Source organism: Streptomyces sp. NPDC003016, assembly GCF_053591455.1.
In genome coordinates this window covers 1-57,671 of sequence record NZ_JBSFTV010000025.1, presented here as the reverse complement: position 1 = coordinate 57,671, position 57,671 = coordinate 1, and the positions used below count along the sequence as shown (strand labels likewise).

At 72.0% G+C, this 57,671-nt stretch carries 27 protein-coding genes and 4 pseudogenes; 17 read left to right on the top strand and 14 right to left on the bottom strand.

The window, feature by feature from the left end:
- Positions 1-57: 57 nt before the first annotated feature.
- From ACWDZ4_RS21765 to ACWDZ4_RS21755, 3 genes are all read right to left on the bottom strand, one after another.
- The gene (locus tag ACWDZ4_RS21765; RefSeq protein WP_451510059.1) at positions 58-1,110 is read right to left on the bottom strand and encodes a DUF3626 domain-containing protein; all 1,053 of its coding nucleotides are present in this window, start codon (positions 1,108-1,110) and stop codon (positions 58-60) included.
- Positions 1,111-1,323: 213 nt separating this feature from the next.
- Positions 1,324-1,854, bottom strand: coding sequence for an SMI1/KNR4 family protein (locus ACWDZ4_RS21760; protein WP_451510058.1), 531 nt, complete (start codon positions 1,852-1,854; stop codon positions 1,324-1,326).
- Positions 1,855-2,210: 356 nt separating this feature from the next.
- A complete protein-coding gene (locus tag ACWDZ4_RS21755; RefSeq protein WP_451510057.1) occupies positions 2,211-2,561 on the bottom strand; it encodes a hypothetical protein in 351 nt (116 codons plus the stop codon).
- Positions 2,562-3,104: 543 nt separating this feature from the next.
- Between ACWDZ4_RS21755 and ACWDZ4_RS21750 the strand changes: the two genes are divergently transcribed.
- Complete coding sequence (locus ACWDZ4_RS21750; protein WP_451510056.1) at positions 3,105-3,830, top strand: hypothetical protein; 726 nt, start codon at positions 3,105-3,107, stop codon at positions 3,828-3,830.
- A gap of 12 nt (positions 3,831-3,842) precedes the next feature.
- Here ACWDZ4_RS21750 and ACWDZ4_RS21745 read toward each other — a convergent pair whose 3' ends face one another.
- Positions 3,843-4,229 (bottom strand): ArsR/SmtB family transcription factor, encoded by a 387-nt coding sequence (locus ACWDZ4_RS21745; protein ID WP_451510055.1) that lies wholly within the window; start codon positions 4,227-4,229, stop codon positions 3,843-3,845.
- A 93-nt stretch (positions 4,230-4,322) separates the two neighbouring features.
- Here ACWDZ4_RS21745 and ACWDZ4_RS21740 point away from each other — a divergent pair, with 93 nt between their 5' ends.
- Positions 4,323-6,299: a heavy metal translocating P-type ATPase gene (locus ACWDZ4_RS21740; RefSeq protein ID WP_451510054.1), complete on the top strand. Its 1,977-nt coding sequence runs from the start codon at positions 4,323-4,325 to the stop codon at positions 6,297-6,299.
- 28 nt (positions 6,300-6,327) lie between these two features.
- Positions 6,328-6,624: a hypothetical protein gene (locus tag ACWDZ4_RS21735; RefSeq protein ID WP_451510053.1), complete on the top strand. Its 297-nt coding sequence runs from the start codon at positions 6,328-6,330 to the stop codon at positions 6,622-6,624.
- A gap of 10 nt (positions 6,625-6,634) precedes the next feature.
- Here the strand turns inward: ACWDZ4_RS21735 and ACWDZ4_RS21730 are convergent, their stop codons facing one another.
- Positions 6,635-6,859 (bottom strand): hypothetical protein, encoded by a 225-nt coding sequence (locus ACWDZ4_RS21730; protein WP_451510052.1) that lies wholly within the window; start codon positions 6,857-6,859, stop codon positions 6,635-6,637.
- Positions 6,860-6,946: 87 nt separating this feature from the next.
- On the opposite strand from ACWDZ4_RS21730, the gene ACWDZ4_RS21725 reads away from it, so the two are divergent.
- Positions 6,947-7,558, top strand: a complete 612-nt coding sequence (locus tag ACWDZ4_RS21725; protein ID WP_451510051.1) for a hypothetical protein — start codon at positions 6,947-6,949, stop codon at positions 7,556-7,558.
- A 67-nt stretch (positions 7,559-7,625) separates the two neighbouring features.
- Here the strand turns inward: ACWDZ4_RS21725 and ACWDZ4_RS21720 are convergent.
- Positions 7,626-7,829, bottom strand: a pseudogene (locus ACWDZ4_RS21720) (NF041680 family putative transposase); the annotation flags it as partial.
- Positions 7,830-8,031: 202 nt separating this feature from the next.
- Here ACWDZ4_RS21720 and ACWDZ4_RS21715 point away from each other — a divergent pair.
- Together ACWDZ4_RS21715 and ACWDZ4_RS21710 are read left to right on the top strand one after the other, a co-directional pair.
- A complete protein-coding gene (locus tag ACWDZ4_RS21715) occupies positions 8,032-8,247 on the top strand; it encodes a hypothetical protein (protein ID WP_451510050.1) in 216 nt (71 codons plus the stop codon).
- Positions 8,248-8,428: 181 nt separating this feature from the next.
- Positions 8,429-8,818: a hypothetical protein gene (locus ACWDZ4_RS21710; RefSeq protein WP_451510049.1), complete on the top strand. Its 390-nt coding sequence runs from the start codon at positions 8,429-8,431 to the stop codon at positions 8,816-8,818.
- Between the two features lie 102 nt (positions 8,819-8,920).
- On the opposite strand, the pseudogene ACWDZ4_RS21705 reads toward ACWDZ4_RS21710, so the two are convergent.
- A pseudogene (locus ACWDZ4_RS21705) lies at positions 8,921-9,357 on the bottom strand (DUF6233 domain-containing protein); the annotation flags it as partial.
- A 162-nt stretch (positions 9,358-9,519) separates the two neighbouring features.
- Between ACWDZ4_RS21705 and ACWDZ4_RS21700 the strand changes: the two are divergent.
- On the top strand, positions 9,520-10,341 hold the full coding sequence (locus ACWDZ4_RS21700; RefSeq protein WP_451510048.1) for a TIGR02391 family protein: 822 nt from the start codon (positions 9,520-9,522) through the stop codon (positions 10,339-10,341).
- A gap of 90 nt (positions 10,342-10,431) precedes the next feature.
- Here ACWDZ4_RS21700 and ACWDZ4_RS21695 read toward each other — a convergent pair whose 3' ends face one another.
- Positions 10,432-11,340, bottom strand: coding sequence for an AraC family transcriptional regulator (locus ACWDZ4_RS21695; protein WP_451510118.1), 909 nt, complete (start codon positions 11,338-11,340; stop codon positions 10,432-10,434).
- Between the two features lie 114 nt (positions 11,341-11,454).
- Here ACWDZ4_RS21695 and ACWDZ4_RS21690 point away from each other — a divergent pair, with 114 nt between their 5' ends.
- The 5 genes and pseudogenes from ACWDZ4_RS21690 (at position 11,455) to ACWDZ4_RS21670 (ending at position 15,804) form a co-directional block, all read left to right on the top strand.
- Positions 11,455-12,291 carry an NAD(P)H-binding protein gene (locus ACWDZ4_RS21690; RefSeq protein WP_451510047.1) on the top strand — a complete coding sequence of 279 codons (837 nt, stop codon included), beginning with the start codon at positions 11,455-11,457 and terminating at the stop codon, positions 12,289-12,291.
- Positions 12,292-12,485: 194 nt separating this feature from the next.
- Positions 12,486-13,652 carry an IS630 family transposase gene (locus ACWDZ4_RS21685; RefSeq protein WP_451510046.1) on the top strand — a complete coding sequence of 389 codons (1,167 nt, stop codon included), beginning with the start codon at positions 12,486-12,488 and terminating at the stop codon, positions 13,650-13,652.
- 157 nt (positions 13,653-13,809) lie between these two features.
- On the top strand, positions 13,810-14,046 hold the full coding sequence (locus ACWDZ4_RS21680; protein ID WP_451510045.1) for a hypothetical protein: 237 nt from the start codon (positions 13,810-13,812) through the stop codon (positions 14,044-14,046).
- A gap of 202 nt (positions 14,047-14,248) precedes the next feature.
- Positions 14,249-15,365: pseudogene (locus tag ACWDZ4_RS21675) on the top strand (IS110 family transposase).
- The gene (locus tag ACWDZ4_RS21670) at positions 15,301-15,804 is read left to right on the top strand and encodes a transposase family protein (protein WP_451510044.1); all 504 of its coding nucleotides are present in this window, start codon (positions 15,301-15,303) and stop codon (positions 15,802-15,804) included. Before ACWDZ4_RS21675 ends, ACWDZ4_RS21670 begins: the two are co-directional and overlap by 65 nt.
- A gap of 34 nt (positions 15,805-15,838) precedes the next feature.
- On the opposite strand, the gene ACWDZ4_RS21665 is transcribed toward ACWDZ4_RS21670, so the two are convergent.
- Complete coding sequence (locus ACWDZ4_RS21665) at positions 15,839-16,387, bottom strand: putative immunity protein (protein ID WP_451510043.1); 549 nt, start codon at positions 16,385-16,387, stop codon at positions 15,839-15,841.
- 182 nt (positions 16,388-16,569) lie between these two features.
- Here ACWDZ4_RS21665 and ACWDZ4_RS21660 point away from each other — a divergent pair, with 182 nt between their 5' ends.
- Positions 16,570-16,818 carry a hypothetical protein gene (locus ACWDZ4_RS21660; protein WP_451510042.1) on the top strand — a complete coding sequence of 83 codons (249 nt, stop codon included), beginning with the start codon at positions 16,570-16,572 and terminating at the stop codon, positions 16,816-16,818.
- 82 nt (positions 16,819-16,900) lie between these two features.
- Here the strand turns inward: ACWDZ4_RS21660 and ACWDZ4_RS21655 are convergent, their stop codons facing one another.
- Positions 16,901-17,125, bottom strand: a complete 225-nt coding sequence (locus ACWDZ4_RS21655; protein WP_451510041.1) for a hypothetical protein — start codon at positions 17,123-17,125, stop codon at positions 16,901-16,903.
- Positions 17,126-17,318: 193 nt separating this feature from the next.
- Here ACWDZ4_RS21655 and ACWDZ4_RS21650 point away from each other — a divergent pair.
- A pseudogene (locus ACWDZ4_RS21650) lies at positions 17,319-17,522 on the top strand (ATP-binding protein); the annotation flags it as partial.
- Between the two features lie 113 nt (positions 17,523-17,635).
- On the opposite strand, the gene ACWDZ4_RS21645 reads toward ACWDZ4_RS21650, so the two are convergent.
- The 4 genes from ACWDZ4_RS21645 to ACWDZ4_RS21630 all read right to left on the bottom strand — a co-directional run bounded on the left by ACWDZ4_RS21645 (position 17,636) and on the right by ACWDZ4_RS21630 (position 23,041).
- Entirely contained in the window at positions 17,636-18,403 is a 768-nt protein-coding gene (locus tag ACWDZ4_RS21645; RefSeq protein WP_451510040.1) for a 4'-phosphopantetheinyl transferase family protein, read from the bottom strand.
- Positions 18,400-19,269, bottom strand: coding sequence for a metallophosphoesterase family protein (locus ACWDZ4_RS21640; protein WP_451510039.1), 870 nt, complete (start codon positions 19,267-19,269; stop codon positions 18,400-18,402). Before ACWDZ4_RS21640 ends, ACWDZ4_RS21645 begins: the two co-directional genes overlap by 4 nt.
- A complete protein-coding gene (locus ACWDZ4_RS21635; RefSeq protein ID WP_451510038.1) occupies positions 19,259-21,124 on the bottom strand; it encodes an ABC transporter ATP-binding protein in 1,866 nt (621 codons plus the stop codon). The genes ACWDZ4_RS21640 and ACWDZ4_RS21635 overlap by 11 nt, the downstream gene beginning before the upstream one ends.
- A gap of 159 nt (positions 21,125-21,283) precedes the next feature.
- Positions 21,284-23,041 carry an ABC transporter ATP-binding protein gene (locus tag ACWDZ4_RS21630; protein WP_451510037.1) on the bottom strand — a complete coding sequence of 586 codons (1,758 nt, stop codon included), beginning with the start codon at positions 23,039-23,041 and terminating at the stop codon, positions 21,284-21,286.
- A gap of 275 nt (positions 23,042-23,316) precedes the next feature.
- Between ACWDZ4_RS21630 and ACWDZ4_RS21625 the strand changes: the two genes are divergently transcribed.
- From ACWDZ4_RS21625 to ACWDZ4_RS21615, 3 genes are all read left to right on the top strand, one after another.
- A complete protein-coding gene (locus ACWDZ4_RS21625; RefSeq protein WP_093796799.1) occupies positions 23,317-24,348 on the top strand; it encodes a GDP-mannose 4,6-dehydratase in 1,032 nt (343 codons plus the stop codon).
- A 188-nt stretch (positions 24,349-24,536) separates the two neighbouring features.
- Positions 24,537-52,991, top strand: coding sequence for a type I polyketide synthase (locus ACWDZ4_RS21620; protein WP_451510036.1), 28,455 nt, complete (start codon positions 24,537-24,539; stop codon positions 52,989-52,991).
- Positions 52,992-53,013: 22 nt separating this feature from the next.
- The coding region (locus ACWDZ4_RS21615; RefSeq protein ID WP_451510035.1) for a beta-ketoacyl synthase N-terminal-like domain-containing protein at positions 53,014-57,671 on the top strand (4,658 nt) is incomplete at its 3' end.

Here is a 57,671-nt window from a genome sequence, read left to right as displayed (position 1 = left end):
CAACACCGCCATGGCCAAGCTCACCAGTCTCAACCGGGCTTCCACTGACGGCCGTCCTCAGCTCGTCGATCTTGGAATGCAGCTCTTCACGAATCTTCCGTCCCAAGTACCGAAGCCATTCGATGACAAGGAGCCTTCATGACCACCCCTCACCACAGGAGGGCGGGGTCCCTTCAACCAAGGCCCATCGGGTACGGCCGCCCCCACCCGTGCAGGGCTCACCGGTTCGCCAGCATTCCCGGGCGCTCCGAAACGCGCCAAGTAGTGCCACACCTTCTTGACCGCCTGGGGGTCATAACGGCCGTCACGTGCCGCATCTCCGACGATGCGAGGATCGAGCATGCCGCCGACGGCGATCTGCATGCCCAAGTCGACGTGCTCCTGACCGCGATAGTCAGGGTGAAGGCAGAGTTCATCGATCCCCAGGCGGAATCCTGGGTGCCACTCCACGGGGCAGCCAAGACGCAGCGCCGCAGCTTCGACGGCTGTGCCTCTATAGCACGAATCCAAGACCAGGGCCTCCACGTGACGGTTCAGGCGGACTGGTCCATGTACTTGGGCCTCGATGTAGTCATCAAGGTCGTCTTGGCTGTCGGCCAGGGCAAGATCGATGAGTCTCATGCGGGTGGCGACACCGAAATCCGAGGGTTCGAAGAAGCTGTCCGGATAACAGAACGTGGTCCGCGCCGTTGTCCGAACAGTCAGCCGGAAGTGAGCGGAACCGAACCGTGGCGCCCCGCCGGCCAGCTTGCGGCGGAAGTTCAACGCCCCGTAGACGGGCCGCTCGTGAGCAGGTGCTTCGTCGTACGCTCCGTGGAAGATTCGGCTCTCCCAGATCCACCTGTCTCCGCCGGGATGTGCGGTCAGCCCACCGTTGCTGGTCCCCGTGACGAACTGCGATCGGTAGAAGCCATCGTCAACCAGAGCGTCCAGGATCGGCTTGCCGTGTAGGAGACGGTCGGGGTGGAAGTTCAGAGTCACTCGCAGCGTTGGGTCCATCGGCGGGCCCGACGCCAGCGCCGCGATGTGACGAAGGGTCCGTTCCTGGGGGGTCTGGGAGGCTTCCGAGCTCATCCGCGCAGTGTCCCCCAATCCGATCAACCAGTGCATGCGGATTCCACTGCGGCCGACTCGCACCACTGATCGTCAAGGCGCTCCCGTAGTCCGGAAAAGGGCCTGCGGTTTGGTCCAAATCATCGGCCAACGCATCCGTGACCTGGGCCGGGACACCACGATCGAGCACATGCACGCTCATCTCTCTCCCCCCCGCGCGCTGAAGACGGCCGCATCATGATCGAGTTCTTGGCCTGGAAGAAGCCGTGGTCAACAAGTTGGTACGGGGCCACCAACAGAGCCGTCACCATATGTGCTGCCCGCGGTGAGCCCCTCGATGAACGAGCGGAAGTCACCAGCCAGGACGGGCTCCGAGTCGAGGTCGGTCTCGAACCATGTGACCGAGGGCTCGCCATCTCGCCCGCAGGTTCGGTAGTCGAGCCCAATCCAGCAGTGCCCATCGCCGGAGAGCAGCACCAGTGGTGCTGGCATACCCCACTCCTCGACCAAGTACGGGGAGTCGAGCAACGAGTTCATCCCGGCGCGTCGCCCGATGCCCATCAGGTTGTCGAGGGGAACGTGGTCTTCGCTCCACGAGGTCGGCCGACTGGTGGGGAACGCATCGTGATCAGCAGCCACGCTGCCGCCGTTTTGAACCCGCAGAAGATCAAGCAGGGCCGAGGGCAGCGTCACGCCGAGCAGGCGCTCGGTTTCTCGCACCATCTCGTCCGTCAGAGGCTGCTGGACGCCGTAATCACCGTCACCCCAGAACGTCGCCATGACCTCATCGAATCGCGCCATGGCACGCAGCCTACGGTTCCGCCGCACTGGCCTCAGCTGCAAGATCATTTCTTAGTCCGGAAAAAGGGTGTGGCAGTTGCTGAGGCAGTCGCCCGCCGCGTCTGGAACGCCTGGGGCGGCGCGTACGGTGTCGAGGTCGAGCATCACCACACCGACCGTCCGGTCCTGCCCGCCTCCATCCTGGCCTGACCCGTCCGCAGGCGGAGCCCGGCGACGACGGCCGTCACAGGACCCCTCTCGGCCACCACATAGCCCACAGGGGGGCGGCCTCAGATTCCAGGGCTTGCACGCACGCCAGTGCGGTGCCGCTGGCCCGGGTCAGCGAACCCGCTGCTCGTTCCCGTCAGTCCGGAGTTTCACCGGCTCAGGCGGGTGCGGGGTCCCCATGAGAATTCGAGGTCGTCCAGCAGGACCTCCTCCAGCGACTTGTCCCACCGGCTGCGCAGGAGGAACGGGGTGCTCTCCATCCGCTCGCAGATGATCAGGCTCTCGGGCTGACCGACCAGCATGTAGCGGCCGAACTCGGCCGGCCTACTGTCCGGCCCGTACGCGCGCACCAGCTTCTCCAGTCGCACGCGGTGCTGTTCGGCGAACGCCACCAGGCGCTCCACGTACCCGGTCCGTTCGTCCTCGCTTACCGCGCTGAGGGCCACGGTCAGGATCTCCTCCGACGCCTCGGGGACGAGGAAGTTGTCCGGATCGGTCACGGCCCACGTGCACCGCTGCGCCGCCGCCAGGACCTCCTTCGCATCCAGCTCCGGGGCCGGCTCTCCACGGGGCCTCCTTCGGGGCGGGGCTGCGCCGGTTGCTGGAGATGGGCGAGCAGCAGGGCGCTGGAGGCCGTCACGGATGCGGGGGCAAGAACACGCAGGAGAGACACCCCGTCGGCATCAAGAGCCCGTCTATCCCCGCACCGACTGCACCCACCGGCCAAGGTCCTCGCCCTGGTGCAGGACGTCGCCGGGGATCAGCAGGCAGCTCTCCTCCGGCCTCCAGGCAGAGCCGGACGAGGTGCAAGGCCCGCTGCCAGGCCACCGGCCAACTGGGGCACCAGGAGGGGGCGACGTCCTCCAACTGTTCGCGCCGCTCGTCCGACAGCGCCCCGGCCGGCGATTCCACCGGCAGGCCCTGGGCACGCCGCTGCTCGATCTCCTGCGCCGTGCGGGCGGACACCGGCGCAGACGGAGCCGGGCACTGCGCCGACGTTCCGGGCGAAGCTGGAGCTGGACAGCTTCCACGTCCAACGGAAGGTGGGCAACGGGACGACCGGGGGCAAGGACGAGATTTACTGGACTGTCACCTCCGTCAGCGACAAGGCTCAGGGCCCGCTCTTCAGGTCGCAGGAGTTCGGGTCGGTAGAGGAGAGGGACATCCGCTCCTTCGATTCGTCGAAGCGGGAACGGGTAGTTTTTCGCGACCCCGCCCAGCACCTCTGCGTCGGGAATCCGAAGGGCATCCCGAAGCCGGTGCTCAGCGACCTTCTGGCCACCGCGCTACAGCAGACGAGGACCCCGCTCGGGCGCCTCGCCATCGTCCTGGCTGCCGTCCACGCCGTGCCCCGCCACGGACTCCGCACCGTCTTGACCCGCGACCTGGACCTCGCGCGCAGCACACTCGTCATCCACCGCGGCCTCCTGCGGCACACCCTCTATCTGGAGGAACTCACCCATCGGATCACCGCCGAGTGGCTGGACTACCGCCACCGTCGCTGGCCCGCCTCGACCAACCCCCACTTGCTGATCAGCCAGCGCTCAGCACTCGACCCCGACCATCCCCCCATCGGCAAGACCCTGCTTCGCAGCGACGTACCCCACGGGCTGGCCCTGGTCGGCCTGCGCCAGGACCGCATTCTCAACGAGGCACTCGAGACCGCCGACCCGCTGAGGTTGATGCGCCTGTTCGGCATCAAGGAGGCGGCCGCCATGCCCTACGCCACCGTCGCCCATCCCGAGCGCACGGCCAGACTGCCCAGGTAGCCGACGCGCCGGTCAGTCGGCGGCGACGGTCGCGGGTGCGGCGGTGCCGGAATCGCGAATGCCCATCCGCAGATGTTCCACGTGGTAGAGGGCCTGGTCGAGAAGTTCGGCGACGTGGTTGTCGTAGAGGGCATAGATGATCGAGCGGCCGTGGCGTTCGCCGGTGACCAGTCCGAGGTTGCGCAGCAGGCGGAGCTGGTGGGAGCAGGCGGAGGCTTCCATGCCGACGGCTTCGGCCAGGTCGCTGACCGAGCAGGGTCCTTCCTGGAGCCGGGCCAGGATGTGCAGCCGTGAGGGTGTGGCGAGGGCCTGGAGGGTGGCGGCGACGTCGGCGGTGCCGACGGCGTCCAGGCGCTCGCGGGTGGTGGCGCTGCTGGCGGTATCGGTTCCGTGGCCCATGGGGACATCATACCGATGAAGCATGAAGACCTGTTCATGTATTCCTGTATGGTGAAGATGTTGCCGCATCCGCCCGTGAAGGGTTGTTTTGTCATGCCTTCTGTTCTTGACCAGCGGCCCGCTCCGGCCACCGCCGGGCCACGTCCGGCGCTGCCGAAGCGGCGCACTCGGGTGCTGGCGCTGCCGGAGTCCCGGTGGGCGCTGGCCGCGCTGGTGTTCTTCCTGCTCGCCCTACCGCTGCATCTCCTCGGTGCCCCGGTCTGGCTCTGGGCGCCGCTGTATGCCGCCGTCTACACCACCGGCGGCTGGGAGCCGGGATGGGAGGGTCTGAAAGCCCTGAAGGACAAGACCTTGGACGTGGATCTGCTGATGGTCGTCGCGGCGCTCGGCGCCGCCGCCATCGGCCAGGTTCTCGACGGGGCTCTGCTGATCGTCATCTTCGCGACCTCCGGCGCGCTGGAGGCCGTCGCGACCGCCCGGACGGCGGACTCCGTGCGCGGTCTGCTCGATCTCGCACCGACCACCGCGACCCGGCTCCTGCCCGGTGGCGGGGAGGAGAGCGTCCCCACCGACGCCCTCACGGTCGGCGACACCATCCTGGTGCGCCCCGGCGAGCGGGTCGGCGCCGACGGCCAGGTCCTCGACGGCGCCAGCGACGTCGACCAGGCGACCATCACCGGCGAGCCGCTCCCGGTGGCCAAGCAGCCCGGGGACGAGGTGTTCGCCGGCACTGTCAACGGCACCGGCGCCCTGCGGGTGCGTGTCGAGCGGGATCCGGCGGACTCGGTGATCGCGCGGATCGTGAAGATGGTCGAGGAAGCCTCCGAGACCAAGGCACCCACCCAGCTGTTCATCGAGAAGGTCGAGCAGAGGTACTCGATCGGCATGGTCATCACCACGCTGGCTGTCTTCGCGATCCCGCTCGCTTTCGGCTCCGCGCTCCAGCCGGCCCTGCTCCGCGCGATGACGTTCATGATCGTCGCCTCGCCGTGCGCGGTGGTGCTCTCCACCATGCCGCCGCTGCTCTCGGCCATCGCCAACGCCGGCCGCCACGGCGTCCTGGCGAAGTCCGCCGTCGTGATGGAATGCCTCGGCCAGGTCGACGCCGTGGCCTTGGACAAGACCGGCACCCTGACCGAGGGAACCCCGCACGTCACCGACATCCGCCCGCACCCCGACTCCGGCCTGGACGAAGGCGGGCTGCTGGCGCTGGCGGCGGCCGCTGAGCACCCCAGCGAGCACCCACTGGCCCGCGCCGTCGTCCGGGCCGCCCGCGAGCGCGGACTCCCACTCGCCGAGACGGCCGGCTTCACCTCCACCCCCGGCGCGGGCGTCACCGCCACGATCGACGGTCGCACCATCCAGGTCGGCTCCCCGGTCCGTCTCACCGCCACCAGCGACCCGCAGACCGCCAGCACGGTGCAGGAGCTCGAAGACCAGGGCCGCACCGCGGTCCTCGTCCTGCTCGACGGCGCACCGGCCGGAGTGCTGGGCATCGCCGACCGGCTCCGCCCCGACGCGAAGAGCACGGTGGCCACCCTCACCGCCCTCACCGGCCGGGCCCCGGTATTGCTGACCGGCGACAACGAGCGTGCCGCGCGCCACCTGGCCGCCGAGGTCGGCATCACCGACGTCCGCGCCGGGCTGCTGCCGCAGGACAAGGTGGCCGCTGTCCAGGAATGGGAGGCCGAGGGCCGGCGGGTGCTGGTGGTCGGCGACGGCGTCAACGACGCCCCCGCCCTGGCCGCCGCCCACACCGGCATCGCGATGGGCAAGGCCGGCTCCGACCTCGCCCTGGAGACGGCCGACGCCGTCGTCGTCCGCGACGAACTCGCCACCATCCCCGCGATCGTGGACCTGTCCCGCCGGGCCCGCCGCCTGGTCGTGCAGAACCTCGTCATCGCCGGGATCTTCATCACCGCGCTCGTGGCCTGGGACCTGATCGGCACCCTCCCGCTCCCGCTCGGCGTCGCCGGCCACGAAGGCTCCACCGTCATCGTCGGCCTCAACGGCCTGCGCCTGCTGCGCGAGCGGGCCTGGACGAACTCCCTTGGCAAGGACACCGCGTGAGCAGGCGTGCCCGCCGAAGGCTGGTCGGATGAACGACGGTGACGAGCAGCTGCTGCGTGGCCGGGTGTACGGCCGCGACCACGACGACCCCGGCCCGCTTCCGCACCAGGCGTACGCCGCACTTGTCGGCGGGCCACTGGACGGACTGCTGCTCGGCATCGCGGGCTGGCGGCACGAGGAGATCGACGACGACGTCGCCCTGACCACCGAGCTGGGGCGGTGGCCCCGCGGCCGGGCGCTGTACGACCCGCTCCCCGGCGAGCCGCGCCCGCCGGGCGGCCCGGGTGTGGTGTGCCGCTTCCACTACTCCGGCGACACACCCTGACGTCCGCTGCCTACGGCTTGCCTTCGGTCAGCTGGCTCGCGGTGTTCTCGATCCACAGCAGCGTCCACTCGACGCCGGCCCGCCACCCCGGCTCCGCGCCGTCGTAGCGGCCTTCGGCGTCGGCGCGGATGTTCGCGGCCAGGGCGCGCAGGTCTTTGTGCAGTCCCTGCCGCTTGGCCGTGTCCATGGCCCGGATCATTTCGTCGGTGATGTCACCGGGGCGCAGTGCGCTCATCGCCCTACCTTGGACGACGCCCCCCGCTGATGGCCATATCTCCAGTGCGCTGGCCTGTGACGTGTGGTGGCGATAGCGTCCTGCCTCATGACCACCACCGACACGATCGCGGCCCTGGCGCTGGCCGTCGCGGTCGTCGCTGCTGTTGCCGCCATCGGTTCCTGGAGGGCGGCGCGCAACGCCAACGGGGCCGCGCAGACCTTGTCCCGGATCGAGCAGCAGCGCCTGCACGCCGATCTCACCCCGCACTTCCGCTGCACGATCATCGCCAACGAGGCCCGCTCCACCGCCATGCTGTGGGTCCACCTCGAAGGCCCGCCCGGCCTGCTGTCCCACGGCCCCATCGAGATCACCACCTCCCTGCGCAACGACAACCCGCACCGCGGTGATGGACCTCACCTCGCAGGCACCCCGACTCCCGAAGAGGTCCGCGCCCACATCTGGGGGCCATGGAAGTTCAGCGCGGACGGCCGCGACGACACCGGCCGCACGGTCGCCCCGCAGCAGCTGGCGATCGGCGAGTGGACGCGCTACGGCCTCACCCCCACCACCCCGCCCTTGTGGCCGGCGAGCAACGCGGACGACTGGCGCCGCGACTACGCGAACGAGCCGGTACGCCTGAGCATCACCGCCAGGTCCAAGGGCAGCGAGTGGACCGTGCCGCTGGAAGTCCCGGTCACCATCGAGGCCGCTTCCTGAGCACGGCAGGTCAGGAGTCGGTGATGTGGTCGAAGCCGCTCATCATCGGCGTCAGCTCCTGAGCTTGTCATTTATCCAGTCGGCGGGGCTTGGTGCCCTTCTTGTGATGGGCGGGTCTGGTGTACGCCTCGCCGGTTGCGAGGACCCGTCCCACGTCGTGACGGGTTGCCGAACGGCTGTTTCTTGAACCGAGTGGGCGGCCGGGGCCAGGTCGGGAGGGTTTGGGCGCACGCGCTGGCGTCGGGGTCTGAGCGTAGAGGTTTCTGAACCCGGTTCAGGCGGGGGTCGTGGTCACCCGCGCAGTGTGCCGCCCGGCCTCGGCGGTCCGGGCCGGTTCACCGGCGGTAGCAGTAGCTTAACCACTCTGTTCTGGTGAGCTGAAACAACCAGCCTGGCCCTGCTGGCCAGGGAACTATCACCGCTGATAGCGGCCTGGCCCTACCCGCAGGGCCGGACCTGGGAGACTAGGGATCATGACCGACCGTCGACCGCTCTCGCTGCCCGCCTTCTCCGAGCCCGCTTCCGACGCTTCCGTACCCGCCCAGGCGGGTGGGCGCCGGCTGATGCCGGTCGAGCAGGGCGCCGACTTCCGCCAGCCACCCGGCGAGACCGAGCCCGCACCCGCCCCGGCCCGACGTCCGCTCGCCCCCGGCGGCCTCACCTTCTCAGACCCGGACCGCCATATCTGAGCGCTACCACCACGGGTTGCGCCACGTCCAGGACCAGCTCACCACCTAGCCCCACCGCCCGGTGTGCCAGCGCCTCCACCTGGACAGTGGTCGTAGCCGGCCCGGCTCCCGCCTCGGATACCGTGTTCCTCTACGGGGTGCCACAACGGATGTGACGCCCCCCACCGGAGGTAGTCAGCGTATGAGTTCAAAGCGCAGCAAGAATCCAGCCCTGCCCGTACTTGACGACGCATTCCGACTCGAGTCGGTCAAGAACGCAGAAGAGTCCACCCGTGACTTGGCCGCGCGGCTGGCCACCACCGAGCTGCGCCGCGTTTCCCACCCGGGCCGGGTCACCTGGGAGCCCACCGATCAGGCCGAGCCCGTACCGGTCCCGCCGACTGTGGTCGACGGTGAGGGGGACCTTTGGCTGCGGGACCGGGGCACCGGCACCTGGACCATGCCCGAGTTCAACCCGAAGGAGTTCCCGGCACGCTGTGGCGAGGTTCTGACGTGGAACCAGCTTGCCCGCGAGTTCGGCCCGCTGACCGCACTGGCCGACGACCGCCGCATCGGCGGCGGCCGGCGCTGACCGCGCAGCCTTCTGGGATGACCGCGCCCCTGAAGCGCCCGTTACGGGTAGCTGGGAGCTCCAGCTCACCGCCGAGCTCGACGAGGGCGGCGAGCAGGTGAGCGCAACGTTCAGCGCCTGCTCCACACCGAGCAGCGGCGCGCCCTGCGGTGCCTCTTCGCAGTCCGGCGCGTGCAGCGCCCCCGGCCCGGGCCCCGGGCCGGGGCCCGCCCCTCACGGGCCTTCGCCAGCACCCAGCCCGAAGGCCGACGCTCCCCCGAGGACCTCGCGGACTACCGACATGGACGCCGGCGGAAGGTGCTCGGTGGCGACCTGGTCGTAGTCGACGCCGTCGACCGGCCGCACGTGGTCGGGAGCCCGGACCCACACCCGGTACTCCGCCGCCTCCACGCTGCCGTCCTCGAGGTCCCGGTACGACGGCAGCCCCACGAGGTACACCCAGCCTTCTCGGTCTGCCGCCGCCTCCACAGCCGCGCTACGACCTCCTGCTCCGGGTGCCCGAGGACAGGGTCGGCGGGCAGCACGACCCGCACCGGCACCGGCTCGACTGCGTCGTCGGAAGGGGGCGTCACGGCCCTACCGTAAGCAGCCGCCGTGCCGCACCCTTCTAGGCTCTCGGTGTCAGGCAGACACGATCTGGAGGAGGGGGTAGGGCGTGGCGACGTACAGCGCTGACTACTTGAAGCGGCTGCTGGGCCGCTGTGAAGCGGTTCGAGGAAGTCTTCGGGCGTTGGATGGAGAGCCAGGAGGAGTCGGACCACGTCCAATCGCGCGGGCTGTTCCCCACGGTCTGGCCCAAGGACGGGCAGGACCAGGCGACGGTACGCAGGCTTGAGCTGGATGTGGCGGAGGCTGCGGGCGCCGCTGCCCGGGCGGTCACCGTTACGGGGGCGCAGATCGCCGTGGCAAGGGTCGGCGTCCTTGATCCGATCGAGAACTGGTCGCTGATGTCGGCCCCCAAGGCGCTCTTCACACCCCAGGAGGTCCGCACCACGGCGGCCAGGATCCGGGGTCGCTTGAGCACGATGATCAGCGAGGCGGAGGCAGCGGGGGAGTCAGCGACGCCGGGATTCGCACCCTCCGAACTCCATGAGGTCATCTGGACGGCGGCGGCCGCCCACTGGACGACCCACCAGTACCGGGTCGCGGTGCGCGAGGCGTCGGAGGCGCTGACCGTGCACTGGAAGGAGCGCCTGGGCCGCAATGACGTGACCGACACCTCGTTCTGGCAGCAGACCCTCTCCGCAGGGGAGCCGGATGCGGGCAAGCCCAAGCTCGCCTGGCCCGGACCGGCGGAAGACCAGACGGTCAAGAGCATGCGCGGAGGTTTGGCGCCGTTGGCCGGCGCTCTCAACAACCTCGCGACCGGACTGAACCTCACGGTCAGGAACGTCGCGACGCACACCCGCGACGAACTGACCGAACAAGAGGGCATGGAGCGGCTCGCCGCCTACAGCTACTTCGCACGTCTTCTCGACCAGTGCGAGATCCGGCGCAGCACAGAGGAGACCGAAGGCACGTGAATCGTCCTCACCCGTCGCCCCTTCCTAAGTGGTCTGCGTCGGAAGTCCTTCGGGGGTTGACTTCGAGGTTGGTCGTCGACGTACTCGCTGTCAGTCCTTGGCCCATGTCTCGCTGGTTCGGTGTTCGCTCGGGCTGATCCCGCGCACCTTCTTGAACGTGGCGCTGAGAGCGAAGGCGCTGGAGAAGCCGACCTTGCCGGCCACGGCGCCGACTGTCGCGCCGGGCTCGCGCAGCAGGTCGGCGGCGAGGGCGAGCCGGTGCTCGCGCAGGTAGGTCATCGGGGGCTGGCCGACCAGGGCGGTGAAGCGCCGGGCCAGCGCCGCGCGTGAGACACCTGTCCTGGCCGCCAGGGCCTCGACTGTCCACGGGTGGGCGGGGTCGGCGGTCAGCAGCCGAAGCGCCGATCCGACGAGGGGGTCGCCGTGTGCGCGGTACCAGGCGGGGACCTGGGCGCCGGGGCGGGTGAACCAGGAGCGCAGGGCGGTGATGAGCATCAGGTCCAGCATCCGGTCGAGCATGACCTGTCGGCCTGGCTCGGGGCGGGTGACGTCCTCGAACGCTTCTGGGCTGACCGGGCACGGCCCTTGCCCCGCCCGGACGACGGCGAGCGCGGGCAGCGCCGCCAGCAGCTGCCCGGGCACACCGCGGTCCACCGTGTACAAGCCGTTCAGCAGCACCGTGCTGCCGGCACCCTGGGTGGCGTGTGTGTCCTGTCCGTCCACGGTTGTGCAGCGGCCACCGGGACCGATCACCACACCCGGCTCGGTGTCCGGGCCGTCCGCGATCACGTACGGGGTGCCGCCGCTGAGTACCGCCACGTCCATCGGGTCGAGAAGCACCGGCTCATCGTCCTGGGGGACCACCCAGAGGGGACCCCGAAGCGACACGGCCAGTGCAAGCGGCGAGCCGTCCTCGAAGCGCACTGCCCAGGCGCCGGAGAGCGTTGATTGGTTGAAGACCGCCCCGACGGTCCGTACCCCGTTCAGCAGCTCTGTCAGCGGGTCCGCGCCGGTCGGAGTATGGGGGCCATGCTGGTCAGCGTAGACGAATGCGTATGGACGCGAGCGCGCTCGCCATGTCCGCCGATGACGGCGGCTGGTTCGCTGGAGGGCATGAACAACGAGACGATTCTGGTGACCGGCGCCACCGGCAAGACCGGTCGCCGCGTGCTGCGGCAGCTGCGGGAGAAGGATGTGCGGGTGCGGGCGGCGTCACGGTCCGGTGAGGTGCGCTTCGACTGGGCGGAGCCCGCCACCTGGGAGCCGGCGCTGCGGGACGCGACGGGGATGTACCTGGTCGCCCCGGATCTCGGCAGCCCGCAGGCGGCCGAGAACATCGCCGCCTTCACTTGGCAGGCCACGAGGGCCGGGGTGCGGCGCGCGGTGTTGGTCTCCTTCCCCGATACCGGCGGCCCCGGTCACGAGAGCGTGCTGGCGGCCGAGCGGGCACTGGGCGAGGCCGGCCTGGAGTGGACCGTGCTGCGGCTGCGCTGGTTCTTCCAGAACTTCAGCGAGGACTTCCTGCGCGATCCCGTGCTCAGCGGCGAGGTGCGGCTGCCGACCGGGGACGGCCAAGAGGCGTTCGTCGACGCTGAGGACATCGCCGCCGTCGCCGTCGCCTCCCTGACCGGTGCCGGACATGCCGGACAGGTGTACGAGCTGAGCGGCCCGCGGCTGATGTCCTTCGCCGACGCGGTCGCGGACATCGCCCGCACCACCGGCCGCGACATTCGCTACGTGCCGTTGACACCCGAGGCATATGCCGCCGAACAGCGCGCCCACGGCGTGCCCGAGGAGTGGGTGCAGTTGACCGTCGATCTGTACGCGCACGTGCGCTCCGGCGCTCTGGGCACGGTCACCGATGACGTGGAGAAGGTGCTTGGCCGTCGGCCCCGCGACTTCGCCGACTACGCCCGCACCGCCGCTGGAGAAGGAGCCTGGAACAACTGACGTGTCCTGCCTGAAGGTTTCACCTCATCGGTGAACGGGCGCGCGTACTCGGGGTTGCGCAGCAACTACAGCGCCTTGGGCGATGCCGCCCACGTTCAGGCAGGCACCGCACCAGCAGTCCTCCTTAACGACGGCTGCCCGCTGCCCAGTTGAGCGGGACGGGCGGTCCACTTCTCGTGAACGGCTCTCCCGCGTTGCCTCTCGCTTTCGCACGCCCGATCTTCCTGACCGCCTCCGAGCGTGAGCGGTTGAAGAAGATGGCCTACGGCCACAAGACAGAGCACCGGCTGGGGGTGCGCGCGCAGGTCGTCCTGCACGCGGCCCGGGGCCGTCCCAACGCGCGTATCGTCCGAGAAACGGGGCTGCACCTGGACACCGTCCGCACGTGGCGCGGCCGGTTCGCTGACCAGCGACTGCCCGGCCTGTCCGACCGCAAGCGCCCGGGGCGCCCCGCTTCCTTCACTCCACTGCAAAATGCCCAGGTCAAGGCTCTGGCGTGTCAGTTACCCGCCCGGAGCGGCACGCCGCTGTCCCGCTGGTCGGGCCCGGAGCTGGCCCGCGAGGTCGTCGCCCGCGCGATCGCGGAGACGATCTCCGTCTCCACCGTGCGGCGCTGGCTCAGCCAGGACGCGCTCAAGCCCTGGCAGTTCCAGTCCTGGATCTTCATCACTGACCCCGCCTTCCGGCCCAGGGCCAAGCGCGTGCTCGACCTTTACGCCCGCACCTTCGACGGCACCCCGCTCGGCACGGACGAGTACGTGATCAGCGCGGACGAGAAAACCTCCATCCAGGCCCGCTGCCGCTGCCATCCCACCCTCGCCCCCGGCCAGGCCCGCGCGATGCGCGTGAACCACACCTACGGCCGCGGCGGGGCCCTGGCCTACCTGGCGGCCTACGACGTCCATCAGGCGAGGGTCTTCGGGCGCTGTGAGCCGCGCACCGGCATCGACCCGTTCATGAACCTGGCCGCCAAGGTCATGGGCATCGAGCCCTACGCCCGCGCGAAACGCGTGTTCTGGGTCGTGGACAACGGCTCCTCCCACCGCGGCAAGAAGGCCGCCGACCGGCTGACCGCTGCCCACCCGAACGCGGTGATGGTCCACACCCCAGTGCACGCCTCCTGGCTGAACCAGGTGGAGATCTTCTTCTCCGTCGTGCAGCGCAAGGTCGTCTCGCCCAACGATTTCACCGACCTCGCAGAGGTCGCGGACCGGCTCCGAGCCTTCGAAGACCGCTACAACGCCACGGCACAGCCGTTCCAGTGGAGGTTCACCACCTCCGACCTGGACGATCTGCTGGCCAGACTCGACCAGCACATTGCCGACCGACACGAAGAATCCTCCGCCGCACCGGCCGGCTGATCAACCCCCGAAGGACTTACGACACAGACCACTTAGCTCCCTGAGATGTCTTGACACGTTCGCCGCAGCCGCCGATCAGACCGCGGACAAGGGAGTTTGTGATAAAGGAGCCCGCCCTCCTGCGGAAGGGCGACCGGCGAGGTGGTGCGCGCACCGGATGCACCCGGTGCGGACGGTGTGGCGCACCGCCTGGGAGTGGCGCGCACCCGATGCGCGCGGCGCGGTGTACGGTGCTCCGCGCCTGGACCGCGCGCTGAAGAAGGTCGCCAGGCAGGGAGGGGAAGTCGTCCTGATCGACGGCACCCTCATCCCCACCCAGCGCCGCACCGGGAAGGCCGACCGGCGGAACTACTCCGGCTGTGATGATGGTCGTGTCGCTTCGGCCGTGGCCTGACTCGTACTCTGGCTGGCTGCTTGTGCCTTGTGTTTGATCTGTCGGCCCGGCCGGAGCGACGCCTACCGGCATCGGGCCGGCGGAGCGTGTCCCGATAGGGGCCTTGGCCTGGAAGGCACCGTCACAGTCCTGACCGCTCCACCGACCGGCGCTGGCCATTGGTATCGCGTCGTCGAACAGGAGCACCGTGACTACCCTCAGCATGCCCGCTGCCTTCCGCACCGTCCAAGCCGTCGACGCGCCGCGCTCGGTGGTGCTCGGCGTCGACACGCATAAGGACGTGCATGTCGCTGCCGCCCTTGATCACTTGGGCGTACTGCTGGGCACCGAGGAGTTCCCGGCCACCGCGGCCGGCTACCGTTGCCTACTCGACTGGGCGAGCCAGTTCGGGACCGTGCTCCAGGCCGGGGCGGAGTGCACCGGCTCCTACGGCGCTGGCTTGGCCCGCTACCTTGCGACGCAGCGGCTGCCGGTGGTGGAGGTCAACCAGCCCGATCGATCCGCCCGGCGTCGCCGCGGCGAGACCGATGCCGTCGACGCTGAGTCTGCCGCCCGGGCCGCACTGTCGGGTACCGCGCGGGCGCTGCCGAAGAGCGGCGACGGGCAGGTGGAGGTGCTCCGCATGCTCCGGTTGGCGAAGAACTCCGCAGTCAAGGCCCGCACCCAGGCACTCAACCAGCTCAAGGCTGTGCTGGTCAACGCTCCATTCGCCCTCCGCGAGACACTGGAACCGCTGTCGACTGCGGTACTGGTCCGCCAATGCGCGGAGCTCGCTGACCCCTGCGACGGCAACCCGGCCGCCGGCACGGCAGTCTTCACGCTCCGGCTGCTCGCACAGCGCATTTTGCGGCTTCGGCAGGAAGTCACTGAGCTGGGGCGGCGAATGACCGCGGCAGTCCAGGCCAGTGCGCCCACCTTGCTGGAGAGGTGCGGTATCGGACCGGACAGCGCCGCGGCCTTGCTGATCACCGCTGGCGACAACCCTGAGCGACTGAGCAGCGAGGCCTCCTTCGCCGCGCTGTGCGGCGCAAGCCCTGTCGAGAAAGTCCTCTGGCAAGTCCCGGCGCCGTCGGCTCAACAGGGGCGGGGACCGGCAGGCCAACGCCGCGCTGCATCGCATCGTCGTCACCCGCATGCGCCAGGACGAACGCACCCGTGTCTATCTGGAGCGACGCACCGCTGAGGGGCGAGGCAGGCGCGAGATTATGCGCTGCCTGAAACGCTACGCGGCCCGCGAGGTCTACGCGCTGATACGTGCCGACATGGGCACGCGCCGCGAGCTGCCTGGCGAGCCATCAACCCTCAAGACCGCGACTTGACGAACATAGGCGCATCAAACACCACAGTCACGGCCTGCACTTCCTCGCCCTGACCGACGAGAGAGGCCGCCTGATCTGGATATCCGCCGCCCGGCCCGGCCGCACCCACGACAACACCGCCGCCCGCCACCACCACATCCTGGTCCACCTGCGTGCCACCGGCCTCGGGGCCCTGGCCGACCTCGGCTTCCGCGGTCTGGACAACGACGTCCGCGACCCCGTGGTCGTCACGGGCTTCCATGCCAGCCGCACCCACAAGCTGACCACCGGTCAGAAGAGTGTCAACCGAGTCCTCGCCATCGGACGCGCGCCAGTCGAGCACGGCTTCGCCCACCTGAAGAACTGGCGGATCCTCACCAAGCTCCGCACCGACCCCGCTCACGCCACCCAGCTCCTGCGCGCCCTGCTTGTCCTGACGAACCTCGAAGCCAATCGCTGACGGAGGTGGGGCCGCACCGTTTGAACGTGCAAAGTCACTCAGCGAGGGTGAGTGAACGAAGGTCAGCGTCCAGCATGCGGATCAACTCACCAACCCGTCCGCCGCCACCCGGCGCCCTCGGGAAGCGTTTGAGCACCTCAACGACGACCGCCGTCGCACGATGCAGCGTCTGCTCAAGGTGTTCGGCACCAACGCTCCGATCGTCGTCGGCGACGAGTTCGACCGCTCTGGCCGCATGAGCGCCGGCTCCGAGAATGTGCTTGACCTGGGTGGCCTTGGCCAGCGGATGCAGGTAGGCGGCGCCTGCCGCAGACATCGCTGCCCGAGCCGCCTCGCGCGCAGCCTCAGTGTCCGCGCTCTTGGTTGCCTTGAGTGCCGCCCACGCTCCGTCGCGCAGAGCCTTCCCTCGCTCACCACCTCGAGCGAACTCCCACGCGGCGCCGATAGCATCTCGAGGCCGCAAGTCGTCTGGCTGATCGCCCTCGAATACCTCGAGCACCACTTCCGCGCACGCTGCAGCGAACGCGGTGACCTCACGAAGATCTTGCTTACTCAGAGCGATCTCGCTCACTTCCCCTGTCATGACTCCATCGTCGACCATTGCGCTGGACAGCCAGGTGGCTGGGGCGGCTCCGGGCCGGCCCATGCCGACTGGCTCCCGCGCAGACCAGATCATGGAAGGCCACCCGGCCACAGCAAACTGGAACCGGTGAGCCGACCGCTCTGCCAGATGACCTACTCCGCAGGCTGTCGCCCCCGACCAGCGTGAGCACCCCGGAGGACTGTCACACCAGCCCTTCGACCTGCGACTTCAAGTTGGCGGAGGCTCAGTGCTACCCGAGCCGATTTCTGGTGGGTGCCGCCGAACTGCAGATCGTCTCCGTGCTCCGCGATCATGTCGAGCAGTTCTTCGCGCATGCCGTCGATCTGCTCACGGGATCGACGGCCCTGCTCCTCGATGGCCAGAGGAACGAGGAAGCACAGGAAGTCGGCAAGGCGGGTGCGAAATCGTAGTCCGGGCAGAAGAGGGCGTACTTCTTCGTCCGTATCCGCCGAGTCACGCACCCGGAGCACCCGGCCGAACACGCCGATCGCGTCACGCGGCACGCTCTGCCTCCCCTCCGCCTTCCTCGGCGACCTGGACGTCCAGGACCTCAAGCAGCTCGGCAAACCGGGAGTAGTCGACGGTGTCCGAGGTGCATGCGTTGTCGAGAATGGACGGATCGAGGTCCCGGATGTGTCGCTCGATCGTGGTGCGGCTCGGCACGCGGCTCCCGGGCACCTGGAGGGTGAGCTGAACGTCGTGCAGGGTCACCCGCACGGCCTTCACCTGGACGGTAACGGTGTGGTGGGTGATGTGATGCTTCCTTGAGAGGGGGGCGCCGTAGTCCGGCGCCCCTGGTCAGGCGGCGTGCGCCGGCTCGGGCCGCAGCACCGGGGTGAAGCGTGCGTACGGGGCGAAAGCGCTGGCGGTGACGCTGGTCTCGTAGATCGTGGTGCCGACGGGCGTGGACGCGCCGCAGGGCGGTGGGCGTCTGCAGCAGCATGGCGCGCAGAGTGATCCGGAGGCGCTGAGCTCGGCGCGGCACATGATCCGCGCGGCGGTGGGGGCCTGGGGTGCCCAGGAACGTGCGGACGAGATCGAGCTGGCCGCCGACGAGCTGATGACCAACGCGCTGATGCACACGGACGGCGGAGCCGTGGTCACCGCGCGGATCCCACCGAGACATCCATGAGCTGGGTTCCCAGAGATCGACTCATGAAGCGAGGCGGCGGAGTGAATCCTGCGAAGCTCGTGGCCGGGGGATTTCCGGACGCTGCCCGCGCGTGACTACACCCTGTCACCGCTCCGGTCCGGCGGGGCCTGGAGCGCGGTGGCGGCCGTCCCCTCGTCACGCCCGTCCGTGCGGGCCGCCGTGACGCGGGTCTGCGGTGCGGCGTGGGTCAGATGGATGGCCGTTGCCACCAGGCCGCGCCCGGCGGTCCACCGGCCGTGGAATTCACCGACGCGGGCGCCCGCCACGAGCGGTCCCGGCACCAGAAGCCGCGCCCGGAAAGTCCGCTCGACCGGGCTGATGTCGATCTGCGCCTCGGAGAAGTCGAGTTCGCGTCCGGTGAGCGGGTACCACACCTTGAAGACGCTCTCCTTGGCGCTGAAGACGAGCCGGTCCCAGCTGATGCCGGGGTGCCGGGCGGTCAGCGAGGCGATCAGGGCGATCTCGTGCGGCAGCGCGATGGTGTCGAGCACGCCGTCGGGCAGCGGAGCGTCCGGCTCCGCGTCGATGCCGAGCGCGGCGGTCGTGTCGGACCGCGCCACGACCGCCGCGCGGTAGCCGTCGCAGTGCGTCATGCTGCCCACGATGCCCTGCGGCCACTGGGGCGCCCCGCGCCGGTTGGGCAGCAGCGGCACGGGCTGCTGCCCCAGGCTGCGCAGCGCACGCCTGGCCAGGAACCGTACGGTCGTGAACTCCTGCTGCCGCTTGGGCACCGAGCGCTCGATCAGCGCCATCTCCTGCGGGAACAGCTTGTCGTCCGGTGCACACGCGTCGTCGTACGCCACCTCGGCCGCCACTTCGGCGGGCAGCACCGAGCCGATCACCGGGCGGCATGTCCGGCCGGTTCCGGCAGGATCTGGCGCAGCGGTGTCCGTGGCGGGCGCGCCCGCCACTCACGCGGATAACCGACCGACACCTCTTCGAAGCGCACCCCGTCGTGGCGGGTGACCCGGGGGATGTGGAGGTGGCCGTAGACGACGGCGGCGGCGCGGAAGCGCACATGCCAGTCGGCGGTCAGCTCCGTGCCGCACCACTGTGCGAACTGCGGGTAGTGCAGTACGCGGGTGGGGTCGCGGACCAGCGGATAGTGACTGGCAAGGACCGTGGGCAGCGACGGATCGACGGCCGACAGCCGGCGCTCGGTCTCCTCGACCCGGGACCGGCACCAGGCGTCCCTGCTGGGGTAGGGGTCGGGGTGCAGGAAGTACTCGTCGGAGCAGACCACGCCCGACTCGTGGGCGAGCCGCAGCGACTCCTCCTTCGTCGTGGCTCCGGGAGCCAGGAACGAGTAGTCGTAGAGGACGAACAGCGGCGCGACCACCACCGGCCCGCCGTCGCCCCTCCATACGGGGTAGGGGTCCTCGGGGGTGGATATGCCCAGTTCCCGGCAGAGCCGGACCAGCCGCAGATAGCGCTCCTCGCCGCGCAGCTCGCACGGGTCCTGCGGGTGGGTCCACAGCTCGTGGTTGCCCGGAGCCCAGATCACCCGGGAGAACCGGCCGCTGAGCAGCCGCATCGCCCACTCGACGTCGGCGTACTTCTCGGCGACGTCGCCCGCGACGATCAGCCAGTCGTCGTCCGAGGCCGGGCGCAGTTTCTCGACCAGCGTGCGATTGTCGTCGTACACGACATGGAGATCGCTCACGGCGAGGAGTTTTCCGGCAGGCACAGTACGGTCCTTATCGCTCATCGGTCGCGCTCGCTCGCACAGGGTCGGGTTGGTGCGCCGATCCCGCCGACAGGGCGCCCGCCACCGGCTGCCCGTCGTTCCCGGCGGGCTGGGCGGGGCCCTGGGTGCGGGCGTCGTACAGGCGGGCGTAGGCGCCCTGTTCACGGATCAGCTCGTCGTGAGTGCCGCGTTCGACGATCCTGCCCGATTCCATGACCACAATGACATCCGCGTCGCGGATGGTGGAGAGGCGGTGCGCGATGACGAAACTGGTCCTGCCCTCACGCAGGGTGTTCATCGCGCGCTGGATCAGCACCTCGGTGCGGGTGTCGACGGAGCTCGTGGCCTCGTCGAGCACCAGCACCGCGGGCTTCGCGAGGAAGGCCCTGGCCACGGTGATCAGCTGTTTCTCGCCCGCGCTCATCCCGGCGGACTCGTCGTCCAGCACGGTGTCGTAGCCGTCCGGCAGCGTACGGATGAAACGGTCGGCGCAGGTGGCGCTCGCCGCGGCCACGATCTCCTCACGCGTCGCCCCGGCGCGGCCGTAGGCGATGTTCTCGGCGATCGAGCCGCCGAACAGCCAGGTGTCCTGGAGCACCAGACCGAACTGCGCGCGCAGGCCGTCGCGGGTCATCGTCACGATGTCCGTGCCGTCGAGCAGGATCCGGCCCCCGTCGACCTCGTAGAAGCGCAGCAGGAGATTGCCGAGCGTGGTCTTGCCGGCCCCGGTCGGGCCGACGATCGCCACCGTGCTGCCGGGTTCGACCGTCAGCGAGAGGTCCTCGATCAGCGGTCTGTCGGGGGAGTAGTGGAACGACACCCTCTCGAACTCCACCCGCCCGGCCGCCGCCTGGGCGCGCGCCGGACGCGAAGGATCGGGGCTCTGCTCCTCGGCGTCGAGCAGGGTGAAGACCCGGGCGCCCGAGGCGATCCCGGACTGGAGACGGCCGGCCACCGCGGCGACCTGCACGATCGGCTGGCTGAACTGCCGGGAGTACAGGATGAACGCCTGTACGTCCCCGAGGGTCAGCTCGCCGCTGACCACTTTCCAGGCGCCCACCACGGCCACGGCCACGTAGCCGAGGTTGGCGATGAACATCATGGCGGGCTCGATGGTGCCCGAGGCGAACTGGGCCTTGGCGCCGGCCCGGAACAGGACGTCGTTGAGCTTGTCGAACCGCTCCTCGGCCTGCTCGCGCCTGCCGAACCCCTTGATCAGGGAATGGCCCGTGTAGACCTCTTCCACCTGCGCGTTCATCGAGCCGTTGGCGTCCCACTGGTCCGTGAAGCGGGGTTGGGCGCGCTTGCTGATCCACGCGGCGAGCACCCCGGAGACCGGCACGCCGGCGAGCATGACCAGCGCGAGCGACGGCGAGACGACCAGCATCAGGACGAGCATGGTGATGATGGAGAAGACCGAGGTGATCAGCTCGGCCAGGGTCTGCTGGAGGGTCTGCTGGAGATTGTCGACGTCGTTGGTGGTGCGGCTCAGCACCTCGCCCGCGGGATTGCGGTCGAAGTAGCGCAGCGGCAGCCGCCCGAGCTTGTCCTGGGCCCTCTGCCGCAGGTCGAAGACCACCCGCTGGACGACGGCCGCGACCAGCCGGCCCTGCGCCAGCATGAACAGCGAGGCCGCGCCGTACAGCACGAGCAGGATCAGCAGCAGCCGCCCGACCGCGCCGAAGTCGATGTCCGACCCGTCAAGGAGGGAGTCGAAGATCAGGTCGGTGGCCCTGCCGAGCAGGAGCGGACCGAACGCGTTGAGTACGATCCCGACGATTCCCACGAGGAGCGCGACGGCGATGCGGGGGTGGTGCGGGCGCAGCAGGCCGAGCAGACGGCGGCCCGTGCCGCGCTTCTCGGGGGGTGTCTTCACCGGCCCGCCGTTCGCCCGCGGGACGTGGTGCGCGGCGCCCGGTGCGCGAGCGCGCGGGAGACGGCGTCCGCCGTGTCCCGGACGAGCGCGGACGGGGCGACGGCGTGGCGCGGGTGCGCACCGGGCGCCGCCGGCCGGGGGTGACTTCTCAGGCAGGCCCTACGGCCGTCCGGCGAGACCATGAACGGTCTCCTCCTCGGTGAGCTGGGAGAGGGCGATTTCGCGGTAGGTGGCGTTGTCGCGCAGCAGTTCGTCGTGGGTGCCCGTGCCGACGACCCGGCCGGCGTCGAGGATCACGATGCGGTCGGCGTACTGGACCTGGGCGATCCGCTGGGCGACCGTGATCACGGTCGCCCCGGCGGTCTCCGGCGTCAGGGCGGTCCGCAGCGCGGCGTCCGTGGCGTGGTCGAGCGCGGAGAAGCAGTCGTCGAAGAGGTAGACGGCGGGCCGCCGCAGCAGGGTGCGCGCGATGGCGAGCCGCTGGCGCTGGCCGCCCGAGACGTTCGTGCCGCCCTGGGAGATCTCGGTGTCGAGCCCGTCGGGCATGTTCGCGACGAACGTATCGGCCTGGGCGATCCGCAGGACCCGCCACAACTCGTCGTCGGTGGCGTCCGGGTCGCCGAAGCGCAGATTGGTCGCGACCGTCCCGGAGAAGAGATACGGGCGCTGCGGGACGAAGCCCACGGTCCGGCCCAGGTCCTCGGGATCCAGCTCCCGGACGTCGACGCCGTTGACCCGCACCGAGCCCTCGGTGGCGTCGAACAGCCGCAGCACGAGGTTGAGCAGTGTCGTCTTGCCGCTGCCCGTGGAGCCGAGGATCGCCACGTTCTCCCCGGGACCGGCGCTCAGACCGATCCCCTGGAGCACCGGCTTCTCGGCGCCCGGGTAGCGGAACTCCGTGCCGCGCAGCTCGACATGGCCCGCCGCGTCCGGCGCGGCAGGCACCGGCAGGGACGGCCGGACGACGCTCGACGACGTCCCCACGACCTCCTGGATGCGCGCGGCGGACACCCGCGCGCGGGGCACCGAGAGGAACACGAACGCGACCATCACGACCGCCATCAGGATCAGTGAGAGATACATCAGGAACGCGCTGAGCGCGCCGATGCGCATCGCCCCGCCGTCGATCCGGTGGGCGCCCGCCCAGAGGATCGCGACCGTGAAGGCGTTCATGAGGAGCAGTACCACGGGCAGCATCGACGCGATGAGGCGGCCGACCCGCTGCGAGACCTCGAACAGCTCCGTGCTGGTACGGGCGAACCGCTCGCGCTCGTAGCCGTCCCGGACGAAGGAGCGCACCACGCGCACCCCGGTGATCTGCTCGCGCAGCATCCGGCCGAGCCGGTCCAGACCGGTCTGCATGCGGGCGTAGAGGGCGCCCATACGGGCCAGGAGCAGACCGAACGCCACGCCGACGACCAGCACCAGCAGCACCAGGATCAGCGCCAGCGGGACGTCCTGGCGGAGCGCCAGCACGACGCTGCCCAGACACATCAGGGGCGCGGCCACCACGATGCCGAAGCCCGACTGGGCCAGCGTCTGCACCTGCTGGACGTCGTTGACCGTGCGGGTCAGCAGCGACGGCGTTCCGAAGCGGCCCACCTCACGGGCGGAGAAGTCCAGCACCCGGCGGAAGACGACGGACCGGACGTCGCGTCCCATCGCCATCGCGGTGCGGGCGGCCAGGGACACCGCGCCGACCGCCGCGAGGACCTGGACGAAGGCCACCGCGACCATCAGGCCGCCGAGCCGGGCGATGTAGCCGTTGTCGCGGGCGACTACGCCGTTGTCGATCAGAGCCGCGCCCAGCGTCGGCAGCAGCAGCGTCCCGAGGATCTGGACCAGTTGCAGAAGGATCAGCAGGGCGACGGCGCGCCGGTACGGGCGCACATGGGTACGCAGAAGTCTCAGCAGCACGGAAAGACGCTCCGGTTGGCAGAGCCGGCCCGAACGCCGACGCACACAGTGCACCCCGTCGCGGAGTCGAAAATTACTAGTGTTCTGCCCCTTCCGGCCTTCCGCGCGGGGCCCCGACTCGGGAATTCCCTAGTAAGCCCGGGATTTCTTGACACCGTGGCCGGCGGCTTGCGAGCGTGCCGATGTCTATCGTCCGGACATGAAGCGTATTCGATGCTGGGTTGTCGACCGAGCTGTGCGTTTGGGCGGTCTCTCGTGGTCGAGAAGGGGTTCGTATGACCAAGCGTGCACTGATCACCGGTATTACCGGCCAGGATGGTTCTTATCTGGCCGAGCATCTCCTGGCCGAGGGTTACGAGGTCTGGGGGCTGAACCGAGGCCAGGCCAACCCGCGCAAGTCGAGGGTCAGCCGGCTCGTCTCCGAGCTCTCGTTCGTGGACGGCGACCTGATGGACCAGGGCAGCCTGGTCTCCGCCGTCGACACCGTGCAGCCCGACGAGGTCTACAACCTCGGCGCGATCTCGTTCGTGCCGATGTCGTGGCAGCAGGCCGAGCTGGTGACCGAGGTCAACGGCATGGGTGTGCTGCGTGTCCTGGAGGCCATCCGGATGGTGAGCGGCCTGAACGGCTCGCGCACCACCTCGGGCGGCCAGATCCGTTTCTACCAGGCGTCGTCCTCGGAGATGTTCGGCAAGGCCGCCGAGACTCCGCAGCGCGAGTCGACGCTGTTCCACCCGCGCAGCCCGTACGGCGCCGCCAAGGCGTACGGGCACTTCATCACCCGCAACTACCGTGAGTCCTTCGGGATGTACGCCGTCTCCGGCATGCTCTTCAACCACGAGTCCCCGCGCCGCGGCTCGGAATTCGTGACCCGGAAGATATCCCTGGCCGTCGCCCGCATCAAGCTCGGCTTCCAGGAGAAGCTGCACCTGGGGAACATCGACGCGGTACGCGACTGGGGCTTCGCCGGCGACTACGTCCGCGCGATGCACCTCATGCTCCGGCCCGACGAGCCGGACGACTACGTGATCGGCAGCGGCACCATGCACTCGGTGCGCGACGCGGTGCGCATCGCCTTCGACCACGTGGGCCTGGACTGGCAGGACTACGTCGTCATCGACCCGGCGCTGGTGCGCCCGGCCGAGGTGGAGGTCCTCTGCGCCGACAGCGGGCACGCCCGCGCCCAGCTCGGCTGGAAGCCCACCGTCGACTTCCCCGAGCTGATGTGCATGATGGTCGATTCCGACCTGAATCAGGTCTCCCGGGAACATGAATACGGGGACCTTCTGCTGGCCTCCAACTGGTAGCCGTCCGAAGGACCGCAAAGGACTAGGGAATTCCCGTCGCGGTTCGTACGACACTCACCACATGGCTTCCCGCTGAACGGCTGCGAAGCCATGTGGCTTTCCAATTTTTTTCGTATTGCACGGCGAGCGCGAGATGCCCCCGCGTGATTCATGTTCGGCCACTGGCTGTCGAGATGGGTTGAGTTGAGATGGACAACGAACAGAAGCTCCGGGACTACCTCAAGCTTGCTACTGCGGACCTCCGGCGGACGCGGCAGCGCGTCAACCAGCTGGAGTCGGCGGCCCAGGAGCCGATCGCCATCATCGGCATGACGTGCCGCTACCCCGGCGGCGTCAGCAGCCCGGAAGACCTCTGGCGCCTGGTCGAAGCCGGTGAGAACGGCATCTCCGACTTCCCCGCCGACCGCGGCTGGGACACCGAGGCGCTCTCCGCTTCCAGTACCCGGTCCGGCGGCTTCCTCCACGACGCCCCCGACTTCGACGCCGACTTCTTCGGCATCTCGCCGCGCGAAGCCGTCGCCATGGACCCCCAGCAGCGGGTCGCGCTCGAATCGGCCTGGGAGGCCTTCGAGCGCGCGGGCATCGACCCGACCTCGGTCAAGGGCAGCCAGACCGGTGTGTTCATGGGCGCGATGGCCCAGGACTACCGGGTCGGCCCCGCCGACGGCGCGGAGGGGTTCCAGCTCACCGGCAACACCGGCAGCGTGCTGTCAGGACGCATCTCCTACACCTTCGGCACGGTCGGCCCCGCCGTCACCGTCGACACCGCCTGCTCCTCCTCCCTGGTGGCCGTGCACCTCGCCACTCAGGCGCTGCGCGCGGGGGAGTGCACCCTCGCACTGGCCGGCGGCGTCACCGTCATGTCCAGCCCCGGCACCTTCATCGAGATGGGCCGCCAGGGCGGCCTCTCCGCCGACGGACGCTGCCGCTCCTTCGGCGACACCGCCGACGGCACCGGCTGGGCCGAGGGCGTGGGCGTCCTCGTGCTCGAACGGCTCTCCGACGCCAGGCGCAACGGCCACGAGGTCCTCGCCGTCGTACGCGGCACCGCCGTCAACCAGGACGGCGCGTCCAACGGACTCACCGCCCCCAACGGCCCCTCCCAGCAGGAGGTCATCCGGCAGGCCCTGGTCAACTCCCGGCTCTCCGCGTCCGAGGTCGACGCCGTCGAGGCGCACGGCACCGGCACCACACTCGGTGACCCGGTCGAGGCACAGGCCCTGCTCGCGACCTACGGCCAGGGACGCGAAGAGGACCGGCCGCTGCTGCTCGGCTCCGTCAAGTCCAACATCAGCCACACTCAGGCCGCGGCCGGTGTCGCCGGTGTCATCAAGATGGTCATGGCCATGCGGCACGGAGTGCTGCCGCGGACCCTGCTGGCCGACGAGCCCTCGTCGCACGTCGACTGGTCGCAGGGCGCGGTCCGCATCCTCGACGAGAACCGCCCGTGGCCCGAGACCGGCGCGCCCCGGCGGGCCGGCGTCTCCTCGTTCGGCATCAGCGGCACCAACGCGCACACCATCGTCGAGCAGGCCCCGCCCGCCCCCGTGAGCGAGGACGACGACACCGTCACGCACCGGGGCCCGGTGCCGCTGCTGGTCTCCGGACGGACCCGCGAGGCGCTGCGCGCCCAGGCCGCCTCGCTGGTGGCCGCGCTGGAGTCCGAGCCCGCCGCGAACACCCTGGACGTCGCCTACTCGCTGGCCACCACCCGCGCGGGTTTCGAGCACCGCGCCGTACTCATGGCCGCCGACCGCGACACGGCGCTCGCCGGACTGACCGCGCTGGCCGAGGACCGCGAAGCCGCCGACCAGATGCGCGGCGCCGCCCAGGGCGAGGGGAAGCTGGCGTTCCTCTTCACTGGCCAGGGCTCCCAGCGCCTGGGCGCGGGCCGTGAACTGCACGCCGCCTTCCCGGTCTTCGCCGACGCGCTGGACACCGCCTTCGCCGCCCTGGACCCGCTGCTGGACCGCCCCCTGCGCGAGGTGCTCTGGGGCGAGGACGCCGAGGCGCTGAACCGTACCGAGTACGCGCAGCCCGCGCTGTTCGCCGTCGAGGTCGCGCTGTACCGCCTGGTGGAGTCCTGGGGCGTCAAGCCCGACTACCTGACCGGCCACTCCATCGGTGAGATCGCCGCCGCCCACGTCGCCGGAGTGCTCTCCCTGAGCGACGCGGCCGTGCTCGTCACCGCCCGAGGCCGCCTGATGCAGGCACTGCCGGCGGGCGGCGCGATGATCGCCGTACAGGCCACCGAGGACGAGGTCGCCCCGCTGCTGGCCGACCACCGGGACACCGTGTCCGTCGCCGCGGTCAACGGCCCCCGCTCGCTCGTCCTCGCGGGCGAGGAGGACGCGGTCGCCGAGATCGCCGCCCGCCTGGAGGCCGAGGGCCGCAGAACCAAACGCCTCGCCGTCTCGCACGCCTTCCACTCACCGCTCATGGAGCCGATGCTCGACGAGTTCCGCGCGGTCGTGTCGGGGCTGTCCCTCCAGGCCCCGCTGCTGCCGTTCGTCTCCAACCTCACCGGCGAGCCCGCCACCGTCGCGCAGGTCACCTCCGCCGACTACTGGGTGGACCACGTCCGCCGGGCCGTCCGGTTCGCCGACGGCATCGGCTGGCTCACCGGCCACGGCGTCACCACCTTCCTCGAACTCGGCCCCGACAGCGTCCTGTCCGCAATGACCCAGGACTGCCTGGACGCCGCCGACGCCGACGGATCCACCGCGCTCCCCACCCTTCGCGCCGGCCGCCCCGAGACCCACGCCCTCACCACCGCGCTGGCCGGGCTGTACGTACGCGGCACCGCCGTCCGCTGGACGGAGTACTTCGCCGGCACCGGCGCCCGCCGCCACGACCTGCCCACCTACGCCTTCCAGCGCCGCAGGTACTGGCCCAAGGGCGGCGCCCAGAGCCAGTCGGCCGACCTGCGCGCGGCCGGACTCGGCGCCGCGCACCACCCGCTGCTCGCCGCCGCCGTCTCGCTCGCCGACTCCGAGGGCGTGCTGCTCACCGGCCGCCTCTCGCTCCAGTCCCACCCGTGGCTCGCCGACCACGCCGTGCGCGGCATCACGCTGCTCCCCGGCACCGCCTTCCTCGAACTCGCCGTCCGCGCGGGCGACGAGGTCGGCTGCGACCGGGTCGAGGAACTGACCCTGGCCGCGCCGCTGGTCCTGCCCGAGCAGGGCGGCATCCAGGTCCAGCTGTGGATCGGCAACCCCGACGACTCGGGCCGCCGCACGGTCGACGTCTACTCCCGGCCCGAGGAGAGCGACGAGAACGCCTGGACCCGGCACGCCACCGGCGTACTGGCCGTCGACGAGCAGACCGCCGGGCACGGCGCCGGATTCGACGCCGCGCAGTGGCCCCCCGCCGGGGCCCGGCCCGTGTCCGTCGAGGGCGTCTACGACCGGCTGGCCGAGAAGGGCTTCGCCTACGGCCCGGTCTTCCAGGGTCTGCGGGCCGTCTGGCGGCACGACGGCGACGTCTACGCCGAGGTCGCACTGCCCGAGGGCGGCGACACCGGAGCGGACACGTTCGGACTGCACCCCGCACTGCTGGACGCCGCGCTGCACGCCGCGTCCTTCGTCGGGCTCGGCGCGGACAGCCGCGGCGGGCTGCCCTTCTCCTGGGAGGGCGTGTCCCTGCACGCCACCGGAGCCACCGCACTGCGGGTGCGGCTGACTCCGGCCGGCGAGGACTCGATCGCGATCCAGGTCGCCGACGCCTCCGGCGCGCCCGTGGTCTCCGTGGAGTCGCTGGTGCTGCGGGCGGTCGCCGCCCAGCAGCTCGACTCCGCCGCCACGGCCGCGCGCGACGCGCTGTTCGGCCTGGACTGGGTGTCCGTACGGCAGGGGGCGAGCGCTCCCGAGTCCGTCGCCCTGGTCGGCCCCGACGCGTTCGGACTCGTCGGGCACGGGGCGCTCACCGCCGCCGCGTACCGGGATCTGACGGAGCTGGCGGCGGCCGACGGGCCCGTGCCCGCCGTCGTCCTGGTGACCCTCGACGGCAGGACCGGCGCCGACGCGGCGCGGTCCGCCCGCACACTGACGGCCGAAGCCCTGGCATCAGCGCAGTCCTGGCTCGCCGACGAGCGGTTCGCCGCGTCACGGCTGGTGTTCGTGACGCGCGGCGCGGTCGGTGGCACCGACGTGGCCGCGGCCGCGGTGTGGGGCCTGGTGCGGTCGGCGCAGTCGGAGAATCCGGGCTGCTTCGGCCTGGTGGACCTCGATCCGGTGGGACCGGTCGTCCTGCCGTTGCCGGCGCTGGACCTGGACGAGCCGCAGACGATCGTGCGCGACGGCGGCGTCCTGGCCGGGCGGCTGGTGCGCAGGGCGCTGGGCGAGATCGCCGCCGACCCGGTGTGGGACGGCGACGGCAGTGTCCTGATCACGGGTGGTACGGGTGGTCTCGGCGCGGTGATGGCCCGCCACCTGGTCGCGGAGCACGGTGCGCGCCGTCTGCTGCTGGTGAGCCGCCGGGGTGCGGACGCCGACGGCGCCGAAGCCCTGGTGGGCGAGTTGGCGGAGCTGGGCGCGGAGGTCTCGGTCGAGGCGTGCGACGTCGCCGACCGGGACGCGCTGGCCGACCTGCTGGCACGTCACACCGTCTCCGCCGTGATCCACACCGCCGGTGTGCTGGACGACGGTGTGCTGGGCTCGCTGACGCCGGAGCGGCTGGACGCGGTCCTGCGGCCCAAGGCCGACGCGGCGTGGAACCTGCACGAACTGACACAGGACCACGCCCTCACCGCGTTCGTGGTCTTCTCCTCCGTCGCCGGCGTCATCGGCAGCGCGGGTCAGGGCAACTACGCGGCAGGAAACGCCTTCCTGGACGCGCTGATGGAGCGCCGCAGGGCCGAGGGACTGCCGGGCCTGTCCCTGGCCTGGGGCCCGTGGGACCGCACCGGCGGCATGACGGGCACCCTGGCCGAGACCGAGGCGGACCGGCACGCCCGCTCCGGCGTGCGGGCGCTGACGCCCGAGCAGGGCGTGGCGCTCTTCGACGTGGCGCAGTCCACCTCGGAGCCCGTCGTCGTACCCGTGCGGCTGGACCTCCCGACATTGCGCGCACAGGGCGAAGTCCCGCCGCTGCTGCGCTCGTTGATCCGCACCCGTACCCGCCGTGCCTCGGTCGCCGGATCGAGCACGGCCAGTGGCCTCGTGCAGAAGCTGAACCGGCTGGAGACGGAGGAGCGTCTCGACCTGCTGCTCGACCTCGTGCGTGGCCAGACCGCCCTCGTCCTGGGCCACGCGGGCGCCGAGGACATCGACCCCGGGCGTGCCTTCCGTGAGCTGGGCTTCGACTCGCTCACCGCGGTCGAGCTCCGCAACCGGCTCAACACCGTGACCGGGCTGCGGCTGCCCGCCACGCTGGTCTTCGACTACCCGACCGTGCGGAGCCTGGTCGGATACATCCTCGAAGAACTGCTCGGCGCCGAGGTGGCCGTGGCGCTGCCCGCGGCCGGACGCGGCGCCGCGGAGGCGGACGACCCGATCGTGGTCGTGGGGATGAGCTGCCGCTATCCGGGCGGCGTGACCTCGCCCGAGGACCTGTGGCGACTGGTCACCGAGGGCGCGGACGTCATATCCGGCTTCCCGACCAACCGCGGCTGGGACATCGAGTCGCTCTACCACCCGGACCCGGACCACGCCGGTACGGCGTACACGCGCTCGGGCGGATTCCTGCACGAAGCGGGCGAGTTCGACCCCGAGTTCTTCGGGATGAGCCCGCGCGAGGCGCTGGCGACCGACTCGCAGCAGCGGTTGCTGCTCGAAGCGTCGTGGGAGGCGATCGAGCGGGCCGGGATGGACCCGGTGACGCTCAAGGGCAGTGCGACCGGCGTGTTCGCCGGTGTGATGTACAGCGACTACGGCGCGGTGCTGGTCGCCCCCGAGTTCGAGGGCTTCCGCGGCAGCGGCAGCTCGGCGAGTCTGGCGTCGGGCCGGGTGTCGTACACCCTGGGCCTGGAGGGTCCGGCGGTGACGGTGGACACGGCGTGTTCGTCGTCGCTGGTGGCGATGCACTGGGCGATGCAGGCCCTGCGCAGTGGCGAGTGCTCGCTGGCGCTGGCCGGTGGCGTGACGGTGATGTCGACCCCGTCGGTGTTCGTGGACTTCGCGCGGCAGCGCGGTCTTTCGGCCGACGGCCGGTGCAAGGCGTTCTCCGAGTCGGCCGACGGTGTCGGCTGGTCCGAGGGCGTGGGCATGCTGGTGCTGGAGCGGCAGTCCGATGCTCTGCGCAACGGTCACGAGATCCTGGCCGTGGTGCGGGGCAGCGCGGTCAACCAGGATGGCGCCTCCAACGGTCTGACGGCGCCCAACGGTCCCTCGCAGCAGCGCGTGATCCGTCAGGCGCTGGCCAGTGGCGGGCTGTCGGCCGAGGACGTCGACGTCGTCGAGGCGCACGGCACCGGCACGTCGCTGGGCGACCCGATCGAGGCGCAGGCGCTGCTGGCGACATACGGACGCGACCGTGACCCGGAGCAGCCGCTGCTGCTGGGTTCGGTGAAGTCGAACATCGGCCACACCCAGGCGGCGGCCGGTGTGGCGGGTGTCATCAAGATGATCATGGCGATGCGCCACGGTGTGCTGCCGCAGACCCTGCACGTCGACGCCCCGTCCTCACACGTGGACTGGACGGCGGGCGCGGTCGAGCTGCTGACCGAGTCGACCCCCTGGCCCGAGACCGGCCGCCCCCGCCGAGCCGGCGTCTCCTCCTTCGGCATCAGCGGCACCAACGTCCACACCATCGTCGAACAGGCCCCGGCCACCACCGCCCCGGAGCGCACCACCCCGAGCCACGCCCCCGCGACCACGCCGTGGCTGATCTCGGGCCGGACCCGCGCCGCCCTGCGCGGCCAGGCGTCACGCCTGCTCTCCTACGTGCAGGCGCATCCCGAACTCGGCCTGCTGGACGGGGCGTTCTCCCTCGCCACCACCCGCACCCGGTTCGATCAGCGGGCCGCCGTGCTCGCCGGGGACCGCGCCGGGCTGCTGCGTTCCCTCACCGCACTGGCCACCGACCGCCCCGACGCCGGAGTGATCGAGGGCGAGGCGACCCGGCGCGGCCGGACCGCGATGCTCTTCACCGGCCAGGGCAGCCAGCGCGCCGCCATGGGGCGCGAACTCTACGAGCGCTTCCCGGTGTTCGCCGAGGCCCTCGACGCGGTCTTCGCCGACCTCGACCCGCTGCTCGACCGCCCCCTGCGCGAGGTGCTGTTCGCGGCCGACGGCACGGACGAGGCCGCCCTGCTGGACACGACCGGCTGGACCCAGCCCGCGCTGTTCGCCGTCGAGGTCGCGCTGTTCCGTCTCGTACGGTCCTGGGGCATCAAGCCGGACTTCGTCGCCGGCCACTCCATCGGCGAGCTCGCGGCGGCCCACGCCGCCGGCGTCCTGTCGCTCACGGACGCCTGCACCCTGGTCGCCGCCCGCGCCAAGCTGATGCAGGCGCTGCCCACGGGCGGCGCGATGGTCGCCGTCCAGGCCACCGAGGACGAGGTCACCCCGCTGCTGGCCGGCCGCGAGGACGCCGTGGCGATCGCCGCCGTCAACGGACCCGACTCCGTCGTCGTCTCCGGCGACGAGGACGCCGTCCTGGAGATCACCGCCGCGTTCGACGAGCTCGGGCGCAAGACCAAGCGCCTGCGGGTGAGCCATGCCTTCCACTCGCCGCGCATGGCCGCCATGCTCGACGCGTTCCGCACCGTCGTCGAAGGACTCACCTTCCACGCACCGCGCATCCCGCTGGTCTCCAACCTGACCGGCGCCCTGGCCACCGACGAGCAGGTGTGCTCGGCCGAGTACTGGGTCACCCACGTCCGCGACACCGTCCGCTTCGCCGACTGCGTCCGCACCCTGCGCGACGCCGGCACGACCACCTTCCTGGAACTGGGCCCCGACGGCCCGCTGTCCGCCATGGCCCAGGACACCCTCGGCGACACGTACGACGCCGAACTCGTCCCGCTCTGCCGCGCCGACCGCGGCGAGGAACTGGCCGTCACCACCGCGCTCGCCCGGCTCCAGGTCCAGGGCGTCACGGTGGATTGGACGGCCTACTTCGCCGACAGCGGCGCCCGCCGCGTCGACCTGCCCACCTACGCCTTCCAGCACGAGTTCTACTGGCCGCAGCTGCCCGCCGCGGCCGCCGCTGCGAACGGCGCCGACCCCGCCGACCAGCAGCTGTGGGCCGCCGTCGAGCACGGCGACGCCGACGAGCTGGCCGCCATCCTCGGCCTGGGCGAGCAGGAGCACGATTCCCTCGGCTCCCTGCTGCCCGCGCTGACCTCCTGGCGGCGCGGCAAGCAGGAGAAGTCCCGGCTGGACGCGCTGCGCTACCGCGTCGAATGGGCGCAGCTCAACAAGCCCGCCGCCCCGGTCCTCGACGGCACCTGGCTGCTCGTCACCGGTGACGCCGAGGACGCCGGGGGCGCCGGCGAGCAGCTGGCGGGCACCCTGAGCGCGCACGGCGCGCGGGTGCACCGCCTCGCCCTGGACGCCGCGTGCGCCGACCGGCAGGTGCTCGCCGCCCGGCTCGAAGCCACCGAAGGCTTCGACAGCGCGGCCAACGTGCTCTCCCTGCTTCCGCTGGACGAGCGCCCCTCCGGCGCGTACGCGCCGCTCAGCCGCGGCCTCACCCTGACGCTCGCACTCGTCCAGGCACTCCATGACACGGGATCCCACGGACGGCTGTGGACGGCCACCCGCGGCGCCGTGTCCACCGGGCCCGCCGACCCCCTCACCCACCCCGCGCAGGCCGCGGCCTGGGGGCTCGGGCGGGCCGTGGCCCTGGAGCACCCGCGGCTCTGGGGCGGGCTCGTCGACCTGCCCGGGACGCTCGACGAGCGGACCGCGCAGCGCCTCGCCGGCGTCCTCGCCGTCAAGCACGCCCCCGACGGCGAGGACCAGGTGGCGCTCCGCGCGGGCGGGGCCCTGGGTCGCCGTCTCGTCCGGCACGCCGCCGAAAACCCGCCCGCCGCCGAGGAGTTCACCGCCCGCGGCACCGTGCTGGTGACCGGCGGCACCGGTGGCCTCGGCGCGGAGGTCGGCCGCTGGCTGGCCCGCTCCGGCGCCGAGAACCTCGTCCTCACCAGCCGCCGCGGCCCGGACGCCCCCGGCGCCGACGCCCTGCGCGCCGAACTGGAGGAGCTGGGCGCCCGCGTCGAGATCGTCGCCTGCGACGCCGCCGACCGGGACGCGCTGGCCGCCGTGCTCGCCGCCGTCCCGGACGAACTGCCCCTGACCGGCGTGGTGCACACCGCGGGCGTCGGCCAGTACGGCCCCCTCGACGGGCTGACCCCCGCCGAGTTCGCCGAACTCACCTCCGCGAAGCTCGCGGGCGCCGCACACCTCGACGAGCTGCTCGGGGACCGCGAACTCGACCTGTTCGTCCTCTTCGGCTCCATCGCCGGCGTCTGGGGCAGCGGCGGCCAGAGCGCCTACGGCGCCGCCAACGCCTACCTCGACGCCCTCGCCGAGCACCGGCGCGCCCGCGGACTGGCCGCCAACTCCGTCGCCTGGGGCCCCTGGGCCGAAGCGGGCATGGCCACCGACGAGGCGGTCTCCGGCGCCCTGCAGCGCCAGGGACTCGGCCTCCTGGAGTCGGCCCTCGCGATGACCGAACTGCGGCGCGCCGTCGTCCAGGGCGACACCACCGTCACCGTCGCCGACGTCGACTGGGAACGCTACGCACCGGTGTTCACCTCGGCCCGCCCCAGCGCGCTGCTCGACGGCCTGCCGGAGGTACGGGCACTGGCCGACGCGGCAGGCGCCGCCGACACCGGCGACACCTCCGAGTTCGTCACACGGGTACGCGCCCTCTCCGAGTCCGAGCAGACCCGGCTCCTGTCCGACCTCGTACGCAGCGAGGCCGCCGTCGTCCTCGGCCACGGCTCCGCGGACAGCGTCCCCGAGGGACGCGCCTTCCGGGACATCGGCTTCGACTCACTGACCGCCGTCGAACTGCGCAAGCGCCTGGCCGCCACCACCGGCCTCACCCTGCCCAGCACCATGGTCTTCGACTACCCGACCCCGCTGGAGCTGGCGCAGTACCTCCTGGCCGAGATCCTCGGCGCCGTCCTCGACGTGGCCGGGCCGGTCGCCACCGGCGCCGCCGACGACGAACCCATCGCCATCATCGGGATGGGCTGCCGCTTCCCCGGCGGAGCCGACTCGCCCGAGCAGTTGTGGGACCTGGTCACCGACGGCGCGGACGCCGTGTCGGACTTCCCCGTCAACCGCGGCTGGGACACCGAGGGCCTCTTCGACCCCGACCCGGACCGGCAGGGCAAAACCTACTCCACCCTCGGCGGCTTCCTGCACGAGGCCGACGCGTTCGACCCGACGTTCTTCGGCATCTCCCCGCGTGAGGCACTGGTGATGGACCCCCAGCAGCGGCTGCTGCTGGAGACCACCTGGGAGACCTTCGAGCGCGCCGGGATCGACCCCGCCGCAGCCCGCGGAAGCCTCACCGGCACCTTCATCGGCTCCAGCTACCAGGACTACGGACTGGGCGCCGGTGACGGCGCCGAGGGCCACATGGTCACCGGCAGCATCCCCAGCGTCCTGTCCGGACGCATCTCCTACGTCATGGGCCTCGAAGGCCCCGCCGTCACCGTCGACACCGCCTGCTCCTCGTCCCTGGTCGCGCTGCACCTGGCCTGCCAGTCGCTGCGCAACGGGGAGTCCACGCTCGCCGTCGCGGGCGGCGCCACGATCATGACCACTCCCGCCCCCTTCATCGCCTTCAGCCGCCAGCGGGCCCTCGCCCAGGACGGCCGCTGCAAGGCGTTCTCCGACGGGGCGGACGGCATGACCCTCGCCGAGGGCGTCGGCATCCTGCTGGTCGAACGGCTCTCCGACGCCCGGCGCAACGGACACCCCGTCCTCGCGGTGATCCGCGGCTCGGCGATCAACCAGGACGGCGCGTCCAACGGACTCACCGCCCCCAACGGGCCCGCCCAGCAGCGGGTGATGCGCCAGGCCCTGGCCAACGCCCGCCTGACCCCCTCGGACATCGACGTCGTGGAGGCGCACGGAACCGGTACGCCCCTGGGCGATCCGATCGAGGCGCAGGCCCTGCTCGCGACGTACGGGCGCGACCGCGACCCGGAGCGCTCGCTGCTGCTCGGCTCGGTCAAGTCGAACATCGGCCACACCCAGTCCGCCGCCGGTGTCGCCGGCGTCATCAAGATGGTCATGGCGCTGCGCCACGGCCTGCTGCCCAGGACCCTGCACGCCGACAACCCGTCCTCGCACGTGGACTGGGACTCCGGCTCCGTGCGGCTTCTGCACGAGGCCGTCGAGTGGCCCGAGACCGGCCGGCCCCGCCGCGCCGCGGTCTCCTCGTTCGGCATCAGCGGCACCAACGCCCACACCCTGATCGAGCAGGCGCCCCCCGCCGACGAGCCCGAGGCGTCCCCCGCCGCCGAGCCCGTGCCGGTGGCCGGCGGCGTCGTACCGTGGACCGTCTCGGCGAAGACCGCAGCCGCGCTGCGCGCGCAGGCGGCCCGGCTCGTGTCGCACCTGGAGACAGCGAGCCCCGCGCCGCGCCCGCTCGACGTCGGATACTCGCTCGTCTCCTTCCGCGCGGTCTTCGAACACCGCGCCGTGGTGGTCCCCGCCGAGGACACCGACCCGATGGACGCCCTGCGCGCCGTCGCGGCCGACGGACCGTCCGCCGTGGTGGCCCGCGGGACCGCCGACGTCGAGGGCAAGACCGTCTTCGTCTTCCCCGGTCAGGGCTCTCAGTGGGTGGGCATGGGAGCCCAACTGCTCACCGAGTCACCGGTCTTCGCCGAGCGGATCGCCGAATGCGCCGCGGCCATCGGCGAGTACGTGGACTGGTCGCTCATCGACGTGCTCCAGGGCAAGGAGGGCGCGCCCACCCTGGAGCGCGTCGACGTCGTACAGCCCGCCTCGTTCGCGGTCATGGTGTCGCTGGCCGCCCTGTGGCGCTCCCGCGGCGTCGAGCCCGCCGCCGTCGTCGGCCACTCGCAGGGCGAGATCGCCGCGGCCGTCGTCTCCGGCGCGCTGTCCCTCCAGGACGGCGCCCGGGTCGTGACCCTGCGCAGCCAGGCCATCGGCCGCACCCTGGCCGGCCACGGCGGGATGATGTCGGTGGCGCTGCCGGTGGAGCAGCTGGAGAGCCGTCTCGATGCCTGGCAGGGCCGGGTGTCCGTCGCCGCCGTCAACGGACCGCGCTCGGTCGTCGTCTCCGGCGAACCCGAGGCGCTGGACGGGCTGTCGGACGAGCTGACCGCCGACGAGGTACGCGTGCGGCGGATCGCAGTGGACTACGCCTCGCACTCCGCGCAGGTCGAGAACCTCCACGACGAACTCCTCGACGTACTCGCGCCGATCGCCCCGCGCACCGGCGACGTCCCGTTCTTCTCCACGACGATCGGCGACTGGCTGGACACCGCGGGAATGGACGCGGGCTACTGGTTCCGCAACCTGCGCCAGAGGGTCCTGTTCGCCGACGCCGTGCACGATCTGCTGGAGGCCGGGCACCGCGCCTTCATCGAGGTCAGCTCGCACCCCGTACTGACCATGGCCGTACAGGACATGATCGACGAGTCGGCCGAACCGGGCGTCGCCACCGGCACGCTGCGCCGGGACCAGGGCAGCGTGTCCCGCTTCCTGCTCTCGGCGGCCGAGGTCTTCGTCCGCGGCGTCGACGTCGACTGGGCAGGGATCTTCGAGGACTCCGGAGCCCGCCGGGTCGACCTGCCCACCTACGCGTTCCAGCACGAACAGCTCTGGGCCATCCCTCCCGTCGCCGAGCCGGCGGTGGCCACCGACCCCGCCGACGCCGAGTTCTGGGCCGCCGTGGAGCAGGAGGACGTCTCCGCGCTCACCTCCGCCCTGGGCACGGACGAGAACTCCGTGGCCGCGGTCCTGCCGGCCCTCTCGTCGTGGCGCAGGTCCCGCAAGGACCGCTCCACTGTCGACTCCTGGCGCTACCGGGTGTCCTGGAGCCCCGTCGGCATCGTCCCGCAGCGGTCGCTGTCCGGCACCTGGCTGCTGGTCGGCGCCGAAGGCCACGACCACGACACGGACGAGGTCGCCGACGCACTGAGCGGCCAGGGCGCCGCGGTCACCCGCCTCGTCCTGGACGGGACGTGCGTGGACCGCGCGGTGCTCGCCGAACGGCTGGCCGGCGCCGGGGAGATCACCGGTGTCGTCTCCACGCTCGCCGCCGCCGAGGAGCCGGACGAGCGCACCCCCGTGCTGCCGCTCGGCCTGGCCCTGACCGTCTCCCTGGTCCAGGCCCTGGGCGACGCCGGAATCGAGGCACCGCTGTGGTTCCTCACCCGGGGCGCGGTCTCCACCGGCCGCTCCGACGAGATCACTTCCCCCACCCAGGCCCTGGTCACCGGCGTCGGCTGGACCACCGCGCTGGAGCACCCGCAGCGTTGGGGCGGCGTCGTCGACCTGCCGCGCGAACTCGACCAGCGCGCCGCCGGACGGCTTGCGTCCGCACTGTCCGGCGCCCTGGGCGACGAGGACCAGCTCGCCGTCCGCGCCTCCGGGGTCTTCACCCGGCGCATCGTCCGCGCCGCGGCCGGCGGCGGGCAGGGCCCGGCCCGCGACTGGACGCCGCGCGGCACCACCCTGATCACCGGCGGCTCGGGCACGCTCGCCCCGCACCTGGCCCGCTGGCTGGCCGGGCGGGGCGCCGAGCACCTGGTGCTGATGAGCCGCCGGGGCGCGGACGCCCCGGGCGTGGCCGAACTCGTCGCGGAACTCACCGCGTCGGGCACGCAGGCCACCGCCGTCGCGTGCGACGTCACCGACCGCGACGCCGTCGCCGCTCTCCTCGCCCAGCTCAAGGCGGAGGGCCGCACCGTGCGCACGGTCGTGCACACCGCCGCGCTCATCGAGCTGTACTCGCTGGCCGAGACCACCATGGACGCCTTCTCCCGCGTCCTGGACGCCAAGGTGACCGGCGCCCGGGTCCTGGACGAACTCCTCGACCACGAGGACCTGGACGACCTGATCCTCTACTCGTCCACCGCCGGCATGTGGGGCAGCGGGGCGCACGCCGCCTACGTGGCAGGCAACGCCTATCTCGCGGCGCTCGCCGCCCACCGCCGCGCCCGCGGCCTGCGCGCCACCTCGCTCTCCTGGGGCATCTGGGCCGACGACATCAAGGCCGGCCGCGTCGACCCGCAGATGATCCGCCGCAGCGGCCTGGAGTTCATGGACCCGCAGCTGGCGCTGAGCGGACTGAAGCGGGCCCTGGACGACGACGAGACGGCCGTCGCGGTCGCCGACGTCGACTGGGCGACGTACCACCCCGTCTACACCTCCAGCCGCCCCACGAACCTCTTCGCCGAGATCCCCGAGGTCCGGGCCCTGACCGAGGCCGCCGAGCAGAGCACCGGCACCGTGGTGGAGGGCGAGTTCACCGCCCGGCTGCGGGCCCTGTCCGCCGCCGAGCAGGAGCGGCTGGTGCTGGAGGTCGTCCGCACCGAGGCCATGGCCGTGCTGGGGCTTTCGTCCCCCGACGCCCTGCCGGACCAGCGTGCCTTCCGTGACGTGGGCTTCGACTCACTCACCGCCGTCGGACTGCGCAACCGCCTCGCGTCCGTCACCGGACTGACGCTGCCGACGACCATGGTCTTCGACTACCCGAACCCGGCCGCACTGGCCGGATTCCTCCGCACCGAGCTGGCCGGCGCCCAGAGCGCCGGAACGCCCGCGGCCACCGCGTCCGCCGCCGCGACCGACGACGACCCCGTCGTCATCGTCGGCATGGGCTGCCGCTACCCCGGCGGGGTCGCCTCGCCCGAGGAGCTGTGGAAGCTCACCCTGGACGGCATCGACGCCGTCTCCGCCTTCCCGGCCGACCGGGGCTGGGACGCCGAGGGACTCTACGACCCCGACCCCGACCGGTCCGGCAAGACCTACTCGGTCCAGGGCGGATTCCTCCAGGACGTCGCGGAGTTCGACCCCGGCTTCTTCGGGATCTCGCCGCGCGAGGCGATGTCGATGGACCCGCAGCAGCGCCTCCTGCTGGAGACGGCCTGGGAAGCCTTCGAGCACGCCGGGATCGACATCGTCTCCCAGCGCTCCAGCCTCACCGGCACCTTCATCGGCGCCAGCTACCAGGACTACGCGTCCAGCGTGGCCAACTCCTCCGAGGGCTCCGAAGGCCACATGATCACCGGCACGCTCTCCAGCGTGCTGTCCGGCCGGGTCAACTACCTGTTCGGCTTCGAGGGACCGGCCGTCACCCTCGACACCGCCTGCTCGTCGTCCCTGGTCGCGCTCCACCTGGCCTGCCAGTCCCTGCGCAACGGCGAGAGCACCCTGGCGCTCGCGGGCGGCGTCAGCATCATGTCCACCCCCAGCGCCTTCGTCGGCTTCAGCCGCCAGCGGGCCCTCGCCACCGACGGCCGCTGCAAGGCGTACGCCGAGGCCGCCGACGGCATGACCCTCGCCGAGGGCGTCGGCCTGGTCTTGCTGGAGCGCCTCTCCGACGCCCGCCGCAACGGCCACACCGTGCTCGCCGTCGTACGCGGCTCCGCCGTCAACCAGGACGGCGCGTCCAACGGACTCACCGCCCCCAACGGCCCCTCCCAGCAGCGCGTCATCCGTCAGGCCCTGGCCAACGCCGGCCTGCGGTCCCGCGAGGTCGACGTCATCGAGGGCCACGGCACCGGGACCGCCCTGGGCGACCCCATCGAGGCCCAGGCCCTGCTCACCACCTACGGCCAGGACCGGGACGGCGAACGGCCCCTGCTGCTCGGCTCGGTCAAGACCAACATCGGCCACACCCAGATGGCCTCCGGCGTCGCCAGCGTGATCAAGATGGTGCACGCCCTCCAGGAGGGCGTCGTACCGAAGACCCTCCACATCGACACCCCGTCCTCGCACGTGGACTGGTCCTCCGGCGCCATCGACCTGCTCACCGAGCGCACCGACTGGCCCGAGACCGGCCGCCCGCGCCGCGGCGCCGTCTCCTCGTTCGGCCTCAGCGGCACCAACGTGCACGCGATCCTCGAACAGGCGCCCGCCGAGGCGCCCGCCGACCGGCGGGCCCCCGCCGGCCGGCCCCGCCCCGGCGCCCTGCCGCTGGTGGTCTCCGCCCGCAGCGAAACCGCCCTGCGCGCCCAGGCCGGACGGCTGCTCGCCCTGGTCGAGGAGCGCCCCGACACCCCCCTGACCGACCTCGCCTTCTCCCTGGCCACCTCCAGGGCCGGCCTGGAGCACCGCGCCGCCGTGGTGGCGGGGGAGCGCGACGAACTGCTGCGAGGCATGCTGGCGCTGCGCGACGGACTGCCCGGACCCGGCGTGGTCCAGGGCGGCACGGCCCGCGGCCGCACGGCGTTCCTGTTCACCGGCCAGGGCAGCCAGCGGCCCGGCATGGGCCGCGAGCTGTACGAGCGGTTCCCCGTCTTCGCCGACGCGCTCGACGCCGTACTGGCCCGGATGGACGGCGCCCTCGACCGGCCGCTGCGCGAGATCCTGTTCTCCGCCGACGGCTCGCCCGAGGCGGCCCTCCTCGACCGCACCGAGTACGCGCAGCCCGCGCTGTTCGCCGTCGAGGTGGCCCTGTTCCGGCTCACCGAGTCGTGGGGCATCACCCCCGACTACCTCGCCGGGCACTCCGTCGGGGAGCTCGCCGCCGCGCACGTCGCGGGCGTGCTCACCCTGCAGGACGCGTGCGCCCTGGTGGCGGCGCGCGGACGGCTGATGCAGGCGCTGCCCGAGGGCGGCGCGATGATCTCCCTGGAGGCCGCCGAGGACGAGGTCCTGCCGCTGCTGGAGGGCCACGAGGACGAGGTGTCCGTCGCCGCCGTCAACGGCCCGGCGTCGCTCGTCATCGCCGGCGTCGAGGACACCGTCCTCGGCATCGCCGCCACCCTGGGCGAACGCGGCCGCAGGACCAAGCGGCTGCGGGTGAGCCACGCCTTCCACTCGCCCCTCATGGACGGCATGCTCGACGACTTCGCCCGCGTCGCGCGGGGCGTCGCCTACCAGCCGCCGGTGATCCCCCTCGTCTCCAACGTCACCGGCGGCCTCGCCGCCAAGGACCAGATGACCGACCCGGAGTACTGGGTCCAGCACGTGCGCCGGGCCGTCCGCTTCGCCGACGGCGTCAACTGGCTCTCCGCACAGGGCCAGGTCCGCACCTTCCTGGAGATCGGCCCCGACGGCGTGCTCTGCGGCATGGCCCGCGACAGCCTCACCGACGAGCCGCGCACCGCGCTGCTGCCGCTGCTGCGGAGCGGCCGGCCCGAGGAGCAGACCGTCACCACCGCGCTGGCCGGCGCCCACGCCAACGGCGTGGACGTCGACTGGACCGCGTACTTCGCGGACAGCGGCGCCGGCCGGATCGCGCTGCCCACCTACGCCTTCCAGCGCGAGCGGTACTGGCCCGGCACCCTCGCCGCCCCCGCCGCCGGACCCCTGAGCGCCGGCAGCGCCGCCGACGCAGAGTTCTGGTCGGCGGTCGAGCGCGACGACGTCGGCTCACTCGTCGCCACACTGGGCCTCGACGACGCGACCGTCACCGCGATGGTCCCGGCGCTCACCGCCTGGCGCCGCCGCCGCGACGAGCAGTCCGAGGTGGACGCCTGGCGCTACCGGGTCACCTGGAAGCCGCAGACCGGATCCACCGCCCCCACCGCGCTCACCGGACGCTGGCTGGTCCTCACACCCCCCGGCACCGACGAGGCCGAATGGTCCGCCGACGTCGTCGCCGCCCTCGCGACACAGACCGTCCTGTGCGAGGGCGTCGGCCCCGACCGGGCCGCGCTCGCCGAACGGCTGGCCGCACTGCGCGCCGAACACGGCGAGTTCGCCGGCGTCCTGTCGCTGCTCGGCCTCGCCGGCTGCGGCGGCCTCGCCCGCACCGGGGTGCCCGACTCCCTGCTCCTGACCGCCGTCGCCGTACAGGCGCTCGGCGACGCGGACATCGACGCCCCCCTGTGGACCGTCACCCGCGGCGCCGTCTCCGTGGGCCGCTCCGAGCCGGTCGTCGGACTCGACCAGGCCGCCGTATGGGGCCTGGGCCGCGTCGTCGCCCTCGAACAGCCGGACCGCTGGGGCGGCTGCGTCGACCTGCCCGAGCAGCTCGACACCCACAGCGCGCGCAGGCTGCGCGGCGTCCTGGCCGGGACCGCCGGGGAGAGCGAAGCGGCCGTACGCGCCTCCGGCGTGTTCGTACGCCGCCTCGCCCACGGCCCCGCGGCGCAGACCACCGCGGACACCTTCGACCCGACGGGCACCACCCTGATCACCGGCGGCACCGGCGGACTCGGCGGCCACGTCGCCCGCGGCCTGGCCCACGCCGGCGCGGAACATCTGCTGCTCGTCAGCCGCCGCGGCGAGGACGCCCCCGGCGCCGACGCGCTGCGCGCCGAACTGGCGGGCCTGGGCGCCCGGGTCACCATCACCGCCTGCGACGTCGCCGACCGCGACGCCCTGGCCGCCCTGCTCGACTCCGTGCCCGACGACGCCCCGCTCAACGCGGTGATCCACACGGCCGGTGTCGTCCAGGACGGCGTGGTGGACACCCTGACCCAGGACAGCTTCCGGACCGTACTGGAGGCCAAGGTCGCCTCCGCGCTCAACCTGCACGAGCTGACCGCCCACCTCCCGCTGTCCGCGTTCGTCCTCTTCTCCTCCACCGCCGGTGTCTTCGGCGCCGCGGGACAGGGCAACTACGCCGCGGCCAACGCCTATCTGGACGCCCTCGCCGAGTACCGGCGGGCACACGGCCGCACCGCGCTCTCCGTCGCCTGGGGCCCCTGGGCCGGATCGGGCATGGTCGCCGACGAGGCGGAGATCGAGCGGCGCGTCCGGCGCGGCGGTTTCGAACCCCTCGCGCCGGAACCCGCCGTACGCGCCCTGCTCCGCGCCATCGAGCAGGACGACACCGCCCTCGCGCTCGCCGACATCGACTGGGCCCGCTTCGTCCCGGCGTTCGCCTCAACCCGCCCGCTGCCGCTCGTCGGCGACCTGCCGGAGGTACGGCAGTCGGCCACCGCCCCGGCCGGCGCCACCGGCGACGACACGCTGCTGCGACAGCGCCTCGTGGAACTCCCGGACGCCGAGCGCGGCGCGTTCGTGCTCGACCTGCTGCGCACCCAGGTCGCCGCCGTGCTCGGCCACAGCGACCCCGGCGCCATCGAGGACGACCGGGCCTTCCGCGACCTGGGCTTCGACTCGCTGACCACGCTCGAACTGCGCAACACCCTGGCCGCCGTCACCGGGCTCAGCCTCCCGGTGTCCCTGGTCTACGACCGGCCGACCCCGCGCGAGATGGCGGACTTCCTGCTCGCCGAGATCCTCGGCTCGCTGCCCGAGCGCGCCGCCGCCCCGGTGGCGAGCGGCAAGCCCGTCCACGACGACCCGATCGCCGTCGTCGGCATGAGCTGCCGCTTTCCCGGCGGCGTCACCTCGCCCGAGGAACTGTGGCAACTGCTCGAAGAGGGCGGGGACGGCATCACCCGGTTCCCCGACGACCGCGGCTGGGACATCGAGGCGCTCGGAGCGGGCGCGTCGGACACCCTCGAAGGCGGATTCCTCACCCAGGTCGCCGACTTCGACGCGCGCTTCTTCGGCATCTCGCCGCGTGAGGCGCTCGCCATGGACCCGCAGCAGCGCCTGCTGCTGGAGGCCACCTGGGAGGCGCTGGAGCGGGCGGGCATCGACCCCTCGGCCCTGCGCGGCTCCAGCACCGGCGTCTTCGTCGGCACCAACGGCCAGGACTACCCCAACCTGCTGCGCCGGTCACTGTCCGACGTACAGGGCTACGTCGCCACCGGCAACACCGCCAGCGTCATGTCGGGCCGGCTCTCCTACGCGCTCGGCCTGGAGGGCCCGGCCGTCACCGTCGACACCGCCTGCTCCTCCTCGCTGGTCGCGATGCACTGGGCCGGCAAGGCACTGAGCGCCGGAGAGTGCTCCCTGGTGATCGCGGGCGGCGTCTCGGTGATGTCGAGCCCCGACTCCTTCGTCGAGTTCTCCCGGCAGGGCGGACTGGCCCCCGACGGCCGGTGCAAGGCGTTCTCCGACAGCGCCGACGGCACCGCCTGGTCCGAGGGCGTCGGCATCCTGGTCCTGGAGCGGCTCTCCGACGCCGTACGCAACGGACACGAGGTCCGCGGCATCATCCGCTCGACCGCCGTCAACCAGGACGGCGCGTCCAACGGCCTGACCGCCCCCAACGGCCCCTCCCAGCAGCGGGTCATCCAGCAGGCGCTGGCCGACGCCGGACTGACCCCCGGTCACATCGACGCCGTCGAGGCCCACGGCACCGGCACCACCCTGGGCGACCCGATCGAGGCCCAGGCGCTGCTCACCGCCTACGGACAGGACCGGGAGCGCCCGCTGCTGCTCGGCACCGTCAAGTCCAACATCGGCCACACCCAGGCCGCCGCCGGCGTCGCGGGCGTCATCAAGATGCTGATGGCGATGCGCCACGGCACGCTGCCCAAGACCCTGCACATCGGTACCCCGTCCGCGCACGTGGACTGGTCGGCGGGCGCGGTGGAGCTGCTGACCGAGCAGACCGCCTGGCCCGAGACCGGCCGCCCGCGCCGCGCCGGAGTCTCGGCGTTCGGTGTCAGCGGTACGAACGCGCACGTCATCGTCGAGCAGGCGCCGGCGCTCGAAGCGCCGCAGGCACAGCCCGCCGAGCCGGCCGCAGCCCCCGCCGTCGTGCCGTGGATCGTCTCCGGCCGGACGCGTGAGGCCCTTCAGGCCCAGATCGACCGGATCACCGGCTTCGCCGCGCTGAACACCGGGCTGTCCCCGCTGGACATCGGCCGCTCGCTCGCCACCGACCGCACGGTCTTCCCGCACCGCGCGGTGCTGCTGGCCGGCCCCGACGGTGTGCGCGAGAGCGCACGCGGAGTCGCGAGCCGCGCCCCGGGCAAGACGGCGTTCCTCTTCTCCGGCCAGGGCAGCCAGCGCGCCGCCATGGGCCGCGAGCTGTACGAGCGGTTCCCCGTCTTCGCCGAGGCGCTGGACGCGGTCCTCGCCCACCTGGACACGGAGCTCGAATTCCCGCTGAGGGAAGTGCTGTTCGCCCTCCCGGGCACCTTCGAGTCGGAACTCCTCGACGAGACCGGCTGGACCCAGCCCGCCCTGTTCGCCGTCGAGGTCGCCCTGTTCCGGCTCGCCGAGTCGTGGGGCATCACCCCGGACTTCGTCGCCGGACACTCCATCGGCGAGATCACCGCCGCCCATGTGGCGGGCGTGTTCTCCCTGGCCGACGCCTGCCGCCTGGTCGCGGCCCGCGCCACCCTGATGCAGGCGCTCCCACAGGGCGGCGCGATGGTCGCCATCGAGGCCACCGAGGACGAGGTCGCTCCGCTGCTCGACGCGAACGTGTCGATCGCCGCGGTCAACGGCCCCCGCTCGCTGGTCGTCGCCGGCGCCGAGGACGCCGTCCTGCTGGTCGCCGAGGTGTTCGCCGCCGACGGCCGCCGCACCAGGCGGCTGCGGGTCTCGCACGCCTTCCACTCGCCGCTGATGGACGCGATGCTCGCGGACTTCGCCCGGGTCACCGATGGCCTGACCTTCGACGAGCCCCGCATCCCGGTGGTCTCCAACCTCACCGGCGCCCCGGCGACCGCCGACGAACTGCGCTCCCCGGCCTACTGGGTGCGGCACGTGCGCGAAGCCGTGCGGTTCGCCGACGGGATACGGACCCTGCGGGACGCCGGAGTCGGCGCCTTCGTCGAGCTGGGCCCGGACGGGGTGCTCTCCGCGATGGCCCAGCAGAGCCTGGACGGCGCCCAGCCGGCGCCCCTGGTCGTGCCGTTCCTGCGCAAGGACCAGAGCGAGGAAGCGGCGGTCGTCGCCGCACTGGCCGCCTTGCACACCCACGGGACGGGACCGCGCTGGTCCGCGTTCTTCGAGGGGCTCGGGGCACGCCGGGTCGAACTGCCGACGTACGCCTTCCAGCGCGAGCGGTACTGGCCGGAGCCCGCCGCCATCGCGGCCGTCGGCGTGCCCGACCCGGTGGACGCCGCGTTCTGGTCGGCCGTGGAGTGCCAGGACGTCGAGTCGCTGGCCGCCTCGCTCGACCTGGACGGCGACACCGTCACCACGATGGTGCCCGCGCTCTCCGCGTGGCGCCGCCGCCGCGGCGAGCAGTCCGCCGGCGCCGACTGGCGCTACCGCGAGACCTGGACCCCGCTGCCCGCACGGACCGCCGCCGCACCGTCCGGCACCTGGCTCGTGCTCCTGCCCGCCGGTGACCCGTCCCCGTGGACGGACGCCGCCGTCGAGGCGCTGGGCGCGGACGTCGTACGGGTGAACGCCGGGCCCACCGCCGCGGACCTGACGCGGCTGCTCACCTCGGCCCGCGAGGACCGCGACGCAGCGGGCTTCGCCGGTGTCGTCTCCCTGCTCGCCACCGGCACCACGGACGCCACCGGCCTGCCGCCGGAGACGGCCTGGCCCGAGGCGCTGCTGACGGCCCTGGGCGAAGCGGGCATCGACGCGCCGCTGTGGTGCGTCACCCGGGGCGCGGTGTCGGTCTCCTCCGCCGAGCCGCTGCTGAGCGCCGGACAGGCCGCCGTATGGGGGCTCGGCCGGGTCGCCGCACTGGAACACTCCGACCGCTGGGGCGGGCTCATCGACCTCCCCGCCACGCTCGACGACCGCACGGGCGCCGCCCTCGCGGCGGCCCTGAGCCACCGCGACGGCGAGGACCAGATCGCGGTCCGCGCCACCGCGACCCTCGGACGCCGCCTGGTCCGTACGACCGCCACGACGGCCAACCCGGCCGGCGACTCCTGGCGGCCCACCGGCACCGTGCTCATCACCGGCGGCACCGCGGCGATGGGCGGCAGGGCCGCCCGCAGGCTGGCCCGCGACGGCGCCCGGCACCTCGTCCTGACCGGCCGTCACGCGGACGACCTCGCCGGGACCGAGGAGCTCGAAGCCGAATTGGAACAGCTCGGAGCCACGGTCACCTTCGCCGTCTGCGACGTGTCCGACCACGACGCGCTGACCGCCCTGCTGGCCGCGCTCCCCGAGGACCTGCCGCTGACCGCGGTGATCCACGCGGAGGCGGACACCGACGGCATCGGCGCCGGGGAGGCGGGGCTCACCGCCGCCGTCGCCGGCGCGCTCCAGCTCGACGCCGTACTCGGCGACCGGCCGCTAGACGCGTTCGTCCTCTTCGGCACGATCGCCGGAGTCTGGGGCGTCCGGGGCCGGGCCGCGCAGGCCGCGCACGGCGCGTACCTCGACGCCCTCGCCCGGCAGCGCCGCGACCGCGGCGCCACCGCGCTCACCGTCTCCTGGAGCGCCTGGTCGGACCTGGTCGAGCCCTCCATGGCCGCGCACCTGCGGCTGAGCGGCCTGCCCGTACTCGACCCCGACGCGGCGCTCGCCGCGCTCGGCCGGGCCGTCGCCGACGGCGAACCGGCCGTCACCGTCGCCGACGTGCGCTGGGAGACCTTCGCGCCGGCCTTCACCGAAAGCCGCCGCACCGCCCTGCTGGCCGGTCTGCCCGAAGCCCGCACCGCCATCGCCGCCGCCGACGCCGACCGCGGCGACGAGCTCTCGGCGGACGGCGCCTACCGGCGCGACCTGCTCGCGCTGCCCGAGGCGGAGCGTGATGACGCCCTGCTGGCCCTGGTCACCGACAAGGTCGCCGTGGTCCTGGGCCACTCGAACACCGACGCCGTCGAATCCGACCTGCCCTTCCGGGACCTCGGCTTCGACTCGCTGACCGCCGTCGACCTGCGCAACCAGCTCACGGCCGCCACCGGCGTCACCCTGCCCGCCACCCTGGTCTTCGACCACCCGACCCCGGCCGAACTCGCCCTGCACCTGCGCAGCCTGCTGCTCGGCGCACTGCCGGACACCACGGCCTCCGTCGTGGCCTCGGCGCACACCGGGGACGACCCCGTCGTCATCGTCGGCATGGCCTGCCGCTACCCCGGCGGCGTCGGCTCGCCCGAGGACCTGTGGCAGCTCGTACTCGACGAGACCGACGCCGTGGGCGAGTTCCCCACCGACCGCGGCTGGGACCTCGACACCCTGCTCGGCGGCCCGCCGGAGGGCGGCCGCGGCCGCAGCACCACCGGGAACGGTGGCTTCCTCTACGACGCCGCCGACTTCGACCCCGCCGTGTTCGGCATCTCGCCGCGCGAGGCCATCGTGATGGACCCGCAGCAGCGCATCGTGCTCGAAGCCGCCTGGGAGGCACTGGAGCGGGCGGGCATCGACGCGGCGACCCTGCGGGGGAGCACCACCGGCGTCTACGTCGGAGGCGGCAGCGGCGACTACCGGCCGCCGGCCGAGGCGGGACAGTGGGAGACGGCCCAGTCGGCCAGCCTCCTGTCCGGCCGCATCGCGTACTCCTTCGGACTCCAGGGGCCCACGGTCTCCGTCGACACGGCGTGCTCCTCGTCGCTGGTCGCCCTGCACCTCGCGGCCCAGGCCCTGCGCTCGGGCGAGTGCTCCATCGCCCTGGCCGGCGGTGTGACCGTCATGGCCACCCCGGCGGGCTTCGTCGAATTCAGCGCCCAGGGCGCCCTGTCCGACGACGGCCGCTGCAAGGCCTTCTCCGACTCGGCCGACGGCACCGGCTGGTCCGAGGGCGTGGGCATGCTCGTCGTCGAGCGGCTCTCCGACGCCCAGCGCAACGGCCACCACATCCTGGCAGTCCTGCGTGGCTCCGCCATCAACCAGGACGGCGCCTCCAACGGACTGACGGCGCCCAGCGGACCCGCTCAGCAGCGGGTCATCCGCCAGGCCCTCGCCAACTCCGGCCTGACGACCGCCGAGGTCGACGCGGTCGAGGCCCACGGCACCGGCACCAAGCTCGGAGACCCGATCGAGGCGCAGGCGCTGCTGGCCACCTACGGCCAGGGCCGCGACCCCGAGCGTCCGGTGCTGCTCGGCTCACTGAAGAGCAACATCGGTCACACCCAGGCCGCCTCCGGCGTCGCCGGCGTGATCAAGATGGTGATGGCGATGCGACACGGCACCCTGCCGAGGTCGCTCTACGCCGAGACGCCGACCACCCAGGTCGACTGGACGGCGGGCGCCGCCCGGCTGCTCACCGAGCCGGTCACCTGGCCCGATTCCGACCGCCCGCGCCGCGCCGCGGTCTCCTCGTTCGGCGCGAGCGGCACGAACGCCCACGTCATCCTGGAACAGGCGCCGCCCGCCGGGACCGACCCCACGGTCACCACCCCGCACGGACCGGCCCGCGAGCCCGGGGCGCTGCCGGTGCTGCTCTCAGGCAAGTCCGAGAACGCGCTGCGCGCCCAGGCCCGCAGGCTGCTCACCCAGGTGACCGCACGACCGGACGCCGCCCTGACCGACCTGGCGTTCTCCCTGGCGACGACCCGCACGGCCTTCGACCACCGGGCCGCCCTGACGACCACCGACCGTGCAGGTCTGCTGGCGGGACTCACCGCCCTGGCGGAGGGAGGTACGGCGCCCGAGCTGGTCGAGCACCAGGTGGAGCGGGCCGGAAAGCGCGCGTTCCTCTTCTCGGGTCAGGGTTCGCAGCGGCTGGGGATGGGCCGGGAGCTGTACGGCCGGTTCCCGGTGTTCGCGGAGGCGCTGGACTCGGTACTCGCTGTACTGGATCCGCTGCTGGAGCGCCCGCTGCGTGAGGTGATGTGGGGCGAGGACGTCGACCTGCTGAACGAGACGGGCTTCACCCAGCCGGCGTTGTTCGCCATCGAGGTGGCGCTGTTCCGGCTGGTGGAGTCGTGGGAGATCAAGCCCGACTTCGTGGCCGGACACTCCATCGGTGAGATCGCTGCCGCGCATGTGGCGGGGGTGTTCTCGCTGGAGGACGCGGCCCGTCTGGTGGCGGCGCGAGCGAGGCTGATGCAGGCCCTTCCGTCCGGTGGAGCGATGGTCGCGGTGCAGGCGACGGAGGACGAGGTCCTGCCGTTTCTGGTCGACGGTGTGTCGATCGCGGCGGTCAACGGCCCCTCGTCCATGGTCATCTCCGGTGACGAGCAGGAGGTCCTGGAGGTCGCGGTGCGGCTGGCGGAGCTGGGGCGCAAGACGACGCGTCTGCGCGTGTCGCACGCGTTCCATTCGCCGTTGATGGATCCGATGCTGGAGGAGTTCCGGGCGGTCGCGGAGGGCCTGTCGTACGAGGCTCCGCGCATCCCGGTGGTCTCCAACCTGACCGGTGGTACGGCTTCGGCCGAGGAGCTGTGCTCGGCCGGGTACTGGGTGCGCCACGTCCGCGAGGCCGTGCGCTTCGCCGACGGTGTGCAGACCCTCGCCGACCGGGGCGTGACCACGTTCCTGGAGCTGGGCCCCGACGGCGTCCTCGCCGCCATGGCCCAGGAGACGGCACCGCAGGGCGCCGTCGTCGTACCGGTCCTGCGCAAGAACCGCGACGAGGAGACCACTCTCGTCGGCGCGCTCGCCCGGCTCCACGTCCACGGAGCGGGCCCCCGCTGGTCCGCGTTCTTCGCCGGCACCGGAGCCCAGTGGCTCGACCTGCCGACGTACGCCTTCCAGCGCGGCCGTTTCTGGCCGGACGTCATGCCGGGCGTCACCCCCACGGGCGGCGACGCGCAGGACACCCGGACGACGGACCGTGCGTTCTGGGACGCCGTGGAACAGGAGGACTTCGCTTCGCTGGAGGCCACCTTGGACGTCGAGGGCGACGCCCTCTCGAAGGTGCTGCCGGCCCTGTTCGACTGGCGCCGGCAGCAGAACGACGAATCGGTCATGGAGGGCTGGCGCCACCGGATCGTCTGGAAGGCGCTGGCCGGCGGAGCCACCGCGAACCGCAAGGCCCTGACGGGGACCTGGCTCGCCGTGATCCCCGCCGAGTTCACCGAGGACCCCTGGGTGAACGCCGTACTCGACGCGCTGGGCACCCAGGTCGTACGGCTGGCAGTGGCCAGCCCCGACCGGGCCGCGCTGGCCGGGGAGCTGCGGTCGCGCACCGAGAACGGCACACGCTTCGCCGGTGTCCTCTCGCTCCTGGCCCTGCGGGAGACCGCGGCGGGCAGCGTGCCCGAGGGAGTCGCCCTCACCGCCGTGCTGCTCCAGGCGCTCGGCGACGCCGCCATCGGGGCGCCGCTGTGGTGCGCCACCCGGGGCGCCGTGTCCGTGAACCGCACGGACACCGTGAACCACCCGCTCCAGGCCGCCGTATGGGGGCTCGGCCGGGTCGCCGCGCTGGAGTACCCGGAGCGCTGGGGCGGTCTGGTCGACCTCCCGGAGACCCTGGACGAGCGGGCCGCGGCGGGCTTCGCCGGAGCACTGGCGGGCCTCGACGGCGAGGACCAGCTCGCGGTACGCACCTCCGCGGTCCTCGCCCGGCGCCTCGTACAGGCCCCCGGCAAGCGGCCCGTCCGCACCTGGGACCCGAACGGCACCGTGCTGATCACCGGAGGCACCGGCGCCCTCGGTGCGCAGGTCGCCCTCCGGCTCGCCAAGGACGGCGTCCAGCACCTGGTACTGCTCAGCCGCAGCGGCCCTGCGGCGCCGGGTGCCGACGCACTGCGGGCCCAGCTCGACGGGCTCGGCACCACGGTCACCGTCGCGGCCTGCGATGTCGCGGACCGCGCCCCACTGGCCGCCGTACTCGCGGACATCCCGGCCGAGCACCCGCTCACCGGAGTGATCCACGCCGCCGGCGTGCTGGACGACGGAGTGCTCGACCGGCTCACCCCGGAGCGGTTCGAGGCGGTCTTCCGCCCGAAGGTCACCTCGGCCCTCCTGCTCGACGAACTGACCCGTGGATCGGACCTCACGGCGTTCGTGCTCTTCTCATCCGCCTCGGCGGCCGTGGGCAACCTCGGCCAGGCCAACTACGCGGCGGCCAACTCGGTCCTGGACGCCCTCGCCGAACGGCGCAGGGCACAGGACCTCCCGGCGACCTCGGTCGCCTGGGGCGCCTGGGGAGGCGGCGGAATGGCAGAAGGAGCCGGGGCCGACGAGGCCGCCAAGCGCGCCGGAGTCGGCGCCATGGACCCGGAACTGGCCTGCGAGACCATGCTCAGGCTGGTCATGGAACCCGAGCCGACCGCGGTCGTCGCGGAGGTCGCGCTGGACCGCTTCGTCGCGGCCTTCGGCACGGCCAGGCCCAGCGCCCTGCTCCGGGAGTTCCCCGGATACGACAGCATGGTCGCCGCCACGGCGGCGCCCGTGGACAGCGCGGCCGAGACCGGGCTGCGGTACCGGCTCGCCGCCCTGTCGGCGAACCGGCGCCTCGAAACCGTCGTGGACCTGGTCCGCACCCAGGCCGCTCAGGTGCTCAGCTACCCGGACACGGACGCCGTCGGCGCCGAGAAGTCCTTCCGGGACCTCGGAGTCGACTCACTCGGAGCAGTCGAGCTGCGCAACCAGCTCAACAAGGCCACCGGCCTGAGCCTCTCCGCGACACTCGTCTTCGACCACCCCACCCCCAGCTCCCTCGCCGAACACGTGCTCGGACAGCTGATGCCCGAGAACGCGGCGGGGACCGTCAGCGAAGAAGCGGAGATCCGGGCCCTGCTGGCCTCGGTGCCGCTGGCACAACTGCGGGACATCGGTGTGCTGGAACCGTTGCTCCAGCTGGCAGGACGGGGCGAAAGCGCCCCGGCGGAAGACGACACGTCCGACGAGTCCATCGACTCGATGGCAGTGGCAGACCTGGTACGGGCCGCGCTCAACGGCCAGTCCGACCTGTAGCGCGAGAGTGATGGAGCAGACGATGAACGCCCCTACCGAGAACGCACCCGCCGCCGGCGTCGTGGAAGCACTCCGCGCCGCGATGAAGGAGTCCGAGCGACTGCGGCGACAGAACAGAATGTTCGTCGCCGCGGCCCGGGAACCGATCGCCATCGTGGGAATGAGCTGCCGGTTCCCCGGTGAGGTCTACTCCCCGGAGGACCTCTGGGAGCTCGTCGCCTCCGGCACCGACGCCATCTCCGGTTTCCCCACCGACCGTGGATGGGACCTGGACGCCCTGCGCGACAGCACCACCGACGAGCGCGACACCTCCGTCAGCCAGCAGGGCGGATTCCTCAGCTGCGTACCCGACTTCGACCCGGGCTTCTTCGGCATCTCGCCCCGCGAGGCCGTCACCATGGACCCCCAGCAGCGGCTGCTGCTGGAGACCACCTGGGAGGCCATCGAGCGGTCCGGTATCGACGCCACCCGGCTGCGCGGCACCCGTACCGGCGCCTTCATCGGCACCAACGGGCAAGATTACGCCTACCTCCTGGTCAGGTCGCTGGACGACGCGACCGGCGACGTCGGCACCGGCATCGCCGCCAGCGCCGTCTCCGGCCGCCTGTCGTACGCGCTCGGCCTCGAAGGCCCGGCCATCACCGTCGACACCGCGTGCTCGTCCTCCCTCGTCGCGCTCCACCTGGCCGTGCAGTCGCTGCGCAACGGCGAATGCGGACTGGCGCTCGCCGGTGGCGTCAACGTGATGTCCACCCCCGGCTCGCTCATCGAGTTCAGCCGGCAGGGCGGTCTCGCCAGGGACGGCCGCTGCAAGGCGTTCTCCGAGTCCGCCGACGGCACCGGCTGGTCCGAGGGCGCGGGCGTCCTGATGCTGGAGCGCCTGTCCGACGCGCAGCGCAACGGACACCCCGTCCTCGCCGTGATCCGGGGCTCCGCGGTCAACCAGGACGGCGCCTCCAACGGCTTCACCGCGCCCAACGGCCCGTCGCAGCAGCGGGTGATCCGCCAGGCGCTCGCCAACGCCAACCTCGGCCCGGCCGACGTGGACGCCGTGGAGGCCCACGGCACCGGTACGCCGCTGGGCGACCCCATCGAGGCGCAGAGCCTGCTCGCGGGCTACGGCCAGGACCGGGAACGCCCGCTGCTGCTCGGTTCCGTGAAGTCCAACATCGGCCACACACAGGCCGCTTCCGGCGTCGCCGGCATCATCAAGATGGTGATGGCGATGCGGCACGGCGTCGTACCGAAGACCCTGCACGCGGACGAGCCGTCCACGCACGTCGACTGGTCCGCGGGCAAGGTCGAACTGCTCACCGAGGCCCGCGAGTGGCCGGACTCCGGCCGCCCGCGCCGCTCCGGCGTCTCCTCGTTCGGGGTCAGCGGCACCAACGCCCATGTGATCGTCGAGCAGGCGCCCAGCGCCGACGCGACCCCCGCCAAGGCGACGGAGGAGACCGCTCCCGCGCGCCGCGCGAGCGCGGTGCCGTGGGTCGTCTCGGGCCGGACCGCCGAAGCGCTGCGCGACCAGGCGGCCGCGCTCCTGAGCAGGCTGGAGCGCGAGCCCGGACTGCGCGCGGTGGACACCGCGCTCTCCCTGGCGACGTCCAGGGCGAGCCTGGAGCACCGTCTCGCGGTCGTCGCGGACGAGGACAGCGGCTCAGGGCGTGCGGCACTGGCGGCCTGGCTCAAGAACGGCACGGCTCCCGGCGCGGTGGAGGGCCTGGTCTCGGGACGCACGAAGAGTGCGGTGTTGTTCTCGGGGCAGGGTTCGCAGCGGTTGGGGATGGGCCGGGAGTTGTACGGCCGGTTCCCGGTGTTCGCGGAGGCGCTGGATTCGGTACTCGCTGTACTGGATCCGCTGCTGGAGCGCCCGCTGCGTGAGGTGATGTGGGGCGGGGACGCGGAGCTGTTGAACGAGACGGGTTTCACTCAGCCGGCGTTGTTCGCCATCGAGGTGGCGTTGTTCCGTCTGGTGGAGTCGTGGGGTGTGTCCCCGGACTTCGTGGCGGGTCATTCGATCGGTGAGATCGCGGCGGCGCATGTGGCGGGGGTGTTCTCGCTGGAGGACGCGGTTCGTCTGGTGGTGGCGCGGGCGCGGTTGATGCAGGCGCTGCCGTCCGGTGGAGCGATGGTCGCGGTGCAGGCGACGGAGGAGGAGGTTTTGCCGTTGCTGGTCGACGGTGTGTCGATCGCGGCGGTCAACGGGCCGTCGTCGGTGGTGGTTTCCGGAGACGAGCAGGCGGCTTTGAAGGTTGCTGCTCAACTCGTGGAGCTGGGCCGTAAGACGACGCGTCTGCGGGTCTCGCACGCGTTCCACTCGCCGCTGATGGATCCGATGCTGGAGGAGTTCCGGGCGGTCGCGGAGGGTCTGTCGTATGCCGAGCCGGTCATCCCGGTGGTGTCGAACCTGACCGGCGTCCTGGCGTCGGCCGAGGAGCTGTGCTCGGCCGGGTACTGGGTGCGCCACGTCCGTGAGGCCGTGCGCTTCTCCGACGGCATCCGCACCCTCGGTGAGCAGGGCGTGACCACGTTCCTGGAGCTGGGTCCGGACGGGGTGCTCTCCGCCATGGCCCAGGAGTCCGTGTCCGAGGGAGCCGTGACCGTACCGGCCCTGCGCAAGAACCGTGCCGAGGAGGTCACGCTCGTCACCGCACTCGCCCAACTGCACGTCCACGGCGTGCGGGTGGAGTGGGCCGCGTTCTTCGCGGGCACCGGCGCCCAGCCGGTGGACCTGCCGACGTACGCCTTCCAGCACGAGCGCTTCTGGCCGAAGATGACCTTCCAGCCGGCCGACGCGACCGGACTCGGACTCACCTCCGCCAACCACCCGCTGCTCGGCGCCGCCATGTCCGTGGCCGGCTCCGACGAGCTTCTGCTGACGGGCACCCTCTCGCTGGCCACCCACCCCTGGCTGGCCGACCACGTCGTCAGCGGGATGGTCTTCTTCCCCGGCACGGGCTTCCTCGAACTCGCCATCAGGGCCGCCGACCAGGCCGGCTGCGACCGCGTCGAAGAACTGATGCTGGCCGCCCCCCTCATCCTGCCGCGCACGGGCGCCGTCCAGGTGCAGATCTCCATCGGGGGCGCGGACGAGGAGGGCCGTCGCGAACTGCGCTTCTACACCCGCCCCGCCGACGCGCGCGACGACGAGTGGACGCTGCACGCCTCCGGGCGGATCGGCAACGGCGAGCAGGTGCTCGACTTCGACGGAGCCGTATGGCCGCCCAAGGGCGCGACCGTGGTGGACATCGAAGGGCTCTACGACCGCTACGCGAGCAACGGACTCGACTACGGCCCGGTCTTCCGCGGCCTGCGCGCGGTCTGGCGCCGGGGCGCGGAGATCTTCGCCGAGGTCGCCCTCGACCGCGCGGTCAGCGACGCCGGAGACTTCGGCGTGCACCCGGCGCTGCTCGACTCCGTCCTGCACAGCACGGTCTTCGCCAGCGCGGACGGCGACGACCGCAGCCTTCTGCCCTTCGCCTGGAACGGGGTGTCCCTGCACGCCTCCGGTGCCTCCACCCTGCGCGTCCGGGTGACCAGCAACGGCCAGGACTCCGTACAGCTCGCCGCGGTCGACGTACAGGGCGAACCGGTGATCTCCGTGGACTCGCTGGTCCTGCGGGCAGCCGGACCCCAGCCCGCCGACACCGGCCGTCGCGACGAACTGAACTCGCTCTTCCGCGTCGACTGGGTGCCCGGTACGCCGGAGAAGGTGTCCGCGGACACCACCTGGGTGGTGCTCGGCACGGACGAACTGGGCCTGGGCGCCGCTCTCGCCTCGACCGGCGCCGTCAGCCTCGGCGTCCCGGCGGCCACCCTCGCCGAACTGGCCGCCCGCGAGAACGCGGCGATGCCTGCCATCGTGGTCGCACCCCTCCGGGGCGACAGCGCGCGCGGCGCGCAGTCGGCCAACGAACTCGCCCTCCACGCCCTGACGTTGGTGCAGGAGTGGCTTGCCGACGAGCGGTTCGCCGGCTCGCGGCTGGTGTTCGTCACCCGTGGCGCCGTCGAGGACGCCCACGGGGGCGTCACGGACGTGGCCGCCTCCTCGGTGTGGGGCCTGGTGCGCTCCGCTCAGGCGGAGAACCCCGGGCGGTTCCTGCTCGTGGACGCCGACGACGCCGACGAGTCGGCGTCCGTGCTCCCCGGCCTGCCGGGCCTGGTGGACGCCGACGAGCCGCAGGCCGTGGTCCGCGAGGGCGCGCTGCGGGTGGGCCGGCTCGCCCGACTGGAGTCCGGCACGGGCCTGGTGCCCCCGACGGGCGGGCCCTGGCGGCTGGACAGCCGCGCCAAGGGCAGCCTGGACGGACTGACCCTGGCGCCCTTCCCCGAAGTTCTTGAACCGCTGATCGGTCACCAGGTACGGATCGAGGTCCGCGCCGCCGGTGTCAACTTCCGCGACGTCCTCAACGCCCTGGGCATGTACCCCGGCGAGGCCGGACTGTTCGGCTCCGAGGCGGCCGGCGTCGTGGTCGAGACCGGCCCCGACGTCACCGGACTCAACGTCGGCGACCGGGTCATGGGCATGCTCTTCGGCGGCTTCGGCACCCATGTGGTGGGCGACGAACGCATGATGACCCCCATCCCCGGGGGGTGGTCGTGGGAGGTCGCGGCGTCGGTGCCGTTGGTGTTTTTGACGGCGTATCACGCGTTGGTGGAGTTGGGTGGGGTGCGGCCGGG

Bases quoted from the DNA above. Each gene is read 5' to 3' on its own strand.
- ACWDZ4_RS21665 (WP_451510043.1), bottom strand. From the start codon at position 16,387: ATGACAGGGGAAGTGAGCGAGATCGCTCTGAGTAAGCAAGATCTTCGT.
- ACWDZ4_RS21760 (WP_451510058.1), bottom strand. From the start codon at position 1,854: ATGGCGCGATTCGATGAGGTCATGGCGACGTTCTGGGGTGACGGTGAT.
- ACWDZ4_RS21620 (WP_451510036.1), top strand. From the start codon at position 24,537: ATGGACAACGAACAGAAGCTCCGGGACTACCTCAAGCTTGCTACTGCG.
- ACWDZ4_RS21745 (WP_451510055.1), bottom strand. From the start codon at position 4,229: ATGGGCCACGGAACCGATACCGCCAGCAGCGCCACCACCCGCGAGCGC.
- ACWDZ4_RS21640 (WP_451510039.1), bottom strand. From the start codon at position 19,269: ATGAGCGATAAGGACCGTACTGTGCCTGCCGGAAAACTCCTCGCCGTG.
- ACWDZ4_RS21730 (WP_451510052.1), bottom strand. From the start codon at position 6,859: ATGAGCGCACTGCGCCCCGGTGACATCACCGACGAAATGATCCGGGCC.
- ACWDZ4_RS21625 (WP_093796799.1), top strand. From the start codon at position 23,317: ATGACCAAGCGTGCACTGATCACCGGTATTACCGGCCAGGATGGTTCT.
- ACWDZ4_RS21710 (WP_451510049.1), top strand. From the start codon at position 8,429: ATGAGTTCAAAGCGCAGCAAGAATCCAGCCCTGCCCGTACTTGACGAC.
- ACWDZ4_RS21735 (WP_451510053.1), top strand. From the start codon at position 6,328: ATGAACGACGGTGACGAGCAGCTGCTGCGTGGCCGGGTGTACGGCCGC.
- ACWDZ4_RS21690 (WP_451510047.1), top strand. From the start codon at position 11,455: ATGAACAACGAGACGATTCTGGTGACCGGCGCCACCGGCAAGACCGGT.
- ACWDZ4_RS21715 (WP_451510050.1), top strand. From the start codon at position 8,032: ATGACCGACCGTCGACCGCTCTCGCTGCCCGCCTTCTCCGAGCCCGCT.
- ACWDZ4_RS21740 (WP_451510054.1), top strand. From the start codon at position 4,323: ATGCCTTCTGTTCTTGACCAGCGGCCCGCTCCGGCCACCGCCGGGCCA.
- ACWDZ4_RS21725 (WP_451510051.1), top strand. From the start codon at position 6,947: ATGACCACCACCGACACGATCGCGGCCCTGGCGCTGGCCGTCGCGGTC.
- ACWDZ4_RS21680 (WP_451510045.1), top strand. From the start codon at position 13,810: ATGCACCCGGTGCGGACGGTGTGGCGCACCGCCTGGGAGTGGCGCGCA.
- ACWDZ4_RS21765 (WP_451510059.1), bottom strand. From the start codon at position 1,110: ATGCACTGGTTGATCGGATTGGGGGACACTGCGCGGATGAGCTCGGAA.